Here is a 54,010-nt window from a genome sequence, read left to right as displayed (position 1 = left end):
CGACGGTAACGGCCGCCCATGCCGAAGACGGGGTCACCGTATTCGCCGCCGCCAGCCTGAAGGAGGTGCTGGGAGAGGTCTCCGAAGCCTGGAGGGCCGAGACGGGGAGGGAGACGACGCTGTCGTTTGCCGGCAGTTCGGCGCTTGCCAAGCAGATCGAGCAGGGCGCCCCGGCCGATCTTTTCATTTCCGCCGACCTGAAATGGATGGACTATCTCGACAAGGCCGGCCTTGTCGCGGGCGAGAGCCGCGTCGACCTGCTCGGCAATCGCCTGGTCCTCGTCGCACCGAAGGATGCCGCCACCACGGCGACGATCGCGGAGGGTTTCCTGCTGGCCGATCTTCTGGCCGGCGGCCATCTCGCCATGGCCAATACCGATGCCGTTCCGGCCGGCACCTATGGCAAGGCGGCGCTGCAGAAGCTCGGCGTCTGGGACAGCGTCAAAAACCATGTGGTCCAGGCGGAGAACGTGCGCGCCGCGCTGCTTCTCGTGTCGCGCACTGAGGCGCCGCTCGGCATCGTCTACGAGACCGATGCCAAAGCTGATACCGGTGTCAGGGTCGTGGACCGGTTTCCCGAATCGAGCCATCCTGCCATCGTCTATCCCGCTGCCGTTCTGAAAGAGGCCAGGAATGCCGAAGATGCCGCCGCCTTCCTCGCCTATCTGCAGGGAGCAAAGGCCCATGCCATCTTCACGGCCGCCGGCTTCACCGTGCTCGCCAAGACCAACTAGGATCGCTCTGGCGTGGCGCTGACCCCGGAAGAACTGACCGCCATGCTGCTCAGCCTCAAGGTCGCGGCGGTCGCCGTGGCCTTCTCGCTGCCCTTCGGCATTGCGGTCGCCTGGGCTTTGTCCCGGCGCGATTTTTGGGGCAAGAGCCTTCTCAACGGCCTCGTCCACCTGCCGCTGATCATGCCGCCGGTGGTGACCGGCTATCTTCTGCTGCTGACCTTCGGCCGGCGCGGTGCCGTTGGCGCCTTCCTCGACGAGTGGTTCGGCCTCGTCTTCTCCTTCCGCTGGACCGGCGCGGCGCTTGCTGCCGCGGTCATGGGCTTTCCGCTGCTCGTCCGCTCGATCCGTCTGTCTCTCGATGCGGTCGATCGAAGGCTGGAAACGGCCGCCTCGACGCTGGGCGCAGCCCCGGCCTGGGTCTTCGCCACGGTGACCCTGCCGCTGATCCTGCCCGGTATCGCCGCCGGCGCCGTGCTCGCCTTCGCCAAGGCCATGGGCGAGTTTGGCGCGACGATCACCTTCGTCTCCAACATTCCCGGCGAAACCCAGACGCTCGCCTCCGCCATTTATACCTATACCCAGGTGCCGGGCGGCGACGTCGCGGCCATGCGGTTGACGCTGATCTCCATCGCCGTTTCGCTTGCCGCCGTCATCGCGTCGGAAGTCCTGTCGCGCCGCATGGCGGCAAGGATCGGTGCCGCATGATGCTGGAAATTGATGTCCGGCACAGGCAGGGTAAGTTCGACCTTACGGTTGGTCTTTCCATCAGCGACGGCCTCACCGCGCTGTTCGGGCCCTCAGGGTCGGGCAAGACCACACTCGTCAATCTGGTGGCCGGGTTAATCCGCCCCGATCGTGGCAGCATCGCCTTCAACGGCGAGATCTGGGTGGATGGAGAAAGCCGCCGCTTCGTGCCGCCGCATCGCCGACGCATCGGCTATGTCTTTCAGGAGGCGAGGCTCTTCCCGCACCTCACCGTGCGCGGCAATCTGCGCTACGGCGCACGCTTCGCCCCGCGCCACCAACCGGGCGAAGACCTAGACCGGGTGGTGGATCTGCTGCGCATCGGACCGCTTCTCGACCGCCGTCCGGCGCTGCTCTCCGGAGGCGAAAAACAGCGTGTCGCTCTCGGGCGAGCCCTGATGGCCAAGCCGCGCCTGCTCCTGATGGACGAGCCGCTGTCCGCCCTCGACCATGACCTCAAGGCGGCGATCCTGCCGGACATCGAGCGCATGCGCGATGAGGCCGGCATCCCGATCCTCTATGTCAGCCATTCCATCGAGGAAGTGACGCGTCTCGCGACGCGGGTGGTGGTCATGGATGCGGGCAGGACGGTTGCGATCGGCAGGCCCGACGAGGTGCTCGCCGTCGTTCCGACGGCTACGGGCGACATGAAGGCCGGGAGTTTCCTGCATGCCGTCGTCACCGGACACAGTCCGGACGAAGGTTTGACATTCGCCGAATCCAGAGCCGGTCCGCTGTTTCTGCGCGCCACCGACATTCCGGTCGGCGCGCATATCCGCGCCTTCGTGCCGACCAGCGAAGTCATGCTGGCAACCGTGCGGCCGGAAGGCATATCGACGCTCAACCGGCTGGAGGGCACGGTCGAGACCGTCAACGAGGCGGGCTCCGCGGTCATGGTCGCGATCGATTGCAATGGCGAGCGCGTGCTGGCCGAGATCACCCGGAGGTCCGCCACCAGTCTCGGACTGGTCGAGGGGATGCCGGTTCATCTGTTGTTCAAGGCAGTCTCGATTGCCGCCGAGGGCATCTATCGCACCGCTTGACGCTTACCAGGCACATCAATCCTCGGCGGAGGCCTTCGACATCTTTTCGGCAGGAGAAAAGCTGGGATCGATCATCGCCTCCACCCAGCCGATGTCCTTGGCAAGCGCCCGCCGGGCCTCGGCCTCCATCCGACGGCAGCAGGCAAGCAAGGCCTCGCCGAACGGGGTCAATCCCGCACCGCCGCCGCTCTTTCCGCCGTGCCGGGTAAAGATGGAGGGCTCCTTGAACATCCGGTTGATTTCGTCGGCCAGCAGCCAGGCGCGGCGATAGGACATCCCCATGGCGGCACCCGCCGCCCGGATCGAGCCGTGCTCGGCAATGCCGGCCAGAAGCGACACCTTGCCGGGGCCGAGACGCACGCCGTTGGCGAGGTCGATGCGCAGCGTCAGCCGTGTCGCCTTTTCGCTCATGGCGTGCCGATCATCTTGCCGGGGTTCATGATGCCGGCCGGGTCGAAGGCCTGCTTGATGCGGTTCATCAGTTCGGTCTCGATCGCCGGGCGGCTGGCGATCAACTCGTCGCGCTTCAACTGGCCAACGCCGTGCTCGGCGGAAATCGAGCCGGCATGGGCATGTACGATGGCATGCACCACGGCATTGACCTCACGCCAGCGGGCGATGAAGGCGGCCTTGTCGGCGCCCACCGGCTGGCTGATATTGTAGTGGATATTGCCGTCGCCGAGATGGCCGAAGGCGAAGACCCGGGCCTCCGGGATGAGTGCCAGAACCGCCGCATCGGCCTCGGCGAGGAAGCGCGGCACGCGTGACACCGGCACCGACACGTCATGCTTGATCGACCCGCCTTCGGGCTTCTGCGCTTCCGACATGCTTTCACGCAAGCGCCAGAAGGCCTCCTGCTGGGCAAGCGAGGAGGCGATGACCGCATCCTTCACCAGGCCCGCCTCGAAAGCTTCCTCCAGCAGCGTGTCGATCATCCGCTCGGCGGTCGCCGCCGAATCCGAGGTCGAAATGTCGATCAGCGCATACCAAGGATGGGCTGAGGCGAGAGGATCGCGCACGCCGGGAATGTGCCTCGTCGTAAACTCGATGCCGATGCGCGGCATCAGCTCGAAGCCGGTCAGCGCGGTGCCGCACAATAGCGATGCCCGCTCGAGCAGCGCCAAGGCTTCGTCCGGAGAGTCGAGTCCGGCAAAGGCCACCTGCCGCCCGCGTGGTTGCGGATAGAGTTTGAGCACCGCACCGGTGATTACCCCGAGCGTGCCTTCCGCGCCGATGAACAGGTCGCGCAGGTCGTAGCCGGAATTGTCCTTCTTCAGACGCCGCAAACCGTCCCAGATCTCGCCGGTCGGCAGCACCACCTCCAGCCCGAGGCAGAGCTGGCGGGCATTGCCATAGGCGAGCACGGCCGTGCCGCCGGCATTGGTCGACAGATTGCCGCCGATGCGGCACGAGCCCTCCGAACCGAGCGACAGCGGGAACAGCCGGCCGTTCTCCTCGGCCGCCTTGCGGATGTCGGCGAGGATGACGCCACCATCGGCGACGATCACGTCGGCCACGGTGTCGATCTCGCGGATGCGGTTCATCCGTTCGAGCGAAAGCACGACGTCGGCCTGTCCTTCGCGCGGGACATGCCCGCCGACATGGCCCGTGCGCCCGCCCGCCGGCACGATCGGTGTGCCGGTTTTGCTGGCAAGCGAAAGGATGGCGGAGACCTCCTGCGTCGAGCCGGGCTTCAGCACCAGCGGCGATGTTCCGTGATAGAGCCCCCGGCTCTCGACCAGATAGGGCGCGATATCGGCGGCGGCTGTCAACGCATTGGCTTCGCCGACGATCGATACGAAGGCTTTCAAGATATCCGACAGGTTGTCGCTCACGGTCACCTTCGACCTCCTATGCGTTTCTGGGTGCAGCGGCACGTTTCAGCCGGTCGTTGATCGCCTCGCCCAGCCCATGGTCGGGAACCGGCGTCACGGCTATGCCGCTCGCACCCGTCTGGTCTGCGCGCTTTAGAAAGCCGAACAGATTGGTGGCCGCCTCGGCGAGATCGCCCGAGGGGCTGAGGTCGAAGACCGCTGCGGCCTGGTCCATGCCCTCGACCGGCTGGTTGCCGAAGCGGATCAGCGCCTCGCCGGGCATGACGCTTGTAGCATCAAGCCGGACATGGGCATTCGGTGCATAATGCGAGGCGAGCATGCCAGGCGCCTCGATCGCGGCCGTGCCGGTCGCGTTGGGGCGTTCGACTGCAAGGCCGGTGGCTTCCTCGATCGCCTCGACCGGCACGCCGCCCGGCCGGAGCAGCCGGATCCGGCCGTCCTCGATCTTGAGAATAGTGGATTCGACGCCGACCGGGCAGGGGCCTGCGTCGATGACAAGCTCGATGCGCTCGCCGAGATCGGCCTCCACATGCTGCGCCGTCGTCGGGCTGATCCGGCCGGAGGAGTTGGCGCTCGGCGCCGCCAGCGGCCGACCGAAGGCGCGGATGAGCTCGCCGGCAAAGCCTTTGGGCACGCGAATGCCGACGGTGTCGAGGCCGGCGGTCGCCAGCGGATGGATCGTGCTTTCCGCCTCTAAAGGCAGCACGAGCGTCAGCGGACCGGGCCAGAAACGCTCGGCCAGCTTGCGCGACAGCGGATCGAAGGTCGCATGGCGTTCGGCCATTGCGAGATCGGCCATGTGGCAGATCAGCGGATTGAAGCGGGGCCGGCCCTTGGTCTCGTAGATTCTCGTGATTGCGCCGGGGTCGGTAGCGTCGGCGGCCAGGCCGTACACCGTTTCCGTCGGGATCGCCACCGGGCGGGCCTTGGCGAGAACGGCGGTCGCCGCATCGATCGCCGCGCCTTCGTCGGGGTCGATGGGAATGATCCGCGCCATGTCTCAAGCCTTCCTGCGTCCGGTTTGTCTGTCCATAGCGCGACAGCACCGGATCGATCAAATCCTCATTTGGCCGGGCCTGTGCGTGCATCGACAATGCCTAAGCAAGACCCTCGAAAAACAGGGATATCGTGATCGCTAAAACTTTACCCATCGGCGTAACCGAAAGAAAGAAAACTTGCGCCATAGTCCGCTTAATCGAGCCATTTGACGCCTCTTTCGGGAACCGGACCATGCAGCAAGTCAAGAACCCAGCTTCGAGCATCGCACTGCGTGTCGCAACCGCCATGCATCAGATGGGAATAGAGGGCCTGCCGAGAAATTACGAACTCGTCTACGAGGCCTATGCCGGCAGCAATCCTGAACTGGTGCGCGAATTCATCGGGCTCGGCAAGAACAAGACCCAGGATGCGCTCGACGCGCTTGGCCGCAAATATCTGCCGCATCACCATGAGGACGGCATCCTCAGCCGCCAGAACGGCCAGGTGCGCGCCGAGATGAGCAATTTCATCAGCCTGCTGAACCAGGAAAAGGTTTCGCTGACCGATTACGGCCGCCTCATCGGTCACGCCACCAAGGCGATCATGACCGAGGACATCGACCATGTCGAACTCGGCCAGTCGATCAAGGCGCTGAAAGTGGCGACCGAACAGCGCGCCAACCAGAACAGCAACGTGGTCCGTGCGGTCGTCGACAAGACCGCGGCGCTTGCCGACCTGCAGCGCGAGGCGGAAGACGCCGAAGCGGCGAAGTTCGTCGACCCGCTGACCGGTCTTGCCAGTCGCCGTGCCTTCAACAAGGCGCTCGCCAAGGTCTATGCCAATGCGGAAATGCCGGTGCTGTGCAGCATGGTGATCGGCGAGATCGACGATTTTTCCAGACTGTCCGAACTCATGGGGCCGGCCGTCTGCGAACGCTTCGTCAAGCAGGTGGGCAAGGTTGTGGAGGCCGTCGCCGGCACCGAGGACCTGGCCTGCCGCTTCGACGGCGGACGGTTCGGCATCCTGCTCTACACCTCGGAGCAGGAGGAAGTGAGCCGCATCGTCGACCTGGTTCGCTCGAAGCTCAACACCACAGTGGTCAATTCCGGCAATGGTCGGGCGCTCGGCCAGGTGCCGATGTCCTTCGGCATCTGCTTCTCGGAACAGGCGCCGAACGCCTTCGACTTCACCAATTTCACCGAAAAGGCGCTGGCGGCGTCGAAGGCCGCCGGCGGTAATACGGTCACCATCTACGGTGCCAACGACTATGCCCCGAAGGACTGGCTGATCTACAAGAAGCAGCCGGTCGGCGGCTTCTGAGAGCCGTCGGTTCGCGTTAACGTCAGATCCGGGCGATGATCTTGCGCAGTTCCGCGCAGCGGGCGCCCAGCATCAGCACGTTCTTCAGCGCTTCCTTCGGGTCGTGGGTGCGAAATAGCAGGCCGTTGTCGCGGATCGAACGGTCGATCGCCATCGACCGCGTTTCCTTGTCCGGATGGATCGCCACGGCGAAATACATGCGAGCATAATTCGGCCGGATATGCTCGAAGAACTGCTCGGAACCGCCCACCTCGGCAAAGAAGTTGGCGATGTAGAAGGCCCATTTGACATCGGCATATTTGGCAAAATTGGTCTTTGCCGCCGTCACGTGGCAATAGCCGAGATGCGGACTGTTCTCGAGCGTCTTGTGGAAGATCAGCTTGGGGAACTGGATGGAGCGGTGAAAACCGTTGATCCGGCTATGGGTGGTCTCTCCCGCTGCCTCGAGCCTGCGCCCGGTGCGCTCCGCCACTTCCTCATAGGTAAGGTAGCGCTTTTCTTCCGGCATCCAGTCTTCCCGGTGACGGGAAATGCGACCCGTGCGCAGGAATTCGGTATGTGCTGCCTTGACCGGCAAGCCGGGCTTTGCGGCGGCCCTCGGGGCGGCGAAATATCTCAGCTTCTGCATGGAAAGGCTCTGATCCTCAAGGCCGATGCGCCAATGATACGGCAGCGAGATTAACGACACTTTGCCGCATCCTGACCGCCTTCGGTTTCGCCAGGCTTGCGGCGCGTCAGTCGGGCGTCAGTCACTTTCGGCTGGTCAATTTGCGCCATAGGTTTTTCGCACTTTCGTTGATGCGGACGTTATGGCCATGGAATCCATGTCGAAAAAGCGGATGATCTCTTGCGCGACAGGAAAATCCGTGTGTCGCAAACGCTCGACGGCGTGTCGTTTCGCAATGCGGCGAAGTCCGGTCGCTGTGTTTAAATGATCCCGAACTCGAGGTGCTGTCCGACTAGGGAAGGGCAGGAAATCGGGAAGCCGGTCGAATCCCGGCGCTGCCCCCGCAACGGTGGTGGAGAATGCGTGACGGTCAAAGACCACTGGGGCGTCAGCCCTGGGAAGGTGCCGCATGCGGTCCGCAAGGATCATCTCCAGAGCCCGGAAACCAGCCTTTGAGAAGAAACTGGGATTTGACGGTCGCGGCGGGTGACCCGAGACGGCTTTGTCCGATGCCACGCAAGGCATCGCGACCGCGCATGGTCTCGACCTCCGTCACGGCAGAACGGATACGAGGACGACGACCATGGACTTGCAGAGCAAGGTATTGCGGCAGTTGAAGAATCGCCGGGACGGCTTCAGCCTCGAGCAGCCCTTCTACATCGACCAGGATTATTTCAGGCTCGACATGGAGACGATCTGGTATCGCGACTGGCTGTTCGTCGGCCATGACTGCGAGATCCCGCGCGCCGGCAATTATTTCACCGCCCAAATCGGCGACTATCCGGTGGTGATCGTGCGTGGCAAGGATCAGGTGATCCGCGCCTTCCACAACACCTGCCGCCATCGCGGCCACCGCGTCTGCACCCAGGATCGCGGCGCCTCGGCCAAGCTGGTCTGCCCCTACCATCAATGGACCTATGATCTGGACGGCTCGCTCGTCTTCGCCCGCCAGATGGGCGAGACCTTCGACAAGTCCGAATTCGGCCTGAAGCCGGTGCATTGCGAAAGCGTCGGCGGCTATATCTTCATCTGTCTCGCCAACGAGGCGGCCGATTTCGCTCCCGTGCGGGCAACGATCGAGCCCTTCCTCGCGCCGCACCGGCTGGCGGAGGCCAAGGTCGCGCATCGCAATACGATCATCGAGAAGGGCAACTGGAAGCTCGTCTGGGAAAACAACCGCGAATGCTACCACTGCGCCGGCAACCACCCGGAACTCTGCCGCACCTACCCGGAAGCGCCGTCGGCGACCGGCGTGCAGGGCGCCAAGGACGATCCGGTGATCGCCGAGCACTGGGCACGTTGCGAGGCCGCCGGCCTGCCGTCTGAGTTCACCATGGACCCGTCCGGCCAGTTCCGCGTCGCCCGCATGCCGCTGATCCAGGACGCGGAGAGCTACACCCTGTCCGGCAAGCGCGCCGTTCGCCGGCCGCTGTCCGACGATATCGGCATTTCGCACATCGGCACGATGCTGCTGTTCCATTATCCGACCACCTGGAACCACATCCTCGGCGACCACGCGATTTCCTTCCGCGTCCTGCCGATCTCGGCCGAGGAAACCGCGGTCACCACCACCTGGCTGGTCCACAAGGATGCGGTCGAAGGCGTCGACTACGATCTCGACGAACTGACCCATGTGTGGAACATGACCAACGACCAGGACCGCTCGATCGTCGAGGAAAACGCCTTCGGCATCCGCTCGCCGGCCTATGAGCCCGGCCCCTATTCCGTCGGTCACGAGGGCGGCGTCATGCAGTTCGTCGAATGGTACGCGAATTTCATGACGAACCGTCTGCAGGGCGACAAGGCCCGTCTTTCGGCGGTGGCGTGAGATGAATATCGCTCTTCCCAGCTATCGCCATGTCGATGAAATGCGCCCCTGGTCCGACCGGGAGCACAGGCTCGAATGCGTCGCCGTCACGCCCGAGGCGCCGGACGTGATGACCTTCACCTTCCGCCCCGACCGCCCGGGCCACTTCTTCCGCTATCTGCCCGGCCAGTTCGTCACCCTCGAACTGCCGGTCGGTCCGGAGCCGGTGATGCGGACCTATACGCTCTCGTCCAGCCCGTCGCGTCCTTATACCGTGGCCGTCACCGTCAAGGCGCAAAGGGATTCGATCGGCACCCGCTGGATGTTCGATCACCTGAAGCCGGGCATGCAGTTGAAGGCGATCGGCCCGCTCGGCGACTTCTCCTATGCCCGCCATCCGGGCGCCAAATACCTGTTCGTCTCGGCGGGTTCCGGCATTACGCCCATGGTGTCGATGACGCGCGATCTTTCCGATCGCCAGCCGGATTCGGACATCGCCTTTCTGCATTGCGCCCGCTCGCCGGACGACATTATCTTCCGCTGGGAGCTTGAGGCCAAGGCGCGGGAAATGCCGAACTTCACCCTCGGCTTCATCATCGAGCAATTGTCGCACGGCCAGCTCTGGTCGGGCCTCAAGGGTCGGATCGACAAGGCGAAGATAGCGCTTCTGGCTTCCGACTTCCTTGAGCGGACCGTGTTCTGTTGCGGCCCGGGGCCGTTCATGGCGACGGTGCGCGAATCGCTTGCCGGTGCCGGCTTCGACATGGCGAACTATCACGAGGAGGCCTTCCAGCCCGTCGCCCCGCCGCCGCCGGTCGTCGTCGCCGATCATGGCGGCGAGGCCCAGGCGACCAGGGTCGTCTTTGCCACGTCCGGCAAGGACGGTCTGTGCGAGCCGGGCCACACCATTCTTCAGGCGGCGCGCGCCTCCGGCGTGCGCATCGGGGCGGCCTGCGAATCCGGTCTGTGCGGCACCTGCAAGGTGATGAAGCTGTCCGGCGAGGTCGAAATGGACCACAATGGCGGCATTCTCGACGACGAGATCGATGAAGGATACATCCTCGCCTGTTGCACGCGGCCGAAGGGCGACGTCGAGATCGAGGCCTGATACCGACCAGAGGCAGCGCGCCGCCATCTTACTGACAAATCCGCCGGCGATTGTGGGTCAACGCGTCTTTGACCATTCGAAACCCGTTTGGAGATTGTCATGAAGATCGGCTGGGCGGTTACATCCCTGTTGGCGGCGACCTTTTTGTCGGCGCACGTGCAGGCAGGCGTCCCCGCACCGGCGTCCGCACGACCGGCCGCGGCCGTCCAACTGGTCAACGAGACGACGAAGCTCAAGCCCGTTTACCGCAAGTCCGCCCCACGTGGCGCCACCTATCAGGGCTATCCCTGTTCGCAAACCCGCAAGACCGGTTACGTCCTTTACAATGGCTGCTGGTATCCGCGGGAGGTCATCCGCAACGGCCGTCTTATCGTGCCGCAAGGCAACTGACCCGCTCCGCGCCTGCGCGCCACGTTCGTGACCCGCCGGTGGAACCGAAAGGCGGTTTCAGCGTTGTCCGCCGAGGCTTCGGCGCGGGCGACGACTGATCGAGACGTCAATCGCTCCCCGATTTCGTTAATGCCCGGTTCAGGCAGATTTTTCTACTGTCATTCCAGGCTTTCGCGTATCATGCCGGGCCGTCCGACGGCCGTGAGGACGATGAGGATGCGAAGCGCATTTCGGCTGAAGACTTGCCCGATCAACGCAAGGAATGGAGAATCGAAATGACCAATATGATGAAGCGTTGGGGCGCGCTTGCCCTGGCCTCCGTACTCGCCATGGCGAGCTTCGTGCCGACCCAGGCGGCCATGCCGCTGCCGGCTCCGGTGGTCAAGGGACCGTCGGACGTGACCAAGGTCGACCACCATCGCCCCTACTATTATCGCGGCCACCGCGGCTATCGCTACCACCGCCCGGGTTATCGCTATCACAATGGCTACTGGTTCCCGCTGGCCGCCTTTGCGACCGGCGCCATCATCGGCGGCGCGATCGCCACGCAGCCCGCACCCCGTCGCGCCGGCATCAATCCGAAGCACTATCAGTGGTGCGCCAACCGTTACCGGTCCTACGATTCCTACAGCAACACTTTTCAGCCGTATCACGGCCCGCGTCAGCGTTGCTACTCGCCGTATTATTGATCGGCGCGGCCTATCACGAAATGAAAAATGCCCGGTCTGTGACCGGGCATTTCTTTTGTGGGCGCCTGGCAAAATGCCGGTGGCCCAAGCGGGACGTCAGCCGATCATGGCATTGTCGTCGCGCTTGACGGCGACGACCGTCGAGCGCGGCAACTTGCCTTCGCCGTCCGGGAACGGCGCCTTCGGATGCTGGATGCCGACGAACATGGTGCGTTTGTCGGCCGACCAGGTCAGTCCGGTGACTTCCGCGCCATTCGGACCGGTGAGGAAGCGTTCGATGCGGCCCGATACCGGGTCGCCGGCGAGCATCTGGTTATTGCCCTGGCCGAGGAAGTCGCCCTCATTGCTGTCATCGCCGTCGGTCTGGATCCAGACGAGACCGGTGGAGTCGAACATCATGCCGTCCGGCGAGTTGAACATGTTGCCTTCGTTGATGTTCGCGGAGCCGGCATAGGCGCTGTCCTTATGGACGGCCGGGTTGCCGGCCATGGCGAACAGGTCCCACTTGAACTTGGCATTCGCATGGTCTTCCACTTCCGGATACCAGCGCACGATCTGGCCGTAGCCATTCTTTTCGCGCGGATTGACGGCGTTGACGGTCATCTCCTCGCCACCGGCATTGGTGCGCATCTTGCCGTCCTTGATCTCGCCGCGACGGCTGTTGTTCGTCAGGCAGCAATAGGCCTCGATGGCGACCGGGTTGACGGCGACCCATTCCGGGCGGTCCATCGTGGTGGCGCCGACCTTGGAGGCTGCCTGGCGGGTGAAGACGCAGATTTCGTCCATCTTCATGCCGGTCGTCTCGGGCGTCAGGGCGACCCATTCGCCACTGCCGTCCTCGGCGAACTTGGCAACGAACAGCGTGCCTTCGTCGAGCAGCTTGGAGGTGTCGGCGCCCGGCACGTAGATGCCGTTGGAGACATATTTGTAGAGGAATTCGCCACGCTCGTCGTCGCCCATGTAGACCACCACACGACCGTCGCGCGCGACGACGACAGCGGCGTTTTCATGCTTGATGCGGCCGAGCGCGGTGCGCTTGACCGGGACCGAGGACGCGTTCGACGGATCGATCTCGACGATATAGCCGGCGCGGCGCGGTTCGTTCGGGTTCTTGGCCACGTCGAAGCGCTCGTCGAACTTCTCGTAGGCATAGCGCGTCTCGGCGGCAATGCCGTAGCGCTTGTAGTCTTCGGGCATCTGGAACTCGGCATTGGGCGTGCCGAAATAGCCGTTGAAGTTCTCTTCGCAGGTGAGATACGTGCCCCACGGCGTGCGGCCGGCGCCGCAATTGTTGAACGTCCCGAGACAGTCGGTGCCGTTCGGGTCGGCGGCGGTCTTGACGAGGTCCGAGCCGGCGGCCGGACCGGACAGCTTCATCGGCGTGTTGTGGTGGATGCGGCGATTGAATGGGCTGTCGAGCACGATCTCCCAGCCGTTTTCGCCTTCGGCCACTTCCATCACGGTCACGCCCTGCATGTTCTGCAGGATCTTGACGTCGTCTGCGCTTGTCGGCTTGCCGTCTGCATTCTTGGGCAGGTTGACTTTGGTGTTGACGTATTCATGGTTGACGGCGACCAACTGGTGTCCGCCGACTACGAACATTTCCATGCCGTCGGTGTTCTCGCCGAATACCTTGTCGGAATGCTGGAGGCTCACGCCATTGACGTGATCGAGGTCCGGGACGCCCGGAAACAGGGGCTGGCCCCACTTGGCGAGCGGCTTCCAGCTATAACCTTCCGGAACATGGATCGTCTTGTCGGTGGAAACCGGGATCGGCTTGAAGGCGAAGCGGGAACCGGCGGCTTCCTGGGCCTGGGCCGAGGTGGAGGACATCAGGTTGGCGGCGGTGCCGAGCGTGCCCATGGCGGCTGCGGCGGAGCCAAGCGCCAGGACGCCACCGAGAAAACCGCGGCGCGAAAGGGCGGTCTCGACGACGCGGTCGAAGTCGGTCTGCGCCGGCGGCGGGTTCTGCAGTTCGTCCCATTCGTCCCAGGACAGGTTGCTCTTGTCGATGTCGGTCATGGTTATGCTCCTCGTTTGGTCGGGGGATAGGCATTCCCGACTGCGGTTAGCGGCCTTCCGTTACAGTGCTGTGACGGAAGGCCGCTGTTTGCGTCCTGTCGGGTTGGCGATGCGCCCCTGGCAGTTCCGCAGTTGACCGGCGCCGGTTTCAGATGCCACGGTCTGGCAATGCCGACTTTGGGCGAAGCCGCACTCGTCGACTCTGTTCCAGGCGTCGTGGATGCGGTAGTCTCACGATCGCGATCCGGACGACCGCGGACCGCAAAACGGTTTGACGTTTACGTAAAAATCAATTAGCCAAATCGATACGTTTTCGCCGCCGCCGCCAAGCCGGCCGAGCGGCAAACCGCCAGTCGCAAGCAGGAGGAGCATGCCCATGTACAAGGCGCCGGTCGACGAAATCGCGTTCACCCTCAAGCATGTCGCCGGAATGGCCGAAGCGCTCGAACAGGGCCGGCTCGGCGATCTGAGCGACGACCTGGTCGATGCCATCCTTCACGAAGCTGGCCGTTTTGCCTCTGACGAAGTGGCGCCGCTCGCCGAGATCGGCGACAAGCAGGGCGCCCGCATGGTCGACGGCAAGGTTCTCGTGCCGGACGGCTGGGCCGAGCTTTATCGCCATTGGGCCGAAGGCGGCTGGAATGCGCTCGTCGCGCCGGAAGAATTCGGCGGGCAGGGGCTTCCCCACATGCTCAACGTCGCCGCGCTGGAAATGTGGAATTCCGGCTCCATGGCGTTTGCGCTCGGCCCGACGCTCACCATGGGCGCTTCAGAGGCCCTGGGCACCCATGGCAGCGCCGCCTTGAAGGAAAAGTTCCTGCATAAGATGGTGTCGGGCGAATGGACCGCCTCGATGAACCTGACCGAGCCGCATGCCGGCTCCGACCTCGGCGTAATGAAGTCGCGCGCCGAGCGCCGCGACGACGGCAGCTACCGCATCTTCGGCCAGAAGATCTTCATCACCTGGGGCGAACACGAAGTCACGGAAAACATCGTCCACCTGGTTCTCGCCCGTCTGCCCGACGCGCCGGCCGGCACGCGCGGCATCTCGCTCTTCCTCGTGCCGAAATTCCTGGTGAACGACGACGGCACGCTCGGCGCCCGCAACGACCTGCATTGCCATTCGCTCGAGCACAAGCTCGGCATCCACGGCTCGCCGACCTGCACGATGATCTACGGCGACGGCAAGTTCGGTGACGAACCGGGCGCCATCGGCTACCTGATCGGCGAGGAGAACAAGGGGCTCGCCTGCATGTTCACCATGATGAACAATGCCCGCCTCGCGGTCGGCATGCAGGGCGTGGCGATCTGCGAAGCCGCAACCCAGAAGGCGGTCGCTTACGCCAGGGAACGCACCCAGGGCAAGGCGCCGGGCTGGACCGGCTCCGGCATGAGCCCGATCATCGAGCATCCCGACGTCGCCCGCACGCTCGTCACCATGAAGGCGCTGACCCAAGGGTCGCGCGCCATCTGCTACGCCTGCGCCCACGCCATCGACATGTCGCACCACACGGAAGGCGAAGAGGCGAAGAAGTGGGCCGAACGCGGCGCGCTCCTGACCCCGATCGCCAAGTCCTTTGCCACCGACGCCGGCGTCGACGTCGCCTCGATGGGCATCCAGGTGCATGGCGGCATGGGCTTCATCGAGGAGACGGGTGCTGCCCGCTACCTGCGCGACGCCCGCATCGCCCCGATCTATGAAGGCACCAACGGCATCCAGGCCGCCGACCTCGTCACCCGCAAGCTGCCTTTGTCGGACGGCGCCCAGGTGCGCGGCTTCATCGGCGAACTGAAGGAGATTGCCAGGGCCGTGCGCGGCTCCAACCTCGAGGGCTTCGGCGAAACCGCCGACCGTCTGGACGCAAGCCTCGCCGATCTCGAGCAGGCGACGGAATGGCTTCTCGCCGAACTCGCCGCCGGCAATGCCGCGGCTGCGCTGTCGGGTGCGACGCCGTACCAGCGGCTGTTCGGCCTGGCGCTGACCGGCGTGTACCTTGCCAAGGGCGCGCTTGCCGACGAGGAGCACGGCCGAGACAACCGCCTGGCGCTCTGCCGCTTCGCGGCGGAAAACATGATCGCCGAGACCGCGGCCCTCAAGGACCGCGTCATCAACGGCGCGGCGAGCCTGACGGCGGCGCGTGTGCTGCTGGGGTAATTTCTGGCTTCGGCCACACGTTGCCCCTCATCCGCCTGCCGGCACCTTCTCCCCGCAAGCGGGAAGAAGGCCGAGTGCCGCGGCCTATCCGGTCCCCCTCGCCCCGTTCACGGGGAGAGGGTGCGCCGAGCGAAGCGGAGGCGGGGTGAGAGGCTCGGGTCGCAGCGACAGATTCTAGTTGAATGAGGAAACACCCATGACCGACCACATCCTGATCGAACGGCCGCAAGCCCATCCCGGCGTGCTGGTGATCCGCTTCAACCGCCCGGACAAGAAGAACGCCATCACGCAAGCCATGTATGCCCGCATGACCGAGGGGCTGCTCGAAGCCGAGGATGACATGGACATCCGCGCCGTCGCCTTCCTCGGCACCGAGGGCTGTTTCTCGGCCGGCAACGACATGGCCGACTTCCTCGCCTTCGCCATGGCCGGCGCGGTCGGAGAACCCGCTGCCTTCGGCTTCCTCAAGGCTCTGTGGAGCGTGTCGAAGCCTGTCGTCTCCGGCGTCGACGGCCTCGCCATCGGCATCGGTACGACGATCCAGATGCATTGCGACCTGACGATCGCCTCCGATCGCAGCCTGTTCAAGACGCCCTTCGTCGACCTTGCCCTGGTTCCCGAAGCCGGTTCCAGCCTGCTTGCGCCGAAGATGATGGGGCATCAGCGCGCGTTCGCGATGCTTGCCGCCAGCGAAGGCTTTTCCGCCGAGCAGGCGAGGGAAGCCGGTCTGATCTGGAAGGTCGTCGCCCCGGCCGAGGTCGAGGCCGAGACGCTGAAGCTTGCCGCCTCGCTCGCCGCCAAGCCGCCGGAAGCGATGCGCATCGCCCGCGACCTGATCCGTGGTGATCGCGGCGAACTGGCCGCCCGCATGGACGAGGAGTTGAAGTACTTCGTCGAGCGGCTGAAGAGCGCCGAGGCGCGCACCGCCTTCGAGGCCTTCATGACGAAGGGACGAGGCTGACCGCAGACGGCGGGGCGGTTTGACTGGTACCCCTCCGAATTAACAGGCTTTTAAGTCTGGCTGCATATAACGGGATGGCGGTCCGTGGACCGCTTTCGCGCCATGATGGCCTTTTTCGTCTTTCCCAAAGTGGATTGGCAATGCCCGGATCGGCCGCGAATTTTCCGCCAGCGTCGTGATCGGGCTTGCCGCTTGAATGAGGTATCCCTCCGTGAGCAAGCGCTCGAACCTGATGACCAAGATCCTCGTGGCCGCGACCCTCGTCGTCGTTGCCGCCTTCTCCGGTTTCTCCATCTATATCGACAGCCTGCAGCGCGCCGCAACGACGCGCGCGGTTCAGGATGAGATCAAGTCGACCGGCCTTCAGGCGTCGCAGAGCATTGCCAATTGGCTCAACGCCCGGATCATGCTGACCGAACTTTCCGCCAATGCCGCGGCCAAGACCGCCAGCGCGGAAGAAATCGTCGCGGCCTTCGACAATCCCGTGCTGATCCGCGAGTTCAAGTCGACCTATGTCGGCGACGAGCAGGGAACCTTTACCAGCGTTCCGAACGAGCCCCTGCCGGCGGATTACGATCCGCGTAAGCGCCCGTGGTACCAGGATGCGGTCAAGGCCGACAAGATGGTGCTGACCGATCCCTATGTCGATGCCTCGAGCGGCGACCTGATCATCAGCGCAGCCACCCCGGTGAAACGTGACGGCAAGTTGTTCGGTGTTGCGGCCAGCGACTTTTCGCTGAAGTCCCTGGTCGAGATGATCGCCACGGTCGACATGGGCGGAAAGGGGTCTGCCTTCCTCGTCAACAAGTCGGGTGTCATCCTCGTCCATGCGGACAATGCGCTGGTCAGCAAGACCCTTGCCGATGCCTTCCCGACGGAGACTCCCGCAATCGGTGCCGAGCTCTCCGAAACGGTCTCTGCCGACAAGTCGGTGCTTGTCAGCTTCCTCCCGGTCCAGGGACTTCCGACCAGCGACTGGTATCTCGGCGTCACCGTCGATCGCGACATGGCCTATGCCGGCATCAGTGCTTTCCGCACCGCCGCCGCCATCGCCACGCTGATCGGTGTCGTCGCCATGATCGGCGTTCTGGCCTTCCTGCTTTCGCGTCTGGTCGTGCGCCCCGTCGTCGACATGACCGGCGTCATGGGCCGGCTGGCGAGCGGCGATGTCTCGACCGAGATCCCCGGCACCGAACGGACCGACGAGATCGGCCAGATGGCCGAGGCCGTCTCCGTGTTCCGCGACAACGCGATCGAGCGCAGCCGTCTTGCCAGGGAAGCGGAGGAAAACCGTACCCTGAGCGAAGAGGAGCGGCGCGAGCGCGAGGCGGTCAAGGCACGGGAAGCCGAGCAAGTCTCGTTCGCGGTCCAGGCCCTCGCCGACGGCCTCGGCTGTCTCGCCAATGGCGATCTCGTCCATCGTATCGACACGCCATTTGCCGGCGACCTCGACCGCCTGCGGGTCGACTTCAACGCCTCGGTCGCCAAGCTGCATGATGCCCTTGCCAATGTCGGCCTGAATGCACGCGCGATCGACAATGGCGCCAACGAGATCCGCATGGCCGCCGACAACCTGGCCCGGCGCACCGAGCAGCAGGCGGCGTCGGTCGAGGAGACCGCGGCTGCACTCGAGGAGATCACCACCACCGTGAAGGATTCCGCCCGCCGGGCGGAGGAGGTCGGCCAACTCGTCGGCCGCGCCCGCAGCGGCGCGGAAAAGTCCGGCGAGATTGTCCAGCGGGCGGTGGAAGCCATGCACGGGATCGAGAAATCCTCCGGCGAGATCTCCAACATCATCGGCGTGATCGACGAGATCGCCTTCCAGACCAACCTGCTGGCGCTCAACGCCGGCGTCGAGGCGGCACGGGCCGGCGAAGCCGGCAAGGGTTTTGCCGTCGTCGCCCAGGAAGTCCGCGAACTGGCCCAGCGGTCGGCCAATGCCGCCAAGGAGATCAAGCAGCTGATCGGCGCCTCGGGCCAGCAGGTCCAGTCGGGCGTCGAACTGGTCAACCAGACCGGTCAGGCGCTGGATGTCATCGTCCGCGAGGTGCAGGAGATCAATCGCCACGTCAGTGCGATCGTCACCGCCACCCGCGAACAGTCGACCGGCCTCCAGGAGATCAACACCGCCGTCAACACCATGGACCAGGGCACGCAGCAGAACGCCGCCATGGTCGAGGAGCAGACGGCGGCAAGCCATGGCCTGGCATCGGAAGCAGCGGCCCTGACCGCGCTGCTGGCCCAGTTCCGGATCCAGCAGGCCGGTGCACATGCAGCCCAGCCGGACCGTTCGCGCCGCGCCGCCTGACGGCGTCCGTCGGATCGGCAAGACGAACGAAGACGGCACCGGCTCACCGCCGGTGCCGTCTTCTGTCGTTCGGGCGACGCCACATTTGCGCCCATTCGCCCTTCCTTAATGCTTCTCCGGTTCATATGGCCGGGAGACGGAACGTGGAGGATCGGATGCGCAGCAAAATGAGGGGCATTGCCCTGTTGTTCGTCGGCATGATGTCTTTGGCAGCCGAACCCTTGGCGCCCGGCTTCGCCCTGGCCTTGGCCGGCAGCGGTGATGCTCTCGTCGAGAGCGGGTCGAACCGCAATCCGCCGCCGCCGGGCATGCGTCCGCAGCGTTTCTTCTGCGTGATCCAGCCGCCGGACAGCGCCGACACCTCGATGATGTATTCCTGCCCGGCCAAGCCCGGTCGCGTCGGCGGACGTTGCCGCTGTCCCAATACCACGGGAAGCGGCACGCTCTACGCGCGCTGATCTAGGCAATCAGCCGATCGGATTGATGTCTTTGACATACCGGATCAGGTCCGCCATCGTGAAGTGACCCGGTGTCTGGCTGGTCAGGTCAGGCGTCCAGTTCGAGCGCTGCCACAGGAAGGAATCCGGGTCCCCGTGGACCAGGCCGAGGAAGGTCTCCGCCAGGATCGTCGAACCCATCGGGCCGAGGCGTTCACCCTTGTGATGATGTTGCGCTTCCTTGAGCACATAATACCAGAGCGGTGTCTTCTTGTGGAAACCGTGCCTGGCGGCGACCTCGCCATCGGAGCCGGTGGCGATCTCGGACGGCTTCATCGGCACGATCCCCATGGCCCGACAGGCGTCTTGGCCGGACGGCAGGCCGAGTTGGAGGCCTCGCTTCAAGTTGCGGAAGGGCAGGACGAAGTCCCGGGCCGCGGTCTTGTCCGTTTCCGGTCGCAATCCCGGAAGCGTGTGCAGGGCGGGAACGATGAACGGATCGAGCCGTCGCGCGTGGTTGAGCGTGAAATTGGCCTCCGGGGGCGTGCCGAGGTCAAAGAAACGCCGCCAGTCGATCACCCAGTTGGACGGCAGGTCGGGTAGCGGTCCCGGACCGCCGCCCGTATTGGCCGCGTCCTTCAGCTGGCCGACGATCTGGCCGGATTTGCCGGTGAAGTTGAACAGCAATCCCAGAGTGCCGTCGGTGATCGCGTCCGGTCCGGGATTGAACACGCGGTTGTGGCTGTAGCTCTGCCGCACCATCGAATGTCCGAGACGATAGACGGCCGCGGCGAATTCTGCCGGCATATAGGGGCGGCTCTTGAAACGGTAGAAGCGGCGGCCCTCATGCTTGATGCGCCGGACTAGTCCCGGTTCGGTCAGTCGCTCGACGAAGTCGAGGAGGACGATCCACTGGTAATGCCAGGTGACGATCCGGCGCGCCTCGTGGAACAGCGCCATGTCCTTCAGCGCCGGCCGGGTGTTCTCCAGATCCTCCACCACCTTGTTGTGGAATTTCAGCATGAGGAGATGGAATTGCGCGACCAGCAGGTTTTCGTCGTTTCGCTCGTCGAAGATCAGGGCGTGGCCGACCTGGTTGCGAGGCAGGTCGTTGTCCAAGGCCCTGATTTCCTTCCCGGCCTTGTCCTTTGAGGCCGAGGCCTTGCCGATCAGGAACCTCCCGATCACCCGGTGGGTGTCAGGGGCGCGGTCATAGAGATAGGGATGAATGCCAGGCCCGTCGCCGTAGAGCGAATCGAGGTCGAGCGCCGGTGTCCGGAAGTTCGTCGTCGCCAGCGGATCCGCCTTCTGCTGTTCGAGCGGGGTGGTGTCGAGGGTGATGTCATGGTCGACGAACTGGCCGAGATAGGTATAGCCGGCCGGGACATTGGGATTGTCCCCGGCGGGATCGGTGCGCCCGTCCGGCCCGACCGCATCCTTCATCGCCTCGGCGAGTTGAAACAGGTCGTCCTCGTCGGCCTCATGCGCCGGAAGGGTTGGAAACATGCGCCCGAACTTACCGGGATCGGCATTCCCGGCGAGCGCCTGTAGCGCGGCGCGGCTCATCCCACGCACGCCATGCCCGTGCATCGCGACTTCCGACATGAAATCCCTCCGTCCGCTTCCCTGGGTTGTCGTTGATTTTTACTGTAACGAAAGATTGCATGAAATCGCATAAGGTGCAATGTAATTTAAAATATTATCGTAGGTTGTATTTCGGGGCGCAAGATTGCCCGGAGCGCCTCGCTCCGCAGGCGGCGACGGCCAGCCAAAGGCCATCGAAGGGGAGGGGTGGTCAGCCCTTGGTCAGGGTCGCGACGACTTCGACATGCGACGTCCAGAGAAACTGGTCGATCGGGGTGACGGACGTGACGCGATAGCCGCCGGCTTGCAGGATCGCCAGGTCACGGGCCAGCGACAGCGGGTTGCAGCTGACCGCGACGATCTTCTTCACGACCGAACGGGCCAGTTCCTTGCACTGCTCTTCCGCGCCCGCCCGCGGCGGGTCGAAGACCACAGCATCGAAAGTCTTCAGTTCGGACGCCATCAGCGGCCGGCGAAAGAGATCGCGCCGCTCGACCGAGATGGGTTTCAACCCCTGAGTGTTGCGCGCCGCGTGGTCGAGAGCCCGGATCGCCTTTTCGTCGCTCTCGACGGCATGGACCTGGGCCACGCGCGCCAGGCGTAGCGCAAAGGTGCCGATGCCAGCGAACAGGTCGGCAGTACGCTTGACCTTGCCGATATGCGCGAGCGTCAGGCGCACCATGGCCTCCTCGGCGGCGGCGGTCGCCTGGGTGAAGGCGCCCGGCGGCGGGGCTACGGCAACACCAGACATGTCGATGAGCGGCTTGCGTGGTTCGATGAGGATCTCGCCGTTGACCGAGACGCGGGAGATGCCGCGCAGGGCAAGCACGGTTTCGGTGACCGCGCGGCGCTCCGTGTCGGCCAGCGCCTTGATGCCTTCGATCGCCACGTCGAGGCCGGAAAGCGTTTCGATCACCGTCATGCGGAACGGCTCGGCCGTGGTTGCGGCAGCACCGCCGATCTTCTTCAAGGCGTCAAGGCTGGCCACGATTCCCGGTGCCGAGATCGGACACTCCTCGATCGGCACGATATGGTGGCTTTCGGCCTGGTTGAAGCCGATCAGCACTTCCTTCTCGGTGCGTCGGGCGGCAAACACCACGCGGCGGCGCTCGCCGGGCTTAGCTTCGACCAGATCGCCGACAGGAATGTCGATCCCCTTGGATTTGAGCGCCGCGACGACCAGTGACCGCTTGAAAGCGTTGTAGGCGGGTTTAGCCATGTGCTGCAGCGAACAGCCGCCGCAGCTGCCGCCCTTGCCGTCCGGGCCGAAATGGCGGCAGGCGGGGGCGATACGGTCCGGCGAGGTCTCGCTGTAGGAAAGGATCGTGCCGTGGTCTTTCACGCGCGCGATGGCAAGCGTCTCGCCCGGCAGCGAGAAGGGCACGTAGACCGGCCCGTTCGAGGCATGGAAGATGCCGTCGCCCTGGGCGCCCAGCGCGTCGATGGTGACTGTCTCGGCACTCATTCTTCGTCCTCCGGCTTCATCCCGGCCAGCAGGAATTCCTCGTTGCCGTCGCCGCCGGCGATCGGCGAGGGGATCAGCCCGAGGCTCTTCCAGCCCATTTCCTCGGTCAGCCAGCGTTCCAGTTCGGCAGCGACCGCCGGTGCCGTCTCCGGCTCCTTGAGCAGTCCGGCCTTGCTGATCGCATCGCGGCCCGCCTCGAACTGCGGCTTGACCAAAAGCAGGCAGCGGCAGCCGGGTTCCGCCATGTCGAGGGCCGGCGCCAGCGCCAGCTTCAGCGAGATGAACGAGACGTCGGACACGATGAAATCGATCGGCCGGTCGTCAATGTCGTCCGGTTCGAGATAGCGGGCGTTCAGTCCCTCGATATTAGTGATGCGCGGATCGGCGGCAAGCCGCGGGTGGAACTGGCCGTGGCCGACATCGATCGACGTCACATGCGCCGCGCCGCGCTTCACCAGCACCTCGGTGAAGCCGCCGGTCGAGGCGCCCACATCGAGACATTCGCAACCGGCCGGATCGAGCCCGAAGTGATCGAGGCCGGCGACCAGCTTCAGCGCCGCGCGCGAGACATAGTCCTGCGCCGGATCCTCGATGGTAAACGTGTGGTCGGCCGAGAAGACCAGGCTGGGCTTGGTAACGACCTTGCCGTCCACCTTGACGGTGCCGCGCTGGATCGCGTCGCGCGCGCGCGAGCGGCTGGCGAAAAGGTCGAGGGCGACCAGGAGCTGGTCGAGACGCTGGGGTTCGGGACGTGAAGACATGGCCTGTCAATGGCGGTCCGCCGCCGCAATGGCAAGCCTTTTGTTGCGCGATGGCGTTCTCGTGGCCGCAGGAGGGCGAATGCGCGGCGGATGGCGGACGCTTGAGACCGGGCCGATCTGCCCGGATAAGGTCGGGCCGATCGATTGACTTGGCTTCGACTTGCCGCCTAACCTTGCGCCTGGCCATGTCCGGCCGCTCTTCACAAGGCAGGAGACGACGATGAAGAACGCCATGCTTGCAGGCCTTTTCGCCCTGACGATGGCGGCCCCGGTGATGGCGAACGACACCTCGGCCGTGCTCGAGGCCGGCGGGCTCGTCTATACCCGCCAGGACCAGGTCGACATGCTGAGCGAGGACCTGTTCATCTCCCAGGAAGAGATCCGGGTCGACTATGTCTTCAAGAACCAGTCGGACACCGATCTGGAAACCCTTGTCGCCTTCCCCATGCCGGAGATCGGCGGCTTCATGGACTTCAATGCCGCGCTCGACGATTTCGAGCACGACAATTTCATGGGCTTTACCGTGTCGCAGGACGGCCGGAAGATCGAACCGCAGTTGCAGCAGCGCGCCACCGTCAACGGCATCGACATGACCGAGGAAATCGTCGGCCGCGGTATTTCGCTGCTGCCGTTGAGCGAGGCGACGCGGGCCGGAATAGCCAGGCTGCCCGACGACGTGCGCAAGGACTGGGAAACGCGGGGGCTGATCATCAACACCAGCTATGATCCGGGCGAGCCGGGCAAGCCGGTGGAGCCGGAATATGAAGTGCTGTGGAAGCTGGAAACCGTCTACTGGTGGCGCACCACTTTTCCGGCCGGGCGCGAGGTGAAGGTCCATCACAGCTACCGGCCGAGCGTCGGCGGCACCGTCGCCATGACCTTCATCCAGGACGGCAAGCCCACGCCGCAACTGGACGAATACCGCGAGCGCTATTGCATCGACGACGCCTTCCTCAAGACGGCGCTCAAGCTGGAAAAGCAACAGAACTACGATGCCGGCGTCTACTATTTCGAGAAATGGATGTCCTACATCCTGACCACGGGCGCCAATTGGGGCGGGTCGATCGGCAAGTTCAAGCTGACGGTCGACAAGGGCGACGAGAAGAATTTCGTCAGCTTCTGCGGCAGCAATGTCCGCAAGGTCGGGCCGACACGCTTCGAGATGACCGCGACCGACTTCTATCCGGAGAAGGACCTGCACATTCTTCTGGTGGTTCCGAGCCGGTAAATTTCGGCATGCGAAATTTCGCACTGTCGCATAACCGAATCATAAGAGCATTTGCTCATGTTCGGTACGATTGTACGAACTCCGCGATCCAACGGTGCGCCATGAAGGGCAGCGCTGCGGCAGGAACCAATCATGCCTCAGCCCCTGTGTGTCCGCGCGCTTGAGCCATGGTCCCTCCATGGCAATGCGCGAGAGAGTAGTTCGCATGTCCCTCAAGAACATTTCCCTGAACAAGAAGCTGATCCTCACCTTTTTTGGCATCATGGCCAGCTGTTTTCTCGCGACGGCGGTGGTGTTCGTCGAGGCCTATCTCGCCAAGGCCGCTTCGGTGGAGCAGCAACGCTCCGAAAAGATTCTTTCCCTGTCCGACCGCGCACTTGAATCCATGCTCGAACAGGCCGTGAACCAGCGTGGCTACCTGCTGTTCCGCAGCGAGAGCACCTATAAGGACGTCTTCGCTCACCGCGAAAAAATGCTCGGCTACATCGAGGAAGCAAAAAAGGTCGCCGCCGGCGACACGGCAATCATTGCCTCGCTCGACGCGATGAAGGCCGCGGCCGACGTCTTCCACACCCAGTTGACCGAACCGCAACTTGCCGCACGCAAGGATACCGAGGCGACGATCGCCGAGGTCATCGAGATCGGCCGCAACGCCTCCAAGGGTCAGCTCGATGCCTTCCGCGAAGAGGCTGCGAAGATCAAGGATCAGATTGCTTCCATGTCGGCCACCAACGCGGCAGCGCTCGCCAGCGCTCACCGCAATCTTGAGCTTGCACTTTTGATCGGCGGCTCGATTGCCGGCGTCGTCGCTGTTGCCCTGATCTGGCTGCTGTCGCGCTCGATCGTGACCCCGATCGTCGGCATGACCGAGGCGATGACCCAGCTGGCCGGTGGCGCGCATGACGTCGACGTGCCTGCCCTCGACCGTGGTGACGAAGTCGGCCAGATGGCCAAGGCGGTCGTCGTGTTCAAGGATGCAGCGGTCGAAAAGCAGCGTCTGGCCGGCGAAACCGAAGCCATGCGCGCCAGCGCCGAGCAGGAACGTCGCCGCGCCGAGGCCGAAAAGGCCCGCGAGGCAGACGAGATCGCCTTCGCTGTCGACCAGTTGGCAACCGGCCTTGCGGCCCTTGCCGACGGCAATGTCGCCTATCGCATCAACACCACCTTCGCCGAGCGTCTCGACGCGCTGCGCATGAACTTCAACGCATCGCTCGAAAAGCTCCAGGGCGCCCTGCGCTCGGTTGGCGCCAATGCCGCCGCGATCAACGCAGGTGCGGCCGAGATCCGCGCCTCGGCCGACGATCTGTCGCGTCGCACCGAACAGCAGGCAGCGTCCGTCGAGGAAACGGCCGCCGCGCTGGAGCAGGTCACGACGACCGTCAAGGATACCGCCCGCCGCGCCGAGGATGTCGGCCAGCTGGTCGCCAGCACCCGCGCCGGTGCCGAGCGCTCCGGCCAGGTGGTGCGCAATGCCGTCACCGCGATGACCGAAATCGAGAAGTCGGCCGGCGAGATCAGCAACATCATCGGCGTGATCGACGAAATCGCCTTCCAGACCAACCTTCTGGCTCTCAACGCCGGTGTCGAGGCCGCCCGCGCGGGCGAAGCCGGCAAGGGCTTCGCGGTTGTTGCCCAGGAGGTTCGCGAACTGGCCCAACGCTCGGCCAATGCGGCAAAGGAAATCAAGGCACTGATTTCCACCTCCTCGACCCAGGTCGGCAACGGCGTTGCGCTGGTCGGCGAAACCGGCACGCAACTGGAGAAGATCGTCGCCGCCGTTGAGGAAATCAGCCATCACGTCTCGGCGATCGTCACGGCCAGCCGCGAGCAGTCGACCGGCCTGCAGGAGATCAATACGGCGGTCAACACCATGGACCAGGGCACTCAGCAGAATGCCGCGATGGTCGAAGAGCAGACGGCGGCGAGCCATTCGCTGGCGACCGAGGCCGCCGCTCTCAACGCATTGCTTGGTCAGTTCCAGCTCGGACAGGGAGAGATGTCCGCCCCGGTCCGCCAGACCCGGCCTGCGCCTGCGCGCCCATCGACGCCGGTTCCCGCAGACCACAATGCCAAGCCGACCGTCTCGCCGGCCCGCGCGCTTGCAGGCCGCATTACCCAGGCATTTTCCGGCGGCAGCGCCGCTGCCAAGCAGGAATGGTCGGAGTTCTGATCGCTGCAGGCTGAATGTCTGAAATGAAAAACACCCGGCTCTCTTCAGAGGGCCGGGTGTCGCAATTTTTAAAGCCTGTGTTCGGGCGTTCAGAGCCAGCGGCGCGGCGAATAGCTGGAGGACTGCGACGAGGAGGTTGCGAGGAAGTATCCGATCAGGCCGCCCACCACGCCGGCGGTCAGGAGTGCGGTCGAAGTCGCGGTCGGATGCTCGCGGACGATCGAGCCCATCGTGGCAGCCTCGTCCTTCGCATAGCTCGCGGCATCCTGAACCTTGCGGCTGGCGCCGTTGACCAGGGTCGATGCGCGGCCGCGCGCCTCGCCGGCAACCTTCTCGCCTTCCTCGGAAAGCAGGTCCTTGAAATGCATGACCTGGGCCTGGAGGCTGCGCAGTTCGTTCATGATGTCGCTGTTGTTGCTGGCCATGGGTGATCCTTTCCTGTTGAGGGCATTGTTCCCGGAGGAAACGCGGCGACGAGGGGAAGGTTCCTTTGCCCCGTGCGAAGGCGTACTGCGGCTCAGGCTGGTAGCGTCGCCACCCGCGCGACGGCGGTATGGACCGGCGGCCCAGCGCCCCGCCTGAAGCCATGGTGCCGGGAACCTCCGGATCGGCGCGGCCGACCCCTTCGCTATAACGTCAATACCAGCGGCGGTGCGGATGATGTGGCGCCTGCGCCGCGCCGATGAGGTAGCCGACGAGGCCGCCGATCAGCCCGGCGGTCAGGAGGGCCGTCGAGGTCGCCGCCGGATGCTCGCGCACAATGCCGGCGACGCTTTCCGCCTCGGACCGGGCATAGTCGACGACCTCCTCGGCGGTGCGTGACGCATCGCGCATCGCGGCCGATGTGCGCTTGCGAAGCCGGTAAGCCGCAGCGTCCCCCTGTTCCGCCAGGCTTTCCGTCAGTGCGGCCACCTGTGCCTGAAGCTCGCGAAGTTGTGTCTGCAGGGAATTATCGGCCATGGATGGCTCCTTCTGGTCTGGTGAAATCCGAACCGTACGACAGATCAGACTGTTTCACCCGACGGCCGTTCTAGCAAGCGGCTTCATGTCAAAAGAAAACCCGGCGCCTCTCGGCACCGGGTTCTTTGAATGCAAATTCGCTCGACGCTTACTTCGTGGCGGCTTCGTACATTTCGAGTACGTAGTCCCAGTTGATCAGGCTGTCGACGAAGGCTTCGAGATACTTCGGGCGGGCATTGCGGTAGTCGATATAGTAGGAGTGTTCCCACACATCGACGCCGAGGATCGGCGAGGCGCCGTGCACCAGCGGGTTTTCGCCGTTCGGGGTCTTGGAGATGGCGAGCTTGCCATCCTTGACCGAGAGCCAGGCCCAGCCGGAACCGAACTGGGTCGCGCCGGCCGAGGTGAAGTCGGCCTTGAACTTGTCATAGCCGCCGAGATCGCTGTCGATTGCCGCCTGCAGCTTGCCCGGCAGCTTGGTGCCGCCGCCGTCCTTCTTCATCCACTTCCAGAAATGGATGTGGTTGTAGTGCTGGGCGGCGTTGTTGAAGAGGCCCTGGTTGGTGCCGAACGACTTCTTCACGACTTCCTCGACCGACAGGTCGCCCATGCCGGCTTCGGCGGCGAGCTTGTTACCGTTGTCGACATAGGCCTTGTGGTGCTTGTCGTGGTGATATTCGAGCGTCTCCGCCGACATGAAGGGTGCGAGCGAGTCGTAGGCATAGGGGAGTTCGGGCAATTCGAAAGCCATGGTAAAATCTCCTTTTGGCAACTGATTGCGGAAATCGGTGATCGGGAACATAGGAGGGGAACCCTGCCGAGGCAACCTGCCAAAGGTCAAAATCATTCCGGCGGGGAGAAGATTTATCTCCTCCGCTGGGCTAGAAATCCATGTGTTTTCTATGGTCGCCGAATTGGCGCCCTCCGATCGAAAAGGATGCTTCCATGCCGCGACTCGCTCCAGCCTTTGTCCTGTTCCTCGCCGCCGCCGTTCCGGCCTTTGCCTCCTCCGACGATGCCTGGCAGGAATTCGCCGAGGAGGTCGGGAAGAAGTGCCTCGAAGCGGCAGCGCCCGTGCTCGAACAGGCCAGGGCGGCGGTCGATCCGTTCGGCAGCGAGCGCTTCGGGCTAGCCGTGCTGTCGGGCAAGGCGAAGGGCGCAGACGCGACCGTCACCTATGTCTGCGTGATGGACAAGCAAACCGGTGCCGTCGAACTCGGCAGCGAACTGCCGGCCGAAACGCTGGGTGTCACGATCCCCTGAGGGGCTACAAAAAGCGGTCAGGATCGGGCAGCGCCTCGGTACTGAAACCGAATTCGGCGCGCGCCATCCTGCACTCTTCGTCGCCCGGCATGCAGGTGCGGCACACCAGCGGTCGGTCGGCATAGACTGCGCAGCCGACATGCTTGCCGACCTCGCCGGTCAGTGCCGCGCAACGGCCGCCCTCGAACTTCATGCCGGAAAGGTCGGCCGCGATGAACTTGTCGGGAATGCGGGCGATCTCCTCGTCGCTTTCCAGCGAGAAGCGCGGCCAGTCGGCGCTGTAGGCGCAACAGGCGCCGCAGGTCTGGCAGTCGAAGATATCGGGCGGCGAGGTTTCCAGCATCTTTCGGTCAAAGCAGATCGGAGGGCCAAAAGCCAGCCCGTTACGCGCAAACTCAGCCGCGTGCCGGCTGATCCCGAAGGCCAATGGCGAAGATCGCCGCGAAGCCCAGCATCATGACCCCCGTCAGGATAGGGGCGGCATCGAGCGCCCAGTCCATGATCAGTCCGGTGGAACTGGAACCGGCCGCGCTGCCGATCGCGTAGATCAGCGCATAGGCAGCCGCTCCCGATACCAGCAGCCCGCCGCGAAACTTGTCGCCGAGCAGGGTCAGCGCACAGGTGTAAAGCGAGAAGCTTGCAGCCCCGAGAAGCGAGACGGCGAGAAGCAGCGGCGCCTGATTGCTGAGAAAGGGAAGCGCCATGAAGCTCGTGCCGCAGAGCGCTGCGGACGACACGGCCACCAGCTTCCGCGAGCTTCGGTCGAGCAGCCAGCCGACAAGCGGTTGGGCGATCGCCGTCGGCAGCGCCACCATGCTGACGACTAGGGCGGCGAAATTCTCCGAATAACCGCGCTCGACGAAATAGAGCGGGATGGTCGATATGGCTGCTATGTCGGAATATCCGAAGGCGAGCACCATCAGGAGAAGAAGCGGCGCGGTCCGGGCGAAGGCGATCAGGCCGCGCGCCGAAGCCGCCTCCGGCCGGGTGCGAGCGAACCGGCCGAGCATGACCGTGACGAAGGCGACGAAGGCGACATAGACGGCAATGAGCGCAAAGGCGAAGCCGTCCTCGGTGCCGACCAAAGGGATGGCGAGCGGTCCCGCGGCAAAACCGGCGCACATGCCCGCGCCATAGGCGCCCGAGACGCGGCCGCGCAGCCGATCCGGGCATGCGGTATTGAGCCAGGCTTCGCTCATGGTGAAGATGATGCTGGTCGAAAAGCCGAGCGTGAAGCGGGCGACGAACCACAGCCACAGTTCATCGAATGCGGCAAAGGCCGCAAGCGAGGCCGACGCGCCAACGAGCCCCGCGACGATCAGCCGGTCACCGCGCAGGAGCGCCGTTAGCTTGCCGATCATCAGCGTCGACGTCGCCAATCCCGCGGCAAAGACGGCGGCATTCAGTCCGGACAGGGTGGAGGAGACGCCACGCCCTTCCATCACCAGCGCGATCAGCGGATAGGTCAGCCCCTGGCCGACGGAAAAGGCCGTGACGCCGAGAATGACCACGGCGATCGCCGCCCAGTCGGGCGCGAAATCCTCGGCGATGGCATGCAACGACATGACGGCCTCCCTCAAGGCGCAGAGGCCCTTAGGTTCGGGCTTTTGGTCCGGTCTATCCGGGGGAGGGGCGGAAGTCCAGCAGGGGGGCGTCGAGGGATGACGTCCCTCTTCTCCCCAACGGGGAGAAGGTGGCGCGCAGCGCCGGATGAGGGGGGCGAAGCCAGCTTGAGCGCGGTGCACGCAGCCCCCTCATCGCCTCGCATGCGCTCGGCACTTCTCCCCGTTGGGGAGAAGAGGATGACGACGGACACCCGTCGCTACTCTTCGCTCTGCCGCGTGCAGACAATAGTCCTTCTTGATGCAAGCCGTCGAAGGGGTCGAGCACATAGCCTTGCCCTCGACGAGCCGGCAGACGCTGCACTGGTCGGCGAATTCGATGCAGCCGGGTGTTTCCTGCAGGAATGCCTGCATGCTCCGCAGGCCGGCAGCCGCGTCATCGCCCGACACCGGCCGGATCATGCCGAGCAGCACGAAGAATCATTATGCAGGTCGCCGCGGCTTGCTCAGCCATCGCCTCAGATCGCTTTTCGACGGTCATACTACGCTACTCTAGCCTGCCGCATTCACCCCGACGCCGGCCTGGCCGAGCGCCTTGAACACCGTCTGGGTGATGCCGGCGGCGTCGAGGCCGGCCTTGGCATACATGACTTCCGGCTTGGCCTGGTCCATCCAGAAATCCGGCAGTACCAGGGAGCGGAATTTCAGGCCGTTGTCGAGCAGCCCTTCGCTGGCGAGCAGCTGCACGACCTGGCTGCCGAAGCCGCCGACGGCGCCCTCCTCGACGGTGACCAGCACCGCGTGGTGGCGGGCGAGCTGGCGGATGAGATCCGCATCGAGCGGCTTGGCAAAGCGCGCATCGACGACGGTGGTCGAAAGGCCGGCCGCATCGAGGTCTTCGGCCGCCAGCAGACAGTCGGCGAGCCGCGTGCCGAAGGACAGGAGCGCCACCTTGGTGCCCTGCTTCATCACCCGGCCCTTGCCGATCTCGAGGATCTCGCCGCGTTCGGGCAGTTGCACGCCCACACCCTCGCCGCGCGGATACCGGAAGGAGATCGGGCCGGCGTCATAGGCCGCCGCCGTGCGCACCATATGCTTCAGCTCCGCCTCGTCGGCCGCCGCCATGACGACGAAGCCGGGAAGCGAGGCGAGAAAGCCGGTGTCGAAGGAACCCGCATGGGTCGGGCCGTCGGCACCGACGAAGCCGGCGCGGTCGATCGGGAAGCGAACGGGCAGGCCCTGGATCGCCACGTCGTGGACCACCTGGTCATAGCCGCGTTGCAGGAAGGTCGAATAGAGCGCGCAGAAGGGCTTGAAGCCTTCGGCCGCGAGGCCCGCGGCGAAGGTGACGGCATGCTGTTCGGCAATACCGACATCGAAGGTGCGCTTCGGAAAAATCTCGGCCAGCTTGTCGAGCCCGGTGCCCGACGGCATGGCGGCGGTAATGCCGACGATCTTCTCGTCCAGCGTCGCTTCCTGCACCAGCGCCTCGCCGAACACGGCGGTATAGGATGGTGCATTGGGCTTGGCCTTGGCCTGGGCGCCGGTGATGACGTCGAACTTGTTGACACCGTGATACTTGTCGGCGGCAGCCTCGGCCGGAGCGTAGCCCTTGCCCTTCTGCGTCACCACATGGATCAGCACGGGCCCCTGTCCGTTGTCGCGCACATTGCGCAGGACAGGCAGCAGGTGCTCGAACGAGTGCCCGTCGATCGGGCCGATATGGTAGAAGCCCATTTCCTCAAACATGGTGCCGCCGGTCACATAACCGCGCGCATGTTCGACCGCCCGGGTGATCGCCCGGTCGACGGTCTTGCCGAGATAGGCCGTCAGCTTCTTGCCGAGGTCGCGGAAGCCCATATAGGTGCGCCCAGACGCAAGCCGCGCCAGATAGGCGCTCATCGCCCCGGTCGGCGGCGCGATCGACATGTCGTTGTCGTTGAGAATGACGATGAGGCGCGCATCAAGCGCGCCGGCATTGTTCAATGCCTCATAGGCCATGCCGGCCGACATGGCGCCGTCGCCGATGACCGCGATCACCTTGCGGTCGGTGCCCGAGAGATCGGCCGCGACCGCCATGCCGAGCCCGGCCGAGATCGAGGTCGATGAATGCGCCGCGCCGAAGGGGTCGTAGAGGCTCTCGGCGCGCTTGGTGAAGCCGGAAAGGCCGCCTTCCTGGCGCAGCGTGCGGATGCGGTCGCGCCGGCCGGTGAGGATCTTGTGCGGATAACACTGGTGCCCGACGTCGAAGATCAGCCGGTCGTTCGGCGTGTCGAAAACCTTGTGGATGGCAATGGTCAGTTCGACGACGCCGAGCCCGGCGCCCAAATGCCCGCCGGTCTTCGACACCGCGTCGATCATCTCGTCACGCACTTCGCGGGCAAGCTGCGGCAGATCGCGGTCTTCGAGCTCGCGCAGGTCTGCGGGATAGCGGACCTTGTCCAGCAAGGGCGTCAGGGGCAGGGATGTCACGGGGCTCGAGCCTCTTGTCGTTGTCGTCTTTTCGGCGTGTCGCTCGCCTTATAGAGGATTTGCCGCTCAGGCAAAAGCTCGCGTGCACCGCGGATGGCCAGCCTCCTATATAGAGTTCAAATGCCTTGCGGCAAAGGGACAAACTCCTCCTCGTCGCCCGGCACGATGTCGAAGCGGCCGGTTCTCCACTCTTCCTTGGCCTGTTCGATCCGCTCCTTCGAGGAGGAGACGAAGTTCCACCAGATGTGCCGCTTGGAGGCCATGGCCGCGCCGCCGAAAAGCATGACATGCGCGCCCTGAGCGCCGCCGACAAGCGTCAGCGCGTCTCCGGGGCGGAAGATCAGCAGTTGGTCGGGGCCAAAGCGGTCGCCGGCGATCTCCACCTCTCCGGACAGCAGGTAGGCGGCACGCTCCTCCTGGTCGGCCTCGAAATGGAAACGGCCGCCCGGCTCAAGCGTTAGGTCGACATAGAGCGTGTCGGAAAACACCCTGACCGGGGAGCTAAGCCCGGCGGTCGAGCCGATCACGACCCGGCCGGACGCACCGTCCGCCTCGAACATCGGCATGGCGTCCTTCGACGTGTGGGCGAAGGCCGGGTCGATCTCCTCCATCTGGTCCGGTAGGGCCAGCCAGGTCTGCAGTCCGGAGACCGAATGCGGCTTGCCGCGCAACTTTTCCGGTGTGCGCTCGGAATGCACGATGCCGCGCCCTGCCGTCATCAGGTTAATGTCGCCAGGCTCGATCACCAGTTCGGTACCCAGGCTGTCGCGATGTTTGATCTCGCCGTCGAACAGGTAGGTGACGGTGGAAAGCCCGATATGCGGATGCGGCTTGACGTCGAGCGCCTCGCCGGCCCGAAGTAGCGCCGGTCCCATGCGGTCGAAGAAGATGAACGGCCCGACCAGTCGCCGCCGAGCGGTGGGGAGCGCCCGCCTGACCGCAAAGCCGCCGATGTCGCTGGAGCGCGGGATGATCAACTGCTCGATCGCGTCGCTGGCGAAGGTATCGCCGGGCAGGGGATCTTTGCCGGGAAAAAACGACATGGGTGGGCTCCTCTTGGCTATGCAGTCCTTCTGAAAAACTACTCCGTGCTGGTGGGGCGCGAAAGGCGCTGCAGATGAACAGTCCGTTCGCAGGCCCGTCGGCGTTTTGGCCGCAAACCTCCTGCGCTGTCCCCCGTCAAAAAAGGTCAATGCTGCGAATCCGAAAAGAGCGTTTCGTTAACAGTTGAGGGCCAGTTTGACCTCGTGAAAGCAATTAAAACTGGGACGTTCAAATGCATTTCTTTGGTGGAAGGCGCCGGCCCGGGAAGATATTCACAATTGTTGCTGTAGCAATGACGGCAATTATTCCGGCGAAATCTTCACTTGCTGAAGATAAATTCACTGAGACGACGCATCTGATGGCGATCGGCATTTGTCCGCCTTGGAAGCGCCAGGATGCCGAGGCTTGCCGCCGCAGCGTGGATTCCGTCGAAGCCGCCCTGACCGCGCGTCTGGGTATCGCCGACGAGAATGTCACCACCCTCCTGAACGCCGCCGCCACGACCGAAGGGTTGAAGGCGGCGTTTGCCGGTCTCAGCGGTCTCGGTCCCAACGACCGGCTGATCATCTACGCCAACCTGCATGCCGGCGGGCTCGATCCCACGGCACAGGTCGGCCCAGATAACGATGTGTTCGTGCTGTGGACCAAGGACAAGCCCGCCGCGCTGCAATTTGCCGTGGCCGAAGGCGACTGGATCATGGCCAGCGATTTCGCCGCCTGGGTGCATGCCCTGCCGGTCGGGGAGGTGATCTTCATCCTCGATGCGTGTGAATCCGGCGCCGTGACGCCCTTGTTCATCGACGCGCACCCATCGGACGACGGGTCTCGTCCGGAGGCGGTCATCGTTTCTGCCTCGGCCGACCAATTCGCCAATTTCACGGCGGACAAGTCTGTTGCCCTCTATTCCCAGCAATTGGCGCAAACGCTCGCCAGTACCAAGGGCACATTTCGACACGCGGCCGACCTTGCGGCCGAACAGACCCATGACGCGGTGATCGCGATCTGCGATCTCCAGAAATCTTCACTGGAGCAGGCGGGAATCGATCCATCGTCGTGCCTTCAACAGCCGACGACCCATGATCCCGACGCTCTGCTGACCCATATCGTGCTGCGCGACTGAACAGCAGCCGATAGACCCGAACCTCAAACTGACGGAATGAATACTATGAGAAAGATACTGATCGCATCGCTTTTCACCCTGTCTGCGACCTGTGCCTTCGCGGGTGTTCCGGGCTGGATAACGGAGAACTGGGGCACGGAAGACGTCAGCGCCGGTACCGTCTGCAAGGTCAAGGACATTCATGTTCTGACCGCATCCGCAGAAGACTGCACGACTATCGGCGGCCAAGCGACCCACACGCTCACCCAGTCGGTCGAGCCGATCACCAAGTAAGTTCCTTAGGCGGCGCTCGGCGGTCCACCATCGCACAACTCCAGACATCCGACGTCAGGCCTACTGTCCAGAATCCGCCCCCACCTCCAGTCACGGAAGCAATCCCATGAAGAAGATCCTGATCGCATCGCTTTTTTCCCTGTCGGCTACCTCTGCCTTCGCTGGTCTTCCCATTCCGGGCTGGACCACGGATGCCTATGGCACGGAAGGCGTCAGCGCCGGCACCGTATGCCAGGTCAAGGACATTCATGTCCTGACGGCATCCCCCGAGGATTGCGCGAAAATCGGCGGCGAGGCGACCCACACGCTGACCCAGTCGGCCAAGCCGATCACCAAGTAGGTTCCGTCAGGGGCGTTCGGCCCCCGTATACCGTCAGGGCCGGCATGGCGTAATCACCACGTCATCGCCGGCCTCCGCCCCCAATTCCACGCACCCGCCGTCATGGCACAACTTCCAGCCGCCGCCGGTCGCACCGGAGGCCGCGAGGCGCAGTTCCCCGATCGGCGGATTCTGCGGCGACCATTCCCACCAGCCGTCCTTGAGCACGGCGTCGTCGCCCGGCTCCATGCCGGCGCCCGAGCCCTTGACGCGGGCCGTCGTCAGCTGCAGGCCCGCCGGCGTCACGGCCCAGTCCTCCTGCCACTCTGTCTTCTCCACCGAATGAGCCCAGCTAAGCGAAAACAGCGAGACGGCGAAGCTCATCGCCTTGGCGCCTGCGAGGATGCAGACGCCCGCGCTCATGAGGCCTTTTCGGCGGTGGGCGCAGCTCGCCTTGCCGCGGTCGTCTTGCGCCAGACGACGATGGCGAACAGGATTGCGAGGCCGAAGCCGATTTCGTCGGTCATCGGCACGGCGGCAATGAGGGTGAAAGCGGCGACCACGGCCAGCGCCCGCTCGAGAATACCAAGCCTGACGCCGAGGAAACCGATCACGGCGGCGCCCCACAGCCCGATCGAGATGGCGGTCTTGAAGACGATATAGGCGACCGCCGCCGGAAAGCCGATAGACTGCGCCAGTGCGCCTCCGTCCTGCAGCATCAGGGCCGGCGTATAGACCGCCATGAATGGGATGACGAAGCCGGCCGCCGCGACCTTGATCGCCTCGATCGAGATTTTCAGCCCGCTCTCCTTGGCGATAGGCGCCGCCGCGAAACAGGCGAGCGCCACCGGCGGCGTGAGGTCGGCGAGAATGCCGAAGTAAAAGACGAACATATGGCTGACGATCAGTGGCACGCCGAGTTCGAGAAGGGCCGGACCGGCGATCGACGAGGTGATGATGTAGTTCGGGATGGTCGGGATGCCCATGCCGAGCACGATGCAGGTGACCATGGTCAGCAACAGTGACAGAAACAGGCTGTGGCCACCGACCGAAACGATGAACTGGCCAAAGGTGTTGGCGGCCCCCGTCAGCGTCATGGTGCCGACGATCACGCCGACCACGGCGCAGGCGATGGCGACCGGCAGCGCCGTCTTGGCGCCGTCGGCGAGCGAATCGCGGCAGATGAGCAGCGTTTCGCGGCCGCCCTTGGAAAACGCGTTCCAGCCGATCAGCACGGCGACCCCGACGAGCACGACGCCCATGCCGAACTTGAAGAAGGAGGCGGCAAGCAGTCCGAGGCCGATCCAGAACAGGACCCGCACCACCATGGAAGGCATGCCGAGCGCGATCGAGCTGCCGAGGATGAGGAGCAGGGTGAAGGCCAGCCCAACTGTGCCGGCGAACAGCGGCGTGTAGCCGGAAAACAGCAGCCAGACGAGCGCTGCCAGCGGCAGGATTAGATACCACTGGGTGGTCAGCGCTTTCATCGCCGAGGGCAGTTCGTTCTTCGGCAGTCCGTGCAGCGAACGCTTTCCGGCTTCGAGGTGAACCATCCAGAAGGCAGAGCCGAAATAGAGGATCGCCGGAATGATCGCCGCCTTGACGATCTCGTGGTATTCGACGCCGAGCGTTTCGGCCATGATGAACGCGACCGCTCCCATGACCGGCGGCATGATCTGCCCGCCCATCGAGGCGGTGGCCTCGACACCGCCGGCAAAGGCGGCGCGGTAGCCGAAGCGCTTCATCAGCGGAATGGTGAACTGGCCGGTCGTGACGACATTGGCGACCCCGGAGCCGGAAATCGTGCCCATCAGCGCCGAGGAGATGATCGCCACCTTGGCGGCGCCGCCCTGCTTGTGACCGACAAGGCCCAGCGAAATGTCGGTGAACAGCCGGATCATTCCGGCCTTCTCGAGGAAGGCGCCGAACAGGATGAAGAGGAAGATATAGGTGGAGGAGACATAGATCGGGATGCCGTAGATCCCTTCGGTGCCATAGGCCATGTGCTCGATTACCTGGCCGAAGTCGTAGCCGCGGTGGTCGAACGGGGCAGGCAGGTATTCGCCGAACAGGCAATAGGCGAGGAACAGGCCGGAAATGATCGGCAGCGTCGGCCCCATGGCGAACCAGGCGGCGGCAAAGACGGTGAACAGGGCGATCACACCCATGACCAGGTCCATCGGCAGCGGATCCCCGGCCCGCACCAGCAGCGCCTCGTATTCGACCCACTGGTAGCCCGCGACGGCAACACCGAGCAGCGCGAGCCCCCAGGTGACGGCCTTGCCGAGCGGGCCGTAGCCACGCGCCAGCGCCAGCAGCGGGAAGATCAGTGCGGTGACGAAGCCGACATGCACGGCGCGCACGACCTGGCTTGGAAAATCGATCACGTGCGCGGCGGTCGCCACCTGGAACAGCGAAAAGGCGATCGCCAGATAGAACAGGACGCGGCCCTCGCGTCCGGGCGGAAAACTCTCGGCGAGGGGATCGTGCAGACCGAGTTCGCGGCTGTCGGCCGGCATGTCGTGCTTGACCGTGTCATGCAGCATGAAATGCTCCTGATACCGGCGTCTGGCACCGGGCATGTCGTTGGGAATGAAGGCTCAATGAAAGATGCGGCCCGGGCAAGACCGGGCCGCAATGGGCATCAGAGCATGCCCTTTTCCTTGTAGTAGCGCTCGGCGCCCGGATGCAGCGGCACCGGCATGCCGGTCAGCGCGTTTTCCAGCTTGATCTGGGCTGCGGCCTTGTGGGCGGCTTCCATCTCCGGCAGGTTCTCGAACAGCTGCTTGGTCATCTGGTAGGCGGTCTCGTCGGAGACTTCCGAATGGGTGATCAGGAAGTTGACCACGGCAACGGTCGGTACGTCGGCATCCTGGCCCTGATAGGTGCCGGCGGGGATGGTTGCCGCCACATAGGGCGCGCCGAGCTTGGTCACCACGTCTTCCGGCACGGCGACCATCTGGATCTCGACTGAGGTGGCGAGGTCCTTGATCGCCGACACGCCGAGGCCGGCCGATTGCAGCGTCGCGTCGAGCTGGCGGTTCTTCATCAGCTCGACGGATTCGGCGAACGGCAGATATTCGGTCTTGGCGAGGTCCTCATAGCTCATGCCGGCCGCACCGAAGATCGCCCGGGCGTTGAGCTCGGTGCCGGACTTGGCGGCGCCGACCGAGAGGCTCTTGCCCTTCATGTCGGCGAGGCTGGCAATGCCGGACTCCTTGGCAGCAACGATCTGGATATAGTTCGGATAGATGGCGGCAATGCCGCGCAGCTTGTCGAGCGGTGCCTTGAAGCCGGCATCGGCATCGCCGTCCCAGGCGAGCTTGACGCTGTCGCCGAGGGCAAAGCCGATCTCGCCCTTGCCCTGCTGCAGAAGGTTGAGGTTCTCGACCGAGGCCTTTGTGGCCTGGACCTGGGTGCGGGCACCCTCGATCTTCTCGCCATAGATCTTCGACAGTGCCGCCCCGAGCGGATAGTAAACGCCCGAGGTCCCGCCGGTCAGTACGTTGATGAATTCGGATGCCTTGGCCGAGACAGCGCCAAGTGCGGTCGACAGCGCGAGAGCGCCGGCAAGTACGGTTGCGAGTTTCGTGGTCTTCATGAAGGTCCTCCCAAACCTGTGTGTTGATGGGGGCATCATGGGCGAGGCGATGCCCGCGCGTCAATCGCGAGCAGGCTTTTTTGCCGGGATAACGATAAGCATGCTTTTCGATCGCCTGCCGGTTCAAGCGTTTGGTTTCTGACGCAATTCGCCTATTGCGGGTCCAGCGGCTCTGTGCCGGCGGGCTTTCCGGCGCGGTCGAGGCGGATCTTCTCGATCCGGCTTTCGGCGGCGTTGAGTAGCGTTTCGCAATGTTTCTTCAGCAGCTCGCCGCGCTCGTAGATGGCAATCGACTCGTCGAGCGCCACGTCGCCGCGCTCCAGCCGCGCCACGATGCTTTCGAGTTCGGCGACCGCCTTCTCGAAGGAATAGGCGGAAATCTCGGCGGAAACGGCGTTCTCGGTCATACTCAACCCTTCATCAGTCGCAGGATGTGCAGGCCGGCCGATTCGGCCAGACCTTCCAGATCATAGCCGCCTTCGAGAATGCTGACGACCCGGTTATGGGCAAAACGGTCGGCCACTTCCATCAGCCGCCCCGTCGCCCAGTCAAAATCCTCGCCGACCAGGTTGATCTGCGCCAAGGGATCGCGATGGTGCGCGTCGAAGCCGGCCGAGATCAGGATGATGTCGGGGGCGAAATCGTGGAGCGCCGGCAGGACGCGGCTCTTGAACGCCTCGCGGAAATGATCCGAGCCGACATTGGGCGAGAGCGGCGCATTGACCACATTGTTCTTCGATCCCGTCTCGTCCCTGGCGCCGGTGCCGGGATAAAGCGGCATCTGATGGGTCGAACAGAACAGCACGGACGGATCGTCCCAGAAGATGTCCTGCGTGCCATTGCCGTGGTGCACGTCCCAGTCGACGATCGCCACCCGCTCGGCGCCGTACTTTTTCTGCGCATGGCGCGCCGCGATCGCCACCGTGTTGAACAGGCAGAAGCCCATGGCCTTGGATTTTTCCGCATGGTGGCCCGGCGGGCGCCCGGCGACGAAGGCATTGGAAATCTCGCCGGTCATCACCGCATCGACGGCCGCCATCGCCCCGCCGATCGCCGTCAGCACCGCCTGCAGGCTCTTCGGCGAGGCATAGGTGTCGGCTTCGATCTGGTTGATCTCGCCCTCTTCCTCGGGGATCTGTCGCATGACGGCAAAGAGATGCTCTTCCGGATGGGCGAGCAGGACGGCATCCTCGTTGGCGATCTTCGCCTCGACGCGTTCGAGCGGCGCGAAGTTGGGATGCTCCAGCGCGATATTGAGCGAGCGCAGCCGGTCGGCGCGTTCCGGATGCCCGGCGGGCGTCTCATGCTCGAGAAAGACGGCGTTCTCGTAGAGGCGTGTGGTCATCGCGCTTTCTCCTTGGAAGGTCGAGGCCAACATAGTGCGCGCGATCGTCATGTTCCACCGCGGAGACAAAGCGGGGCTTCGTCCTGTGGACAGAGCGGGCGGATCGGCGGGCACGACGGTCCGTCCGAACGCGGCCATTTTTGACCGCGCCTTGTGATTGCCGGCAAAATGCCCTTGAATGTCAGGGGCAATCGCGCAAGGGGAGAGGTTTCATGGACGATCTGGAACGCGTCGAGGTGACGGATATCCGCGTGCCCTATCGCGACATCGACATGACCGGCAGGCTGCACAATGCCGCCTATCTCGCCTATGCCGAAACCGCGCTCTCCCATTTCTGGCGCTATCGTCCGCCGCTGGAGGACGAGCCGCATTTCCAGGCGACCAAGATCGAGATCCGTTTCCACGAGCCGCTGAGGCTGGACGACAAGGCCCGCATGACCGTCACCATCGACAAGATCGGCGGCAAGTCGATCGGCTTCAATGTGCTGATCGAGAAGGACAAGACGCTTTGCGCGGAAATCGAGGTGATCTGGGCGGCTAGCGCCCCGGAGACCGGTGAACCGGTGGGTCTGCCGGAGGATATCCGCGACTGGCTCTACGGCTATCTGAAGTAAGTTCGGGCCAATCGACGACGCCTCATGCCTGCACTGGGTTGCGGCCGCGGACAGCGAGGCTGCCGCGGCTGCTGGTTTTTGATCAGAGGCTGATGCGCCGGCCTTCCTTGTCGGCCGACTTGCGGTCGGCGCCGTGCCTTTCGATGATGACCTTTGCATCCTCGACGGAGATGCGGTGCTTCTTGGCGAACTGAATGGGCTCGTAGGGCAGGTTCTTCGCCGAAGTATTCGTCTTGGTGTCGGACATGAATGTCTCCTGTTGTGGTGGGCTCGGCGGGATACCGAGGCCATGGGATCGGATGGAAGGGCAAGAGGGACGAGGCGCCAGGCCTTGGTGCGGCATGCGCCCCACGTGATGCGACCGCATCCCTTGGCGATGGCGGCCTAGTATTTTTTCCGGCGGACCACCTTGTTGCCGCGCGGTCCGGTCTCAACCGGGGTCCGGCTGCGGCTCTCCTCGATCAGGGTGCGCCACCGCCCCAGCCGGTCGGCGTCGAGTTGGCCGGAGGCGACCGCCGCCTGCACGGCGCAGCCCGGTTCGTGGACATGGGTGCAATCACGAAACCGGCATTGCTCCGAAAGCTCGGAAATATCACCGAACAGCGTGTCGATGCCGTCGGTCACGTCGCTCACATAGAGCGTCCGAATGCCCGGCGTGTCGATCACCCAGCCGCCGCCGGCAATCGCATGCAGCGAGCGGGCCGTCGTCGTGTGGCGACCCTGCGCATCATGCTCGCGGATCGTGCCGGTCTTCTGCGCCGTCTCGCTCGCCGAGCCGGCCAGGGTGTTGACCAGTGTCGATTTCCCCACCCCGGAAGAACCGACCAGTGCCACCGTCTGCCCAGCCCCAAGCCACGGTTTCAGCGTTTCGATGGCATCGGCCGAGCGGGCGTTGAGCACGACCACCGGCAGGTCGCGCTGCAGGGCCTCGGCCCGGCGACGATAGTCGTCGGCATCGGCGGCGGTGTCCGCCTTGGTCAGAACGATCACCGGTCGGGTCCCCGCCTGGTGGGCCATGATCAGGTAGCGTTCCAGCCGTGCCGGGTTGAAGTCGGCATTGCACGAGGTGGCGATGAACAGCGTATCGACATTGGCGGCCGCCAGTTGCAGGCCGTTCCGGATCTCGCTGTGCCGTTGCAGCAGGGTCTTTCGTTCGAGGCGGCGCACCAGCATGTCGGTCAGCGGATCGGCCAGAACCCAGTCGCCCACGGCAAAGTCGGCAGTATTGGCATTGGCCGCAAGCTCGAGCCCGACCGGCCCGTTTGCGTCGATCGCCTCGAGGCGGGCCCGGTGAACCGAGGCGACGCGCCGGGGTGCGAGATGGGCCTCGCCCGGCTCCACTTGAGCGGCAAAGAAATCGGACCAGCCGAGCCGTTCCAGCGATGAAGACGTGTCGGACCCGCTCAAGGCTTGATCCGCGGACTGAAAGTATGGGGCATCGGTCAGCTTCCCGTCGAATGGAGATATTACGGTATCGCAGGGCCGTCTTGCCGCGACCACGCAGGCCTGTGTTCGTTCATGCCCCGTCAAGCTCGGAAATACCTGCCAACCTTACGCACGGTCGAAGGTAAACGAGGTCAACAGGCTGGTCACGAAGTTGCTGGCTTTCTCCTTCACCAGAAGCTCCGTCCATTCGTTTGTACCCCGAAGCATCAGGCCGGTATAGATGCTGTCGACGGCGGCCTCTTCAATGCGCTTGATATGCGCCTGGAATTCGGCCTCGCTGCCGGTCCTGTAGATGTCGCGAACGACGATCCGCAGGATCTCCTGGATGGCGATCTGCCAGGCGGTGGTGGTCGCCTGGAGCTCCTTCTCCGCTGCTGTCATGGATCACTCCGATTATTCTGTGGCTCGACCACAAGGCCGGCGATCAGGATGGCCCGGATAGCGGTCAGACGGTCAGGAAGGCATAAAAAAAGGCCAGGCAATATGCCTGACCTCGCTTGGTAACTTGGCTTTCGACAGTGCCAGTACATCCGTGGTCAAAGGAAAGCCGTTACCGATTATACGGCCTGCAGGTTGCAGGCGGACATCTTGCCCGACTTGTTGTCGCGCTCCATGTCGTAGCCGATCTTCTGGCCTTCGACGATTTCGCGCATTCCGGCGCGTTCGACGGCCGAGATGTGAACGAAGGCGTCCTGGCCGCCGTCGTCAGGCTGAATGAAGCCGAAGCCCTTGGTGGAATTGAACCATTTAACTGTGCCAGTGGTCATGATGAACCCTTTCTTAGCATACTGATTGACCACAGCGCGGAAGCGCTGCGGATGAAGATAACGATTTTTGAAAGGAAGGTTCGTTCAGGGCGCGGTGCCAGACGCGCGGTAACCAAAGCTCAGCAAGCAAATCTCGATAAGCTTCATATAGAGAGTGATGGCCAGCTTGTCAACTTTTAGTTTATCGAGGTTGATTTATTCGTACTTTGGTTGTGAATTTCGACGGATGCAATCCAGCGCAACGAATTGAGCGGGGGAACCTGCCGGAACGATGGCGTGCTGTTTCCTTCGCAAGAAGGCCGATCGCTTTCCTCAGAAGCTCCCCGGCGGGTTCTCGTCGCAGTCGTAGAGCACGCCCTCGGGCTTGGCGCCGCCCATGGTGCAGAAAATGCCGCCCCAGTGATAGCCGGTGCCGGAGGCGGTCCTGACCTTGAACCACTGGAAGTCGTCGGTCCAGATTCCGGTCGCCTCGATGAGTTCGATCGGCTGGCCAAGCCTGATGCTCGCCTTCTTCTTCGAGTCCATGCCTGGGCCGGCGCGCAATATCCCGCCATAGGAGAGCGCCGAGAGGTCCTCGATCGGTGTGGCCGCCGGGTCCTCGGCTGGATCAGCGCCGTCCGCGGCGGCGGAATCGTTTTCCGCCTCGAACATGCTCTGCACGTCGCCGTGGCAGCGTTCCGGAATCTTGCCCCATTGGGCGTCGTTGGCGAAACACTGCATCACCGGCGTCTTGCCGCAGAGCTCTTCGACCGCCTGCATGCAGGCCTCGTCATAGCCTTGCGCGCGGGACGCAGTGGAAGTTCCGCAGGCTAGGAACAGGGGGAAGAGGGCGAAGAGGAAAGTCCGTGTCTGTCGCATGAGGGCCCCGGGACGCTGGATGCGGCGGGCATCGTGCCGGCCGCGACTGGAGCTCATGCTATCGAAGCGGGTCTCAGAAGCACGGGCCATTTTGGGGATTTGATCGCCGTTCGGCAAGGACCCCGCCGCGTTGGACGGCGAGGCCGGCATTTTGAGGCCGGGCTTGGCGATTGCGGCCCGAAGCCTTATGCCCCGGCGCCGGTCACGCGCCAGATAACGTCGCCGACATCGTCCGCGACCAGCAGGGAACCGTCCGGGCCGATGGTGACGCCCACCGGGCGGCCGTAGGAGTACTTCTCGTCCGGCGCCAGGAAGTCGGTGAGGATGTCGCGCGGCGGACCCGAAGGGCGGCCGTCCTCGAACGGCACGAAGATCACCTTGTAGCCGGCGAGGTTGGAGCGGTTCCACGAGCCGTGCTGGCCTATCACCATGCCGTCGGGGAAGCCGGGCAGCGTGCCGGCGGGCAGCCAGCAGAGGCCGAGCGAAGCCGTGTGGCCGCCGAGCGCATAGTCGGGGCGGATGGCGGTCGCGACCTTGGCCGGGTCCTGCGGCACGCGGTCGTCGACGGTCTTGCCCCAGTAGCAGAACGGCCAGCCGTAGAAGCCGCCGTCCTTGACCGAGGTGAGATAGTCGGGGGGCGTCTCGTCGCCGAGCCCGTCGCGCTCGTTCACGACGGTGAAGAGGTCGCCGGTCGTCGGCTCGAAGGCAAGGCCGACGGGATTGCGCAGGCCGCCGGCGAAGATTCGCTGAGTGCCGTTCTCGAGGTCCACCTCATAGATGCAGGCACGCCCCTCCTCGGCCTCGAAGCCGTGCTCGGCAATATTGCTGAGCGAGCCGACGCCGACATAGAGTTTCTTTCCGTCGCGGCTCGGCAGGATGCTGCGGGTCCAGTGGCCGGCCGGCTTGTAGTCGGCGATCTTGCGGCCCTCAGCCTGGATCTTCGTTGCGCCCTCCGTATAGGGAAAGGCCATGATGCCGTCGGTATTGCCGACATAGAAAGTGCCGTCGAGCATGGCCATGCCGAAGGGATGGTTGAGGCCCTCCATGAAGGTGTGGCGCACCTCGGCCACGCCGTCGCCATCGGCATCGCGCAAGAGCGTGATGCGGTTGGGGCTGTTGCCGACGGCCGCTGCCCGCTTCATCGTCGAATACATGGCATAGTCGAAGGGCGTCCTGATCCGCCCGCCGTCGACGCCGAGCGCCTCGGCCGTCAGCACGTCGCCGTTCGGCAGCACATGGATCCAGCGCGGGTGCTTGAGGCCCTTGGCGAAGGCATTGACCTTGAGGCCGGGGGCGGCGGTCGGCGCATGGCCGTCCTCCCAGCCCTTGGCCGTCGGCATTTTGAGCGTCGGGATGCGCTGCGGCTTTGCTTCGGGAATGATCGGCGCGCCGCCGAGGGCCGGCTTTTCCGGGCTCTTGCCCCAGCGCCGCATCAGGATCATCGCCGCGCCGATCATGGCGACAAGGCGAGCGAAAAGGGCCGTCATGTCAGTCTCCTTCAGAGTTTCGCCGGAACCATAACCGAAGCCCGAAGCGCTTGGAACTGACGAACGGCAAAATCAGCGCAGATCCTCGATCAGCTCCGGATGCCGGTCGAGCAGCCGCAGCAACTGGCTGGTCGGACCGCTGGGCTCAATCAGGCCGCGCTCATATTTGTCGAAGGCACTTTCCCCCACCTTCAGCAGCGTCCCAGCCTCCCGTTGCGAAAGCCCGAGCTTTTTTCTCAGCCGACGGATCGTCTTTGGCGACGGAATGCCGTCGATCTTTTCCTTCAGGCTGCGCAAGGCTTCGTCGGCGACGGCCATGTCGTCACCGACATGCACGCCGTCGCCGTCGCCCTCGGGATAATAGCCGGGGAGGTCGATCGTCACAGTCTCACCCTTGTAGCCAAGCTCGAACGGGCGACTGTCGCGCCGCAGGATCGCTCCCGTCTCGGGCGAGGTCATCGTATCCGGCAGTGTCCGCGCGGCGGATGTCATGGTCACTTCTCCTTGAACGACATCACGGTGAATTCGGTGACGACGTCGGCCTGGAATTTCACGCAGAGCAGCAGGTCGTCCACCGGCACGTGATAGACGTCCTGCCAGACCCGATGGTCGGCGAACGTCGTCATCGATTTGTAGAACATCCGCCCTTCGATGGTTGCGATCGTCGCGACAATGCCGCTTCGGTCGAAGCCGAGCGCCATCGCGTCTCGCAGAGCGGACGAGGTGATCGCCAACGTACTGACGGAGCAAAGCGCAGCCTTGATCGCCGCGAGGTCATAGGTCGGGCGTAACTTTTCCAAGGAGAAATAGTGCCACCATTAAGGTGTCATTTCAAGCGGCGCATTCCGCAATAAAATGTGATTCTGACCTCACCGTCCGCGATAGACGAACGGCCCGGGTTCGGCCTCGCCGTCCTCTTCGGCTGCGGCCGCAAGGCTCGCGTGGAGCGACGAGCGGATGCAGACGGGGTCGGTGGCGGCAGCGTCGCCGGCAAGCGCCATGGCCTGGCAGCGGCATCCGCCGAAGTCGATGTGCTTGCGCTCGCAGCTGCGGCAGGGTTCCTGCATCCAGTCGTCGCCGCGATAGGCGTTGAAAGCCGCGCCCTCGAGCCAGATCTCGGCAAGCGGCGTCGCGCGGACATTGTCGAAGGTAAGCCCCGGTATGGTCTCGGCTGCATGGCAGGGCAGGACGCGCCCCGCCGGATTGACGTTGAGCCCCGTGCGGCCCCAGCCGCCCATGCAGGCCTTGGGATAGCGCGAATGGTGGTCGGCCGGCACATAGTCGATCACCAGCGTTCCGGCGAGCCGCTTCCTTGCTTCATTGACGAAGGCGGTGGTCGCTTCCACCTGCGCGCGGGTCGGCATGAGCGCGGCCCGGTTTCGCTCGGCCCAGCCGTGGAACTGCACGGTGGCGATCTCGATCCGCCGCGCGCCGAGTTCGATGGCAAGCCCCACCATGTCCTCGATCTCGTCCATGTTCTGCTTGTGGCACACCGCATTGACGGTGAGCGGAATGCCCGCCGCATGAGTCCAGCCGGCGACGGCGATCTTGCGGGCATAGCCGCCCGCATAGCCGCCGACCAGATCGGCCTTATCCGGAGTGACACCCTGGATCGACAGCTGCAGGTGGTCGAGGCCGGCCTCCGAGAGCTCTATGATCCGCGCCTCGGTCAGTCCCACGCCCGACGTGATGAGGTTGGTATAGAGCCCGAAGCCGGACGCGGCCCGTGTCAGCGCCACCAGATCGCGGCGCGAGGCGGGTTCGCCGCCGGAGAGATGCACATGCAGCACACCGAGATCGGCCGCCTGGCGGAAGACGTCGATCCATTCCTCGGTCGAAAGCTCTTCCGAGGCGCGGGAAAGCTCCAGCGGGTTCGAGCAATAGGGGCAGGCGAGCGGACAGCGATGGGTGAGTTCGGCCAGCATGGCGATCGGCGGTGGCGGGCGCCGGGCGGCGAAACGGACGGGTGAGGGGTGTTCGTTCATCGGACGATCTCCAGCAGGCGCCGGTCGGAAAATTCGCGGATGAAGGTGATCACGTCGGCGAGCACCTGATCCTGCGGCGCCTCGAACTGACGGGCGAAATCCGCAGCGATTGTATCGAGGTCGCGGGTCCCGTCCAGGGCCTTGACGATGGCAACCGCGATTTCGTCAAGCGCCAGTGCCCTTTCGGGCGCGAGCAGGACCGTCTGGCCACGCACCGGGTCCTCGCGCAGCCGCACGCCGCGCGCCAGCCGGGCGACGGTTGCGCCGGTCACCGCGACGCCGGCGCCGCCGGCGGCCGCGCTTTCTCCACTGACAGGGGCCGTCCCTTCGCCGCTCATTCCGCCGCCCCGCGCAAGGGGTTCTCGTCGAGCGCGCCGGTCACGCCCTCGCGCCCGTCCCAGCCGCCTGGCGGAAGGCGCGCCGGCGCCACATAGGCCGAATGCAGCGTATCGAGTTGCGACCACAAGACATCCGTCTTGAAGGTGAGCGCGGCGGCTGCCGCATCCTGCTTTTCCAGCGTGTCGGCATGGTCGAGCACGAAGGCCAGGCCGAACTTGACGTCCTGAGGCGCCTCGTTCAGCCGCTGGCGGAAATAGGAGAGCGCGCTGTCATCGGCAAAGGCATAGTGTTTCAGAAGTCCGGCGATACGGTTTTCGTGGATCGCCGGGGCGAAGAGTTCGGTGAGCGACGAGGCGATCGCCTCGAGCAGCGGCTTTTCCCGGACGAAATGCACATAGGCATCGACGGCAAAGCGCGTGCCCGGCAGCACGCCGCGGGTCGAGGCGACGAAATCGGGATCGAGCCCGACGGCTTCCGCAAGCTTCAGCCAGCGGCGGATGCCGCCGCCCTCGTCGATGCCGCCGTCATGGTCCTCGATGCGGCTGCGCCAGATGCGCCGCAATTGCGGATCCTCGCAGCGCGACAGGAAGGCCGCGTCCTTCATCGGGATGCGGCTTTGATAATAGTAGCGGTTGATGACCCAGGCCCGCACCTGGATCATCGAACAGCCGCCGCCATGCAGCATCTGGTGAAACGGGTGCTTGTCGTGATAGCGCGACGCCCCGATCGCCTGAAGGCGCGCCTCGAAGGCGGCTCTGTCCTGGGCCTGTCTGTCAGGATTGGGCAACAAGGGTAACCTCCATTCCGTCATGGCCGATTTCGAAACCCGCAGCCTCGACCAGGTCGCGCTCCGGCCCGGCCCGCCAGATCGGGTTCGTGTTGTTGATATGGACGAAGACCTTGCGGCCGATCGACAGGGGCGAAAGCGCTGCAAGGCTGCCGCCTTCGCCATTGATCGGCATGTGTCCCATGCGCCGTCCGGTCTTTTGGCCGACGCCGGCCCGGATCATCTCGTCGTCCTCGAACACCGTGCCGTCGAAGAAGACGAGGGCTGCCCCTTCGAGTCTCTGCGCCAGCGCCGGCGGTATCGAGCCGCAGCCGGGAATGTAATAGGCGCGCTTGTCGCCCATCCGAAATTCGACGCCGACGGTGTCGTCCGTTTCCTGGCCGAGCTTCAGGTCGGACCCTTCGAGATAGAGCGGCACCTTGCCGGGAACGGCGAACAGCCGGATCTCAAGGCCGTCGAGCGGCGAAAACGACGTGTCGAGGCCGACCTTCCGCTGCTGCACGAGCGCGGGATCGAGCACCTGAAAGACCGGATTCTGCCCCAGCGTCTCCAAAAGCGCCGCCGTGGCAAAAACCTTGAAAGGCTGCTTTTCGCGCAGCGTCAGCAGCCCGGTGATATGATCGATGTCGCCATTGGTGACGACCACGCTTCTGATCGGGCTGTCGCGCAACTCGCGCGGATGAAGGCAGGCATTGGCTTCGATCTGGGCGCGCATGTCGGGCGAGGCGTTGAACACGACCCATCGGTCGCCGTCCGGGCTGACCGCCAGCGACGATTGCGTCTGAGGTTTGAGGCCGGACACAGGATCAAGCGCAGCGCGACAGTTCGCGCAGCCGCAGTTCCACTGGGGCAGACCTCCGCCGGCCGCGGCACCGAGCACGAGGAAACGAACTTGCGTCATCGCCTCGTGCCCGCGACGATCAATCAGAACAGTACGGGCTCGCCGCCGTCCGCCGGGGCGTAACGGTTGATTTCCATGCCGCAGCTGACCTCGACGAATTTAGGGGCATTCCATTTCATGGTAGTTCCTCCCAAGGTTGAAGAGCGCGCTTGTCGTCCCTTGCAAAAGCAAAACGCCGATTTCCGACACGTCGGAAGGCTGCCGGCTGGACACTCCTCCAAGCATTGCGATCTTATGGGTCAAGCTTTGCAGGCTGCAATACAGCGAAACGTATCGGTTTTGAGTACGCGCTGCCCGCCTTCGGTGAATGGGGGCCACGTGTCGCAGCCCGCTCGCGCCGGTCGCCAATTTTGCTATGATCCGACCTCGGGCGCGGCGTCGGATTGGCTGCCGCGGGTGATGGGCATGGCGAGGGGGCGGCCAAACGGCCGGGATCGCATGGCTTCAAGAGTGCTGAGGACGGTCCTGGTCGCGCTGGCGGCCGTGATCGGCGGATATCTCGCTGCCCTCGGCGTCGGGCTGGTCGCCTTCGATTTTCTCGAGGTTTCGCAGCGCGAGGGGGCTGCCGCCATGGGTTTGGCCTTTGTCATCGGGCCCGCCGTGGCAATCATATGCGCTCTGGTGGCGGGACTCTGGTATTGGATTTTCTCCGGAAGGCGGAACCCGCAGGCGCGGGCGCCGCGCGGATCGGCGGCTCGCCTGGGATGGGCCTTTGCCGCTGCCCTTGGCGGTTGGCTTGCCGGCCTCTTGCTGCAATGGATGCTGGAAGGCCAGTCCTATGAGACCTTTGTCGTCGCCCTGACTGTTTCGCTGGCGCCGTGGTTCTGCGCGCTGGGCTTCGCCGCCGCAACATGGTTCCTGCTGCGGCGGCGAGAGAGTTGACCGTCGGTCGTTTCCGGAACGCTACCGCTCAGGCACGCTCAGGCACGCTCAGGCACGCTCAGGCAGCAGCGGATAACCCACCATCACGGCGCGGCCGGCAAGGCCGGCGATCGCCGCCTTCAACAGGTCGCCCGGGATGAAGGCCATCGAGCCGAGAAAGGCCTTTTGAAGGCCAAGGCCTGCGCCGAAGGCGAGGTAGCCGATGCCGAAGACATAAAGCACGACGACGCCACCCAGGGTGGCCGCGACGAAGAAACCGAGCGTCTGCTTGACGGCGGACAGACCCGGACGGGCGAAGCGTTCGGCGATCAGGCCGGTGGCAAAGGCCGCCGGCACCCAGCCGATCAGGAAGCCGACGGTCGGGCCGGCGAAGACGGCAAGGCCGCCACGGCCGCCGGACAGAACCGGCAGGCCGATCGCCACCAGCAGGATGACGAGAACGGCGGCCAGCGCCCCGCGCTTGGCTCCGAGAATGACGCCGGCCAGCATCACGCCGAGCGACTGCGCCGTGATCGGCACCGGAATGAAGCCGAGGGTGATCGGCGGAACGAAGCCGAGCGCGACGATGATCGCGGCAAACAGCGAGATAAGGACGAGGTCACGGGTCTGCATGATGTCTCCCTTGGGCCTGTCGGGCAAAGCCATGAAGCGGCTTGCGAAAGCGACAGATGTGAAACAGGAATTTTCCCCAACGGAAAATGTCACTGCCCGCGAATGCCCCGGGCGTCAATGGCCGCGGCGATATTATCCGCATCCTTGAGGGTGGCGATGATCAGCGGCCCGAGCAGCGTGGTGATCTTCGGCCGGATGCCGCGCGCCCGGTGCGCCTCGCGGATCGCCTCGTAGCGGGAGAGGATTTCCGGCACGAAACGCACCACCAGCCCGACCGACAGCCCGATATCGGCGGCCTTGACGAGGCCGATCCGCTCGAGCGGCGCGGCGGCCCTGGTGATGGTGTCGATGAAGGCCGAGACCGTGGTCGTCGCGGTCACCGCAGCACCCAGCAGCATCAGCGTCGAAAGCCGAAGCACCGTCACCATCGCTTCTTCGGCGCTGGTCAGAACCAGATGGAAGAGGCCGACGATGGCAATGGTGAGGAAGACCGGCTTCAGCGGCAAAAGCGCCGCGCGCAGCGGCTGGCCGAGGCTGAAATAGAGCAGGCCCGCGGCGACCAGCGCCGGGACCAGAAGGCGCGGATCGCGCGTCAGGAAGATTAGCACCGCAATCAGCGCCAGCCCGGCAATCTTCACCGAGGGCTTCGTCCGGTGCATCAGGCTGTCGCCGGCGACATGCAGGCTTCTCATGAAAGCGCGACCTCCCGGTAGCGGGCGCTGGCCTCCGACGCGTTCCCGTCGAAGGCGATCCGCCCCTGGTGGAAGACCAGCACGCGCTCGAAGCCGGCGACGAGGTCGAGATCGTGGCTGATGACGATCGCCTGCTGCATGAGCCCGTCGATCGCCGCCTTGACCATGGCGCGGTTCTTCAGGTCCAGCTGGTTGGTCGGCTCGTCGAAGATCACCAGCTCAGGCTCGGTGACGACGACGGCGGCGAGCGCCGCCAGCTGCAACTCGCCGCCGGAGAGTTCGTGTGGCCGCCGGCCGGCGAGGTGGGTTATGCCGAAACGCTCCAGCACCCCATCGACCGCCGTCTCGAGCGCCGCGCCCTTCAGTCCCCGGCTCTTCGGGCCAAAGGCGATGTCGTCGCGGATGATCGGCAGGATGATCTGGTTGGCCGGGTTCTGGAAGATGAAACCGGCCTTCGCCAGCACCGCCTTGTCGTCCTTCACCGTGTCGAGCCCGTCGAGCGAAACCGTGCCGGCCGACGGCTTGACCAGCCCGTTGATCAGCCGCGCAAACGTCGTCTTGCCCGAGCCGTTGAGCCCGATCACGCCGATGCGGCGCTCGCAAAGCGCGACGCTCAGCGGATGAAGCGCCACCGCGGCGCCGTAGCGCACCTCTGCCCGGTCGAATGTGATCTGCAAGCCTGAAAGTCCCCGCCGATGTCCTGGGCGTCTCTATAGACCGGGGGAGGGGCGAGGGGAATATGCGCCGGCGCTGGCATTGGGGGTGCCCCTCATCCGCCTGCCGGCACCTTCTCCCCGCAGGCGGGGAGAAGGGACAAGCGGCACCGTCGGGCACGTCCCCTCTCCCCGCTTGCGGGGAGAGGGTTAGGGTGAGGGGCAGTCCTCCTTCCGCCCCCGCCCTTCGAGGGTCGCTTTCGCTCCCGCCTCAGGGTGAGGGCTACCCTTGTGCCGCTGGCGCCACCAGGCAGCCGCCCCGTCTCATCTGTCGGCCGTCTGCACCGCCACCCCAAACTCCCCATCGCTCATTGGCGCGGCCACCCCGATCGCCCCTCATGCTGAGGTGCCCGAGCACAGCGAGGGCCTCGAAGCATCCGGCCTCATTGCTCAACCCCGCCAACCGCCAACTCCCCACCCCATTGAACATATCATGAACATCCTCTACCCTCTCTTCCATGGCGATTCCTCTCTCCAACACCCAGGCGCGAAAAATCTTCCTCGAGCGGCAGGGGCTGTCCCGCCCGCCGCATCTCGCGCTCGGCAAGGCCGGGCTCTACGACCTGATCCACGACCTCGGCTTCGTCCAGGTCGACAGCATCGCGACCGTCGAGCGCGCCCATCACCAGATCCTCTTCTCGCGCAACCAGACCTACCGGCCGGAACACCTGACCGCGCTTTTGGAAAAGGACCGCGCGCTCTTCGAGCACTGGACCCACGACGCCTCGATCATCCCGTCCGCCTTCTTTCCCTACTGGAAGCACCGCTTCGTGCGGCGCGAGGCGCGCATCCTGGAGAACTGGGCCAAATGGCAGGGCGAGGGGTTCGACCAGGCCTTCGACGAGACCTACGAGAAGATCCGCGAGCGCGGCCCGATCATGGCGCGCGAGGTGAAAGCCGAGGATCACAAGTCGGGCGGTTGGTGGAACTGGCACCCGTCGAAGACCGCGCTCGAATTCCTCTGGCACACCGGCAAGCTGGCGATCGCCGGCCGCGACAATTTCCAGAAGATCTATGACCTGTCCGAGCGCGTCATCCCGCCCGAACATTTTGTCGCCGAGGTCGACCCCGACGCCTTCGTCGACTGGGCCTGCCGGCAGGCGCTGACGCGGCTCGGCTTCGCCACCCATGGCGAAATCGCCGCCTTCTTCGATCTGGTCACCCCGCAGGAGGCGAAGGCCTGGGTGGAGGACCACCGCGACGAGCTGGAGGAGGTCTTGATCGAGACGGTCGACGGCAAGCCGCGCGCCTCCTTCGCGCTTGCCGAAAGCCTGCCCGCGCTCCTGAACCCGCCCGAGCCGCCCGCCCGCATCCGCACTTTAAGCCCCTTCGACCCGCTGATCCGCGACCGCAACCGCACCGAACGCCTGTTCGGCTTCTTCTACCGCATCGAAATCTTCGTGCCCGAACCGAAGCGCGAATACGGCTACTACGTCTTCCCGCTCTTGGAATCCGACCGCCTGATCGGCCGCATCGACATGAAGGCCGACCGCAAGGCGGGCATACTCGACGTGAAACGCGTCTGGCTGGAAAAGGGTGTCAAACCGTCGGCCGGGCGGCTG

General features: G+C 64.4%; 57 protein-coding genes and 1 riboswitch (1 of these 58 cut by a window edge). Of the genes, 21 read left to right on the top strand and 36 right to left on the bottom strand.

Annotated features, from left to right (window positions below):
* The 3 genes in view from modA to modC are tightly spaced (at most 12 nt apart) and all read left to right on the top strand, a layout consistent with a single transcriptional unit that may run on beyond the window.
* On the top strand, positions 1-734 hold the 3' portion of the coding sequence (gene modA, locus RHIZ70P_RS19990; protein WP_115672241.1) for a molybdate ABC transporter substrate-binding protein. 70 nt of this gene lie to the left of the window's left edge; only the last 734 of its 804 coding nucleotides appear in the window; its start codon lies beyond the left edge, outside the window; its stop codon occupies positions 732-734.
* A gap of 12 nt (positions 735-746) precedes the next feature.
* Positions 747-1,439, top strand: a complete 693-nt coding sequence (gene modB / locus RHIZ70P_RS19985) for a molybdate ABC transporter permease subunit (RefSeq protein ID WP_115672226.1) — start codon at positions 747-749, stop codon at positions 1,437-1,439.
* A complete protein-coding gene (gene modC, locus RHIZ70P_RS19980) occupies positions 1,436-2,521 on the top strand; it encodes a molybdenum ABC transporter ATP-binding protein (protein WP_115672225.1) in 1,086 nt (361 codons plus the stop codon). Before modB ends, modC begins: the two co-directional genes overlap by 4 nt.
* Positions 2,522-2,536: 15 nt before the next feature.
* Here modC and RHIZ70P_RS19975 read toward each other — a convergent pair whose 3' ends face one another.
* From RHIZ70P_RS19975 to RHIZ70P_RS19965, 3 genes are read right to left on the bottom strand one after another with little or no spacing between them, the layout of a single operon-like run.
* A complete protein-coding gene (locus RHIZ70P_RS19975; protein WP_115672224.1) occupies positions 2,537-2,932 on the bottom strand; it encodes a winged helix-turn-helix domain-containing protein in 396 nt (131 codons plus the stop codon).
* On the bottom strand, positions 2,929-4,362 hold the full coding sequence (locus RHIZ70P_RS19970) for an FAD-binding oxidoreductase (protein ID WP_115672223.1): 1,434 nt from the start codon (positions 4,360-4,362) through the stop codon (positions 2,929-2,931). The genes RHIZ70P_RS19975 and RHIZ70P_RS19970 overlap by 4 nt, the downstream gene beginning before the upstream one ends.
* 10 nt (positions 4,363-4,372) lie before the next feature.
* Entirely contained in the window at positions 4,373-5,353 is a 981-nt protein-coding gene (locus RHIZ70P_RS19965; protein WP_115672222.1) for an L-threonylcarbamoyladenylate synthase, read from the bottom strand.
* 233 nt (positions 5,354-5,586) lie between these two features.
* Here RHIZ70P_RS19965 and RHIZ70P_RS19960 point away from each other — a divergent pair, with 233 nt between their 5' ends.
* Positions 5,587-6,654: a GGDEF domain-containing protein gene (locus RHIZ70P_RS19960; RefSeq protein ID WP_115672221.1), complete on the top strand. Its 1,068-nt coding sequence runs from the start codon at positions 5,587-5,589 to the stop codon at positions 6,652-6,654.
* 22 nt (positions 6,655-6,676) lie between these two features.
* On the opposite strand, the gene RHIZ70P_RS19955 is transcribed toward RHIZ70P_RS19960, so the two are convergent.
* A complete protein-coding gene (locus RHIZ70P_RS19955) occupies positions 6,677-7,282 on the bottom strand; it encodes a DUF6656 family protein (protein WP_115672220.1) in 606 nt (201 codons plus the stop codon).
* Between the two features lie 301 nt (positions 7,283-7,583).
* Positions 7,584-7,790: riboswitch (cobalamin riboswitch) on the top strand.
* 114 nt (positions 7,791-7,904) lie between these two features.
* Between RHIZ70P_RS19955 and RHIZ70P_RS19950 the strand changes: the two genes are divergently transcribed.
* From RHIZ70P_RS19950 to RHIZ70P_RS19935, 4 genes are all read left to right on the top strand, one after another.
* Positions 7,905-9,149, top strand: a complete 1,245-nt coding sequence (locus tag RHIZ70P_RS19950; protein ID WP_115672219.1) for an aromatic ring-hydroxylating oxygenase subunit alpha — start codon at positions 7,905-7,907, stop codon at positions 9,147-9,149.
* 1 nt (position 9,150) lies between these two features.
* Positions 9,151-10,236, top strand: a complete 1,086-nt coding sequence (locus tag RHIZ70P_RS19945) for a hybrid-cluster NAD(P)-dependent oxidoreductase (RefSeq protein ID WP_115672218.1) — start codon at positions 9,151-9,153, stop codon at positions 10,234-10,236.
* A gap of 99 nt (positions 10,237-10,335) precedes the next feature.
* Positions 10,336-10,626, top strand: a complete 291-nt coding sequence (locus RHIZ70P_RS19940) for a hypothetical protein (RefSeq protein ID WP_115672217.1) — start codon at positions 10,336-10,338, stop codon at positions 10,624-10,626.
* 275 nt (positions 10,627-10,901) lie between these two features.
* Complete coding sequence (locus tag RHIZ70P_RS19935; protein WP_115672216.1) at positions 10,902-11,315, top strand: BA14K family protein; 414 nt, start codon at positions 10,902-10,904, stop codon at positions 11,313-11,315.
* Between the two features lie 96 nt (positions 11,316-11,411).
* Here RHIZ70P_RS19935 and RHIZ70P_RS19930 read toward each other — a convergent pair whose 3' ends face one another.
* A complete protein-coding gene (locus RHIZ70P_RS19930) occupies positions 11,412-13,337 on the bottom strand; it encodes a PhoX family protein (protein ID WP_115672215.1) in 1,926 nt (641 codons plus the stop codon).
* Positions 13,338-13,713: 376 nt separating this feature from the next.
* Between RHIZ70P_RS19930 and RHIZ70P_RS19925 the strand changes: the two genes are divergently transcribed.
* From RHIZ70P_RS19925 to RHIZ70P_RS19910, 4 genes are all read left to right on the top strand, one after another.
* Complete coding sequence (locus tag RHIZ70P_RS19925; RefSeq protein WP_115672214.1) at positions 13,714-15,492, top strand: acyl-CoA dehydrogenase; 1,779 nt, start codon at positions 13,714-13,716, stop codon at positions 15,490-15,492.
* Positions 15,493-15,688: 196 nt separating this feature from the next.
* Positions 15,689-16,453: a crotonase/enoyl-CoA hydratase family protein gene (locus tag RHIZ70P_RS19920; protein ID WP_115672213.1), complete on the top strand. Its 765-nt coding sequence runs from the start codon at positions 15,689-15,691 to the stop codon at positions 16,451-16,453.
* Between the two features lie 211 nt (positions 16,454-16,664).
* Positions 16,665-18,761, top strand: a complete 2,097-nt coding sequence (locus RHIZ70P_RS19915; RefSeq protein ID WP_115672212.1) for a methyl-accepting chemotaxis protein — start codon at positions 16,665-16,667, stop codon at positions 18,759-18,761.
* Positions 18,762-18,916: 155 nt separating this feature from the next.
* Positions 18,917-19,219, top strand: coding sequence for a hypothetical protein (locus tag RHIZ70P_RS19910; RefSeq protein ID WP_115672211.1), 303 nt, complete (start codon positions 18,917-18,919; stop codon positions 19,217-19,219).
* 9 nt (positions 19,220-19,228) lie between these two features.
* On the opposite strand, the gene RHIZ70P_RS19905 is transcribed toward RHIZ70P_RS19910, so the two are convergent.
* The 3 genes from RHIZ70P_RS19905 to RHIZ70P_RS19895 all read right to left on the bottom strand — a co-directional run bounded on the left by RHIZ70P_RS19905 (position 19,229) and on the right by RHIZ70P_RS19895 (position 23,008).
* A complete protein-coding gene (locus RHIZ70P_RS19905) occupies positions 19,229-20,803 on the bottom strand; it encodes a peroxidase family protein (RefSeq protein ID WP_115672210.1) in 1,575 nt (524 codons plus the stop codon).
* 190 nt (positions 20,804-20,993) lie between these two features.
* The gene (locus tag RHIZ70P_RS19900) at positions 20,994-22,247 is read right to left on the bottom strand and encodes a class I SAM-dependent RNA methyltransferase (RefSeq protein WP_115672209.1); all 1,254 of its coding nucleotides are present in this window, start codon (positions 22,245-22,247) and stop codon (positions 20,994-20,996) included.
* The gene (locus tag RHIZ70P_RS19895; protein WP_115672208.1) at positions 22,244-23,008 is read right to left on the bottom strand and encodes a TlyA family RNA methyltransferase; all 765 of its coding nucleotides are present in this window, start codon (positions 23,006-23,008) and stop codon (positions 22,244-22,246) included. Before RHIZ70P_RS19895 ends, RHIZ70P_RS19900 begins: the two co-directional genes overlap by 4 nt.
* Positions 23,009-23,228: 220 nt before the next feature.
* Here RHIZ70P_RS19895 and RHIZ70P_RS19890 point away from each other — a divergent pair, with 220 nt between their 5' ends.
* Positions 23,229-24,236, top strand: a complete 1,008-nt coding sequence (locus RHIZ70P_RS19890; protein ID WP_235842286.1) for a DUF4424 domain-containing protein — start codon at positions 23,229-23,231, stop codon at positions 24,234-24,236.
* Between the two features lie 205 nt (positions 24,237-24,441).
* Positions 24,442-26,406 carry a methyl-accepting chemotaxis protein gene (locus tag RHIZ70P_RS19885; RefSeq protein WP_115672207.1) on the top strand — a complete coding sequence of 655 codons (1,965 nt, stop codon included), beginning with the start codon at positions 24,442-24,444 and terminating at the stop codon, positions 26,404-26,406.
* A gap of 89 nt (positions 26,407-26,495) precedes the next feature.
* On the opposite strand, the gene RHIZ70P_RS19880 is transcribed toward RHIZ70P_RS19885, so the two are convergent.
* The 3 genes from RHIZ70P_RS19880 to RHIZ70P_RS19870 all read right to left on the bottom strand — a co-directional run bounded on the left by RHIZ70P_RS19880 (position 26,496) and on the right by RHIZ70P_RS19870 (position 28,117).
* Positions 26,496-26,831, bottom strand: coding sequence for a hypothetical protein (locus RHIZ70P_RS19880; protein ID WP_115672206.1), 336 nt, complete (start codon positions 26,829-26,831; stop codon positions 26,496-26,498).
* Between the two features lie 211 nt (positions 26,832-27,042).
* Positions 27,043-27,366, bottom strand: a complete 324-nt coding sequence (locus tag RHIZ70P_RS19875) for a hypothetical protein (RefSeq protein WP_115672205.1) — start codon at positions 27,364-27,366, stop codon at positions 27,043-27,045.
* A 148-nt stretch (positions 27,367-27,514) separates the two neighbouring features.
* Positions 27,515-28,117, bottom strand: coding sequence for a superoxide dismutase (locus tag RHIZ70P_RS19870; RefSeq protein WP_115672204.1), 603 nt, complete (start codon positions 28,115-28,117; stop codon positions 27,515-27,517).
* Positions 28,118-28,311: 194 nt separating this feature from the next.
* On the opposite strand from RHIZ70P_RS19870, the gene RHIZ70P_RS19865 reads away from it, so the two are divergent.
* Positions 28,312-28,629, top strand: coding sequence for a hypothetical protein (locus tag RHIZ70P_RS19865; RefSeq protein ID WP_115672203.1), 318 nt, complete (start codon positions 28,312-28,314; stop codon positions 28,627-28,629).
* 4 nt (positions 28,630-28,633) lie between these two features.
* Here the strand turns inward: RHIZ70P_RS19865 and RHIZ70P_RS19860 are convergent, their stop codons facing one another.
* The 4 genes from RHIZ70P_RS19860 to RHIZ70P_RS19840 all read right to left on the bottom strand — a co-directional run bounded on the left by RHIZ70P_RS19860 (position 28,634) and on the right by RHIZ70P_RS19840 (position 33,706).
* Positions 28,634-28,972 (bottom strand): YkgJ family cysteine cluster protein, encoded by a 339-nt coding sequence (locus tag RHIZ70P_RS19860; RefSeq protein ID WP_115672202.1) that lies wholly within the window; start codon positions 28,970-28,972, stop codon positions 28,634-28,636.
* Between the two features lie 52 nt (positions 28,973-29,024).
* Positions 29,025-30,194: an MFS transporter gene (locus RHIZ70P_RS19855; protein WP_115672201.1), complete on the bottom strand. Its 1,170-nt coding sequence runs from the start codon at positions 30,192-30,194 to the stop codon at positions 29,025-29,027.
* Between the two features lie 549 nt (positions 30,195-30,743).
* Positions 30,744-32,663, bottom strand: a complete 1,920-nt coding sequence (gene dxs, locus RHIZ70P_RS19845; RefSeq protein WP_115672199.1) for a 1-deoxy-D-xylulose-5-phosphate synthase — start codon at positions 32,661-32,663, stop codon at positions 30,744-30,746.
* A 116-nt stretch (positions 32,664-32,779) separates the two neighbouring features.
* Positions 32,780-33,706 carry a pirin family protein gene (locus RHIZ70P_RS19840; RefSeq protein ID WP_115672198.1) on the bottom strand — a complete coding sequence of 309 codons (927 nt, stop codon included), beginning with the start codon at positions 33,704-33,706 and terminating at the stop codon, positions 32,780-32,782.
* A 233-nt stretch (positions 33,707-33,939) separates the two neighbouring features.
* On the opposite strand from RHIZ70P_RS19840, the gene RHIZ70P_RS19835 reads away from it, so the two are divergent.
* The 3 genes from RHIZ70P_RS19835 (at position 33,940) to RHIZ70P_RS19825 (ending at position 35,440) form a co-directional block, all read left to right on the top strand.
* A complete protein-coding gene (locus tag RHIZ70P_RS19835) occupies positions 33,940-34,827 on the top strand; it encodes a hypothetical protein (protein WP_147294029.1) in 888 nt (295 codons plus the stop codon).
* 45 nt (positions 34,828-34,872) lie between these two features.
* Positions 34,873-35,100 (top strand): hypothetical protein, encoded by a 228-nt coding sequence (locus RHIZ70P_RS19830; protein WP_115672196.1) that lies wholly within the window; start codon positions 34,873-34,875, stop codon positions 35,098-35,100.
* 106 nt (positions 35,101-35,206) lie between these two features.
* The gene (locus tag RHIZ70P_RS19825; protein ID WP_115672195.1) at positions 35,207-35,440 is read left to right on the top strand and encodes a hypothetical protein; all 234 of its coding nucleotides are present in this window, start codon (positions 35,207-35,209) and stop codon (positions 35,438-35,440) included.
* 33 nt (positions 35,441-35,473) lie between these two features.
* Here the strand turns inward: RHIZ70P_RS19825 and RHIZ70P_RS19820 are convergent, their stop codons facing one another.
* From RHIZ70P_RS19820 to RHIZ70P_RS19800, 5 genes are all read right to left on the bottom strand, one after another.
* Entirely contained in the window at positions 35,474-35,842 is a 369-nt protein-coding gene (locus RHIZ70P_RS19820; RefSeq protein ID WP_115672194.1) for a DUF1850 domain-containing protein, read from the bottom strand.
* Positions 35,839-37,965, bottom strand: a complete 2,127-nt coding sequence (locus tag RHIZ70P_RS19815; protein WP_115672193.1) for a TRAP transporter permease — start codon at positions 37,963-37,965, stop codon at positions 35,839-35,841. Before RHIZ70P_RS19815 ends, RHIZ70P_RS19820 begins: the two co-directional genes overlap by 4 nt.
* 98 nt (positions 37,966-38,063) lie before the next feature.
* Positions 38,064-39,020, bottom strand: coding sequence for a TAXI family TRAP transporter solute-binding subunit (locus tag RHIZ70P_RS19810; protein WP_115672192.1), 957 nt, complete (start codon positions 39,018-39,020; stop codon positions 38,064-38,066).
* A gap of 152 nt (positions 39,021-39,172) precedes the next feature.
* Positions 39,173-39,427: an exodeoxyribonuclease VII small subunit gene (locus RHIZ70P_RS19805; protein WP_115672191.1), complete on the bottom strand. Its 255-nt coding sequence runs from the start codon at positions 39,425-39,427 to the stop codon at positions 39,173-39,175.
* Positions 39,428-39,429: 2 nt separating this feature from the next.
* Complete coding sequence (locus RHIZ70P_RS19800) at positions 39,430-40,365, bottom strand: histone deacetylase family protein (protein ID WP_115672190.1); 936 nt, start codon at positions 40,363-40,365, stop codon at positions 39,430-39,432.
* A gap of 212 nt (positions 40,366-40,577) precedes the next feature.
* Here RHIZ70P_RS19800 and RHIZ70P_RS19795 point away from each other — a divergent pair, with 212 nt between their 5' ends.
* Entirely contained in the window at positions 40,578-40,979 is a 402-nt protein-coding gene (locus RHIZ70P_RS19795; RefSeq protein ID WP_115672189.1) for an acyl-CoA thioesterase, read from the top strand.
* Positions 40,980-41,061: 82 nt separating this feature from the next.
* On the opposite strand, the gene RHIZ70P_RS23090 is transcribed toward RHIZ70P_RS19795, so the two are convergent.
* The 13 genes from RHIZ70P_RS23090 to pqqA all read right to left on the bottom strand — a co-directional run bounded on the left by RHIZ70P_RS23090 (position 41,062) and on the right by pqqA (position 49,668).
* The gene (locus RHIZ70P_RS23090) at positions 41,062-41,226 is read right to left on the bottom strand and encodes a hypothetical protein (RefSeq protein WP_181904078.1); all 165 of its coding nucleotides are present in this window, start codon (positions 41,224-41,226) and stop codon (positions 41,062-41,064) included.
* Positions 41,227-41,363: 137 nt separating this feature from the next.
* Positions 41,364-42,386 carry a ribosome small subunit-dependent GTPase A gene (gene rsgA / locus RHIZ70P_RS19790; RefSeq protein WP_115672188.1) on the bottom strand — a complete coding sequence of 341 codons (1,023 nt, stop codon included), beginning with the start codon at positions 42,384-42,386 and terminating at the stop codon, positions 41,364-41,366.
* Positions 42,387-42,530: 144 nt separating this feature from the next.
* The gene (locus tag RHIZ70P_RS19785) at positions 42,531-42,806 is read right to left on the bottom strand and encodes a hypothetical protein (protein WP_115672187.1); all 276 of its coding nucleotides are present in this window, start codon (positions 42,804-42,806) and stop codon (positions 42,531-42,533) included.
* 176 nt (positions 42,807-42,982) lie between these two features.
* Positions 42,983-43,192: a cold-shock protein gene (locus RHIZ70P_RS19780; RefSeq protein WP_115672186.1), complete on the bottom strand. Its 210-nt coding sequence runs from the start codon at positions 43,190-43,192 to the stop codon at positions 42,983-42,985.
* A gap of 312 nt (positions 43,193-43,504) precedes the next feature.
* Positions 43,505-43,951, bottom strand: a complete 447-nt coding sequence (locus RHIZ70P_RS19775; RefSeq protein WP_115672185.1) for an SH3 domain-containing protein — start codon at positions 43,949-43,951, stop codon at positions 43,505-43,507.
* A gap of 284 nt (positions 43,952-44,235) precedes the next feature.
* On the bottom strand, positions 44,236-45,537 hold the full coding sequence (locus RHIZ70P_RS19770) for a PQQ-dependent sugar dehydrogenase (RefSeq protein ID WP_115672184.1): 1,302 nt from the start codon (positions 45,535-45,537) through the stop codon (positions 44,236-44,238).
* Positions 45,538-45,609: 72 nt separating this feature from the next.
* Positions 45,610-46,029 carry a type II toxin-antitoxin system MqsA family antitoxin gene (locus tag RHIZ70P_RS19765; RefSeq protein ID WP_115672183.1) on the bottom strand — a complete coding sequence of 140 codons (420 nt, stop codon included), beginning with the start codon at positions 46,027-46,029 and terminating at the stop codon, positions 45,610-45,612.
* Positions 46,030-46,031: 2 nt separating this feature from the next.
* A complete protein-coding gene (locus RHIZ70P_RS19760) occupies positions 46,032-46,337 on the bottom strand; it encodes a type II toxin-antitoxin system MqsR family toxin (protein WP_115672182.1) in 306 nt (101 codons plus the stop codon).
* Positions 46,338-46,406: 69 nt separating this feature from the next.
* Positions 46,407-47,522, bottom strand: a complete 1,116-nt coding sequence (gene pqqE / locus RHIZ70P_RS19755; protein ID WP_115672181.1) for a pyrroloquinoline quinone biosynthesis protein PqqE — start codon at positions 47,520-47,522, stop codon at positions 46,407-46,409.
* Positions 47,519-47,860, bottom strand: a complete 342-nt coding sequence (pqqD, locus tag RHIZ70P_RS19750) for a pyrroloquinoline quinone biosynthesis peptide chaperone PqqD (protein ID WP_115672180.1) — start codon at positions 47,858-47,860, stop codon at positions 47,519-47,521. Before pqqD ends, pqqE begins: the two co-directional genes overlap by 4 nt.
* Entirely contained in the window at positions 47,857-48,672 is an 816-nt protein-coding gene (gene pqqC / locus RHIZ70P_RS19745) for a pyrroloquinoline-quinone synthase PqqC (RefSeq protein ID WP_115672179.1), read from the bottom strand. Before pqqC ends, pqqD begins: the two co-directional genes overlap by 4 nt.
* Positions 48,635-49,549: a pyrroloquinoline quinone biosynthesis protein PqqB gene (gene pqqB / locus RHIZ70P_RS19740; protein ID WP_115672178.1), complete on the bottom strand. Its 915-nt coding sequence runs from the start codon at positions 49,547-49,549 to the stop codon at positions 48,635-48,637. Before pqqB ends, pqqC begins: the two co-directional genes overlap by 38 nt.
* A 23-nt stretch (positions 49,550-49,572) precedes the next feature.
* Entirely contained in the window at positions 49,573-49,668 is a 96-nt protein-coding gene (gene pqqA / locus RHIZ70P_RS19735; RefSeq protein ID WP_115672177.1) for a pyrroloquinoline quinone precursor peptide PqqA, read from the bottom strand.
* Between the two features lie 331 nt (positions 49,669-49,999).
* Here pqqA and RHIZ70P_RS19730 point away from each other — a divergent pair, with 331 nt between their 5' ends.
* Entirely contained in the window at positions 50,000-50,431 is a 432-nt protein-coding gene (locus RHIZ70P_RS19730) for a hypothetical protein (protein ID WP_115672176.1), read from the top strand.
* 48 nt (positions 50,432-50,479) lie between these two features.
* Here the strand turns inward: RHIZ70P_RS19730 and RHIZ70P_RS19725 are convergent, their stop codons facing one another.
* From RHIZ70P_RS19725 to RHIZ70P_RS19715, 3 genes are all read right to left on the bottom strand, one after another.
* Positions 50,480-51,043 (bottom strand): biotin transporter BioY, encoded by a 564-nt coding sequence (locus tag RHIZ70P_RS19725; protein ID WP_115672175.1) that lies wholly within the window; start codon positions 51,041-51,043, stop codon positions 50,480-50,482.
* Positions 51,044-51,132: 89 nt separating this feature from the next.
* Positions 51,133-51,735 (bottom strand): energy-coupling factor transporter transmembrane component T family protein, encoded by a 603-nt coding sequence (locus tag RHIZ70P_RS19720; RefSeq protein ID WP_115672174.1) that lies wholly within the window; start codon positions 51,733-51,735, stop codon positions 51,133-51,135.
* Positions 51,732-52,412 carry an energy-coupling factor ABC transporter ATP-binding protein gene (locus RHIZ70P_RS19715; RefSeq protein ID WP_115672173.1) on the bottom strand — a complete coding sequence of 227 codons (681 nt, stop codon included), beginning with the start codon at positions 52,410-52,412 and terminating at the stop codon, positions 51,732-51,734. The genes RHIZ70P_RS19720 and RHIZ70P_RS19715 overlap by 4 nt, the downstream gene beginning before the upstream one ends.
* A gap of 494 nt (positions 52,413-52,906) precedes the next feature.
* Here RHIZ70P_RS19715 and RHIZ70P_RS19705 point away from each other — a divergent pair.
* The coding region (locus RHIZ70P_RS19705; RefSeq protein WP_147294028.1) for a winged helix-turn-helix domain-containing protein at positions 52,907-54,010 on the top strand (1,104 nt) is incomplete at its 3' end.

This window comes from Paenirhizobium selenitireducens ATCC BAA-1503 (assembly GCF_900492185.1).
In the GTDB taxonomy this organism is placed as follows: Bacteria; Pseudomonadota; Alphaproteobacteria; order Rhizobiales; family Rhizobiaceae; genus Allorhizobium; species Allorhizobium selenitireducens_A.
The sequence above is the reverse complement of the archived record's forward strand: the minus strand, read 5'-3'. Positions and strand labels throughout refer to the sequence as shown.

What these genes read in the sequence shown, in the direction of transcription:
- modC (WP_115672225.1), top strand. Translation starts at nt 1,436, where the DNA reads ATGATGCTGGAAATTGATGTCCGGCACAGGCAGGGTAAGTTCGACCTT.
- RHIZ70P_RS19975 (WP_115672224.1), bottom strand. Translation starts at nt 2,932, where the DNA reads ATGAGCGAAAAGGCGACACGGCTGACGCTGCGCATCGACCTCGCCAAC.
- RHIZ70P_RS19965 (WP_115672222.1), bottom strand. Translation starts at nt 5,353, where the DNA reads ATGGCGCGGATCATTCCCATCGACCCCGACGAAGGCGCGGCGATCGAT.
- RHIZ70P_RS19960 (WP_115672221.1), top strand. Translation starts at nt 5,587, where the DNA reads ATGCAGCAAGTCAAGAACCCAGCTTCGAGCATCGCACTGCGTGTCGCA.
- RHIZ70P_RS19955 (WP_115672220.1), bottom strand. Translation starts at nt 7,282, where the DNA reads ATGCAGAAGCTGAGATATTTCGCCGCCCCGAGGGCCGCCGCAAAGCCC.
- RHIZ70P_RS19950 (WP_115672219.1), top strand. Translation starts at nt 7,905, where the DNA reads ATGGACTTGCAGAGCAAGGTATTGCGGCAGTTGAAGAATCGCCGGGAC.
- RHIZ70P_RS19945 (WP_115672218.1), top strand. Translation starts at nt 9,151, where the DNA reads ATGAATATCGCTCTTCCCAGCTATCGCCATGTCGATGAAATGCGCCCC.
- RHIZ70P_RS19940 (WP_115672217.1), top strand. Translation starts at nt 10,336, where the DNA reads ATGAAGATCGGCTGGGCGGTTACATCCCTGTTGGCGGCGACCTTTTTG.
- RHIZ70P_RS19935 (WP_115672216.1), top strand. Translation starts at nt 10,902, where the DNA reads ATGACCAATATGATGAAGCGTTGGGGCGCGCTTGCCCTGGCCTCCGTA.
- RHIZ70P_RS19930 (WP_115672215.1), bottom strand. Translation starts at nt 13,337, where the DNA reads ATGACCGACATCGACAAGAGCAACCTGTCCTGGGACGAATGGGACGAA.
- RHIZ70P_RS19925 (WP_115672214.1), top strand. Translation starts at nt 13,714, where the DNA reads ATGTACAAGGCGCCGGTCGACGAAATCGCGTTCACCCTCAAGCATGTC.
- RHIZ70P_RS19920 (WP_115672213.1), top strand. Translation starts at nt 15,689, where the DNA reads ATGACCGACCACATCCTGATCGAACGGCCGCAAGCCCATCCCGGCGTG.
- RHIZ70P_RS19910 (WP_115672211.1), top strand. Translation starts at nt 18,917, where the DNA reads ATGCGCAGCAAAATGAGGGGCATTGCCCTGTTGTTCGTCGGCATGATG.
- RHIZ70P_RS19905 (WP_115672210.1), bottom strand. Translation starts at nt 20,803, where the DNA reads ATGTCGGAAGTCGCGATGCACGGGCATGGCGTGCGTGGGATGAGCCGC.
- RHIZ70P_RS19900 (WP_115672209.1), bottom strand. Translation starts at nt 22,247, where the DNA reads ATGAGTGCCGAGACAGTCACCATCGACGCGCTGGGCGCCCAGGGCGAC.
- RHIZ70P_RS19895 (WP_115672208.1), bottom strand. Translation starts at nt 23,008, where the DNA reads ATGTCTTCACGTCCCGAACCCCAGCGTCTCGACCAGCTCCTGGTCGCC.
- RHIZ70P_RS19890 (WP_235842286.1), top strand. Translation starts at nt 23,229, where the DNA reads ATGAAGAACGCCATGCTTGCAGGCCTTTTCGCCCTGACGATGGCGGCC.
- RHIZ70P_RS19885 (WP_115672207.1), top strand. Translation starts at nt 24,442, where the DNA reads ATGTCCCTCAAGAACATTTCCCTGAACAAGAAGCTGATCCTCACCTTT.
- RHIZ70P_RS19880 (WP_115672206.1), bottom strand. Translation starts at nt 26,831, where the DNA reads ATGGCCAGCAACAACAGCGACATCATGAACGAACTGCGCAGCCTCCAG.
- RHIZ70P_RS19875 (WP_115672205.1), bottom strand. Translation starts at nt 27,366, where the DNA reads ATGGCCGATAATTCCCTGCAGACACAACTTCGCGAGCTTCAGGCACAG.
- RHIZ70P_RS19870 (WP_115672204.1), bottom strand. Translation starts at nt 28,117, where the DNA reads ATGGCTTTCGAATTGCCCGAACTCCCCTATGCCTACGACTCGCTCGCA.
- RHIZ70P_RS19865 (WP_115672203.1), top strand. Translation starts at nt 28,312, where the DNA reads ATGCCGCGACTCGCTCCAGCCTTTGTCCTGTTCCTCGCCGCCGCCGTT.
- RHIZ70P_RS19860 (WP_115672202.1), bottom strand. Translation starts at nt 28,972, where the DNA reads ATGCTGGAAACCTCGCCGCCCGATATCTTCGACTGCCAGACCTGCGGC.
- RHIZ70P_RS19855 (WP_115672201.1), bottom strand. Translation starts at nt 30,194, where the DNA reads ATGTCGTTGCATGCCATCGCCGAGGATTTCGCGCCCGACTGGGCGGCG.
- RHIZ70P_RS19840 (WP_115672198.1), bottom strand. Translation starts at nt 33,706, where the DNA reads ATGTCGTTTTTTCCCGGCAAAGATCCCCTGCCCGGCGATACCTTCGCC.
- RHIZ70P_RS19835 (WP_147294029.1), top strand. Translation starts at nt 33,940, where the DNA reads ATGCATTTCTTTGGTGGAAGGCGCCGGCCCGGGAAGATATTCACAATT.
- RHIZ70P_RS19830 (WP_115672196.1), top strand. Translation starts at nt 34,873, where the DNA reads ATGAGAAAGATACTGATCGCATCGCTTTTCACCCTGTCTGCGACCTGT.
- RHIZ70P_RS19825 (WP_115672195.1), top strand. Translation starts at nt 35,207, where the DNA reads ATGAAGAAGATCCTGATCGCATCGCTTTTTTCCCTGTCGGCTACCTCT.
- RHIZ70P_RS19820 (WP_115672194.1), bottom strand. Translation starts at nt 35,842, where the DNA reads ATGAGCGCGGGCGTCTGCATCCTCGCAGGCGCCAAGGCGATGAGCTTC.
- RHIZ70P_RS19815 (WP_115672193.1), bottom strand. Translation starts at nt 37,965, where the DNA reads ATGCTGCATGACACGGTCAAGCACGACATGCCGGCCGACAGCCGCGAA.
- RHIZ70P_RS19810 (WP_115672192.1), bottom strand. Translation starts at nt 39,020, where the DNA reads ATGAAGACCACGAAACTCGCAACCGTACTTGCCGGCGCTCTCGCGCTG.
- RHIZ70P_RS19805 (WP_115672191.1), bottom strand. Translation starts at nt 39,427, where the DNA reads ATGACCGAGAACGCCGTTTCCGCCGAGATTTCCGCCTATTCCTTCGAG.
- RHIZ70P_RS19800 (WP_115672190.1), bottom strand. Translation starts at nt 40,365, where the DNA reads ATGACCACACGCCTCTACGAGAACGCCGTCTTTCTCGAGCATGAGACG.
- RHIZ70P_RS19795 (WP_115672189.1), top strand. Translation starts at nt 40,578, where the DNA reads ATGGACGATCTGGAACGCGTCGAGGTGACGGATATCCGCGTGCCCTAT.
- RHIZ70P_RS23090 (WP_181904078.1), bottom strand. Translation starts at nt 41,226, where the DNA reads ATGTCCGACACCAAGACGAATACTTCGGCGAAGAACCTGCCCTACGAG.
- RHIZ70P_RS19785 (WP_115672187.1), bottom strand. Translation starts at nt 42,806, where the DNA reads ATGACAGCAGCGGAGAAGGAGCTCCAGGCGACCACCACCGCCTGGCAG.
- RHIZ70P_RS19780 (WP_115672186.1), bottom strand. Translation starts at nt 43,192, where the DNA reads ATGACCACTGGCACAGTTAAATGGTTCAATTCCACCAAGGGCTTCGGC.
- RHIZ70P_RS19775 (WP_115672185.1), bottom strand. Translation starts at nt 43,951, where the DNA reads ATGCAGGCGGTCGAAGAGCTCTGCGGCAAGACGCCGGTGATGCAGTGT.
- RHIZ70P_RS19770 (WP_115672184.1), bottom strand. Translation starts at nt 45,537, where the DNA reads ATGACGGCCCTTTTCGCTCGCCTTGTCGCCATGATCGGCGCGGCGATG.
- RHIZ70P_RS19765 (WP_115672183.1), bottom strand. Translation starts at nt 46,029, where the DNA reads ATGACATCCGCCGCGCGGACACTGCCGGATACGATGACCTCGCCCGAG.
- pqqE (WP_115672181.1), bottom strand. Translation starts at nt 47,522, where the DNA reads ATGAACGAACACCCCTCACCCGTCCGTTTCGCCGCCCGGCGCCCGCCA.
- pqqD (WP_115672180.1), bottom strand. Translation starts at nt 47,860, where the DNA reads ATGAGCGGCGAAGGGACGGCCCCTGTCAGTGGAGAAAGCGCGGCCGCC.
- pqqC (WP_115672179.1), bottom strand. Translation starts at nt 48,672, where the DNA reads ATGACGGAATGGAGGTTACCCTTGTTGCCCAATCCTGACAGACAGGCC.
- pqqB (WP_115672178.1), bottom strand. Translation starts at nt 49,549, where the DNA reads ATGACGCAAGTTCGTTTCCTCGTGCTCGGTGCCGCGGCCGGCGGAGGT.
- pqqA (WP_115672177.1), bottom strand. Translation starts at nt 49,668, where the DNA reads ATGAAATGGAATGCCCCTAAATTCGTCGAGGTCAGCTGCGGCATGGAA.
- RHIZ70P_RS19725 (WP_115672175.1), bottom strand. Translation starts at nt 51,043, where the DNA reads ATGCAGACCCGTGACCTCGTCCTTATCTCGCTGTTTGCCGCGATCATC.
- RHIZ70P_RS19720 (WP_115672174.1), bottom strand. Translation starts at nt 51,735, where the DNA reads ATGAGAAGCCTGCATGTCGCCGGCGACAGCCTGATGCACCGGACGAAG.